Source organism: Chitinivibrionia bacterium (assembly GCA_009779925.1).
Classification (GTDB): Bacteria; Fibrobacterota; Chitinivibrionia; order Chitinivibrionales; family Chitinivibrionaceae; genus WRFX01.
In genome coordinates this window covers 1-57,671 of sequence record WRAZ01000003.1, presented here as the reverse complement: position 1 = coordinate 57,671, position 57,671 = coordinate 1, and the positions used below count along the sequence as shown (strand labels likewise).

Annotated in this window: 52 protein-coding genes, 3 tRNA genes and 1 pseudogene (1 of these 56 running past the window's edge); 28 read left to right on the top strand and 28 right to left on the bottom strand. The window is 43.2% G+C overall.

Features of this window, described 5'->3' with window-relative positions; genetic code table 11:
* The 16 genes from tig to FWE23_02095 form a co-directional block, all read left to right on the top strand.
* Positions 1 to 916: the 3' portion of a trigger factor gene (gene tig / locus FWE23_02170; GenBank protein ID MCL2844244.1), read on the top strand. Its footprint begins 359 nt before the window's first position; 916 of the gene's 1,275 nt are visible here — the last part of the coding sequence; its start codon lies beyond the left edge, outside the window; it ends in the stop codon at positions 914 to 916.
* On the top strand, positions 916 to 1,719 hold the full coding sequence (dapF, locus tag FWE23_02165; protein MCL2844243.1) for a diaminopimelate epimerase: 804 nt from the start codon (positions 916 to 918) through the stop codon (positions 1,717 to 1,719). The genes tig and dapF overlap by 1 nt, the downstream gene beginning before the upstream one ends.
* A 150-nt stretch (positions 1,720 to 1,869) precedes the next feature.
* Entirely contained in the window at positions 1,870 to 2,433 is a 564-nt protein-coding gene (gene ahpC / locus FWE23_02160; GenBank protein MCL2844242.1) for an alkyl hydroperoxide reductase subunit C, read from the top strand.
* 15 nt (positions 2,434 to 2,448) lie between these two features.
* Positions 2,449 to 2,940 carry a 6-carboxytetrahydropterin synthase gene (locus FWE23_02155; GenBank protein ID MCL2844241.1) on the top strand — a complete coding sequence of 164 codons (492 nt, stop codon included), beginning with the start codon at positions 2,449 to 2,451 and terminating at the stop codon, positions 2,938 to 2,940.
* A complete protein-coding gene (locus FWE23_02150; GenBank protein ID MCL2844240.1) occupies positions 2,941 to 4,569 on the top strand; it encodes an FAD-dependent oxidoreductase in 1,629 nt (542 codons plus the stop codon). It abuts the gene before it with no gap.
* Between the two features lie 81 nt (positions 4,570 to 4,650).
* On the top strand, positions 4,651 to 5,028 hold the full coding sequence (locus FWE23_02145; GenBank protein MCL2844239.1) for a transcriptional repressor: 378 nt from the start codon (positions 4,651 to 4,653) through the stop codon (positions 5,026 to 5,028).
* Between the two features lie 110 nt (positions 5,029 to 5,138).
* Positions 5,139 to 5,396, top strand: a complete 258-nt coding sequence (locus FWE23_02140) for a ferrous iron transport protein A (protein MCL2844238.1) — start codon at positions 5,139 to 5,141, stop codon at positions 5,394 to 5,396.
* Positions 5,393 to 7,324, top strand: coding sequence for a ferrous iron transporter B (locus FWE23_02135; GenBank protein MCL2844237.1), 1,932 nt, complete (start codon positions 5,393 to 5,395; stop codon positions 7,322 to 7,324). Before FWE23_02140 ends, FWE23_02135 begins: the two co-directional genes overlap by 4 nt.
* Positions 7,325 to 7,345: 21 nt before the next feature.
* Complete coding sequence (locus FWE23_02130) at positions 7,346 to 7,918, top strand: hypothetical protein (GenBank protein ID MCL2844236.1); 573 nt, start codon at positions 7,346 to 7,348, stop codon at positions 7,916 to 7,918.
* Positions 7,915 to 8,916, top strand: coding sequence for a flippase-like domain-containing protein (locus FWE23_02125; protein ID MCL2844235.1), 1,002 nt, complete (start codon positions 7,915 to 7,917; stop codon positions 8,914 to 8,916). The genes FWE23_02130 and FWE23_02125 overlap by 4 nt, the downstream gene beginning before the upstream one ends.
* Positions 8,894 to 9,445, top strand: a complete 552-nt coding sequence (locus FWE23_02120) for a CDP-alcohol phosphatidyltransferase family protein (protein MCL2844234.1) — start codon at positions 8,894 to 8,896, stop codon at positions 9,443 to 9,445. Before FWE23_02125 ends, FWE23_02120 begins: the two co-directional genes overlap by 23 nt.
* Positions 9,446 to 9,553: 108 nt before the next feature.
* Positions 9,554 to 11,434 carry a 1-deoxy-D-xylulose-5-phosphate synthase gene (dxs, locus tag FWE23_02115; GenBank protein ID MCL2844233.1) on the top strand — a complete coding sequence of 627 codons (1,881 nt, stop codon included), beginning with the start codon at positions 9,554 to 9,556 and terminating at the stop codon, positions 11,432 to 11,434.
* A 4-nt stretch (positions 11,435 to 11,438) separates the two neighbouring features.
* Entirely contained in the window at positions 11,439 to 11,597 is a 159-nt protein-coding gene (locus FWE23_02110) for a hypothetical protein (protein ID MCL2844232.1), read from the top strand.
* Positions 11,598 to 11,617: 20 nt separating this feature from the next.
* The gene (gene hisB, locus FWE23_02105) at positions 11,618 to 12,208 is read left to right on the top strand and encodes an imidazoleglycerol-phosphate dehydratase HisB (GenBank protein MCL2844231.1); all 591 of its coding nucleotides are present in this window, start codon (positions 11,618 to 11,620) and stop codon (positions 12,206 to 12,208) included.
* Positions 12,209 to 12,278: 70 nt separating this feature from the next.
* On the top strand, positions 12,279 to 13,061 hold the full coding sequence (locus FWE23_02100) for an SPOR domain-containing protein (GenBank protein MCL2844230.1): 783 nt from the start codon (positions 12,279 to 12,281) through the stop codon (positions 13,059 to 13,061).
* A gap of 10 nt (positions 13,062 to 13,071) precedes the next feature.
* The gene (locus tag FWE23_02095; GenBank protein MCL2844229.1) at positions 13,072 to 15,585 is read left to right on the top strand and encodes a beta galactosidase jelly roll domain-containing protein; all 2,514 of its coding nucleotides are present in this window, start codon (positions 13,072 to 13,074) and stop codon (positions 15,583 to 15,585) included.
* Between the two features lie 22 nt (positions 15,586 to 15,607).
* On the opposite strand, the gene FWE23_02090 is transcribed toward FWE23_02095, so the two are convergent.
* Both FWE23_02090 and FWE23_02085 read right to left on the bottom strand, forming a co-directional pair.
* Positions 15,608 to 16,333 (bottom strand): methyltransferase domain-containing protein, encoded by a 726-nt coding sequence (locus FWE23_02090; GenBank protein MCL2844228.1) that lies wholly within the window; start codon positions 16,331 to 16,333, stop codon positions 15,608 to 15,610.
* A 1-nt stretch (position 16,334) separates the two neighbouring features.
* The gene (locus FWE23_02085; GenBank protein ID MCL2844227.1) at positions 16,335 to 17,549 is read right to left on the bottom strand and encodes a hypothetical protein; all 1,215 of its coding nucleotides are present in this window, start codon (positions 17,547 to 17,549) and stop codon (positions 16,335 to 16,337) included.
* 124 nt (positions 17,550 to 17,673) lie between these two features.
* Between FWE23_02085 and purB the strand changes: the two genes are divergently transcribed.
* Positions 17,674 to 19,095 (top strand): adenylosuccinate lyase, encoded by a 1,422-nt coding sequence (gene purB / locus FWE23_02080; GenBank protein ID MCL2844226.1) that lies wholly within the window; start codon positions 17,674 to 17,676, stop codon positions 19,093 to 19,095.
* Here purB and FWE23_02075 read toward each other — a convergent pair.
* The 6 genes and pseudogenes from FWE23_02075 to FWE23_02050 all read right to left on the bottom strand — a co-directional run bounded on the left by FWE23_02075 (position 19,085) and on the right by FWE23_02050 (position 24,532).
* On the bottom strand, positions 19,085 to 19,627 hold the full coding sequence (locus FWE23_02075; GenBank protein MCL2844225.1) for an RsmD family RNA methyltransferase: 543 nt from the start codon (positions 19,625 to 19,627) through the stop codon (positions 19,085 to 19,087). The two genes, purB and FWE23_02075, sit on opposite strands and share 11 nt — an antisense overlap.
* Positions 19,628 to 19,636: 9 nt before the next feature.
* Positions 19,637 to 20,590, bottom strand: a complete 954-nt coding sequence (locus FWE23_02070; GenBank protein ID MCL2844224.1) for a hypothetical protein — start codon at positions 20,588 to 20,590, stop codon at positions 19,637 to 19,639.
* Positions 20,591 to 20,593: 3 nt separating this feature from the next.
* A complete protein-coding gene (locus tag FWE23_02065; GenBank protein ID MCL2844223.1) occupies positions 20,594 to 21,454 on the bottom strand; it encodes a hypothetical protein in 861 nt (286 codons plus the stop codon).
* A gap of 17 nt (positions 21,455 to 21,471) precedes the next feature.
* A pseudogene (locus tag FWE23_02060) lies at positions 21,472 to 21,657 on the bottom strand (helix-hairpin-helix domain-containing protein).
* A 300-nt stretch (positions 21,658 to 21,957) separates the two neighbouring features.
* Positions 21,958 to 22,248: an Asp-tRNA(Asn)/Glu-tRNA(Gln) amidotransferase subunit GatC gene (gene gatC, locus FWE23_02055; protein ID MCL2844222.1), complete on the bottom strand. Its 291-nt coding sequence runs from the start codon at positions 22,246 to 22,248 to the stop codon at positions 21,958 to 21,960.
* A gap of 19 nt (positions 22,249 to 22,267) precedes the next feature.
* Positions 22,268 to 24,532, bottom strand: a complete 2,265-nt coding sequence (locus tag FWE23_02050) for a UvrD-helicase domain-containing protein (GenBank protein ID MCL2844221.1) — start codon at positions 24,530 to 24,532, stop codon at positions 22,268 to 22,270.
* Between the two features lie 106 nt (positions 24,533 to 24,638).
* On the opposite strand from FWE23_02050, the gene mnmA reads away from it, so the two are divergent.
* Positions 24,639 to 25,706, top strand: a complete 1,068-nt coding sequence (gene mnmA / locus FWE23_02045; protein ID MCL2844220.1) for a tRNA 2-thiouridine(34) synthase MnmA — start codon at positions 24,639 to 24,641, stop codon at positions 25,704 to 25,706.
* Between the two features lie 184 nt (positions 25,707 to 25,890).
* Here the strand turns inward: mnmA and FWE23_02040 are convergent, their stop codons facing one another.
* From FWE23_02040 to FWE23_02025, 4 genes are all read right to left on the bottom strand, one after another.
* Positions 25,891 to 26,913 (bottom strand): flagellin, encoded by a 1,023-nt coding sequence (locus FWE23_02040; protein MCL2844219.1) that lies wholly within the window; start codon positions 26,911 to 26,913, stop codon positions 25,891 to 25,893.
* 155 nt (positions 26,914 to 27,068) lie between these two features.
* Positions 27,069 to 28,073: a glycosyltransferase gene (locus FWE23_02035; protein ID MCL2844218.1), complete on the bottom strand. Its 1,005-nt coding sequence runs from the start codon at positions 28,071 to 28,073 to the stop codon at positions 27,069 to 27,071.
* Positions 28,070 to 29,380 (bottom strand): amino-acid N-acetyltransferase, encoded by a 1,311-nt coding sequence (gene argA, locus FWE23_02030; GenBank protein ID MCL2844217.1) that lies wholly within the window; start codon positions 29,378 to 29,380, stop codon positions 28,070 to 28,072. Before argA ends, FWE23_02035 begins: the two co-directional genes overlap by 4 nt.
* Positions 29,377 to 31,608, bottom strand: coding sequence for a GGDEF domain-containing protein (locus tag FWE23_02025; protein ID MCL2844216.1), 2,232 nt, complete (start codon positions 31,606 to 31,608; stop codon positions 29,377 to 29,379). The genes argA and FWE23_02025 overlap by 4 nt, the downstream gene beginning before the upstream one ends.
* Before the next feature lie 184 nt (positions 31,609 to 31,792).
* Between FWE23_02025 and FWE23_02020 the strand changes: the two genes are divergently transcribed.
* The 4 genes from FWE23_02020 (at position 31,793) to rsgA (ending at position 34,528) form a co-directional block, all read left to right on the top strand.
* Positions 31,793 to 31,864 (top strand) — tRNA-Glu (locus FWE23_02020).
* A 40-nt stretch (positions 31,865 to 31,904) separates the two neighbouring features.
* A complete protein-coding gene (pyrC, locus tag FWE23_02015) occupies positions 31,905 to 32,933 on the top strand; it encodes a dihydroorotase (GenBank protein ID MCL2844215.1) in 1,029 nt (342 codons plus the stop codon).
* Between the two features lie 70 nt (positions 32,934 to 33,003).
* Complete coding sequence (locus FWE23_02010) at positions 33,004 to 33,615, top strand: hypothetical protein (protein MCL2844214.1); 612 nt, start codon at positions 33,004 to 33,006, stop codon at positions 33,613 to 33,615.
* Positions 33,616 to 33,628: 13 nt separating this feature from the next.
* Positions 33,629 to 34,528, top strand: coding sequence for a ribosome small subunit-dependent GTPase A (rsgA, locus tag FWE23_02005; GenBank protein ID MCL2844213.1), 900 nt, complete (start codon positions 33,629 to 33,631; stop codon positions 34,526 to 34,528).
* Between the two features lie 5 nt (positions 34,529 to 34,533).
* Here rsgA and FWE23_02000 read toward each other — a convergent pair.
* The 5 genes from FWE23_02000 to FWE23_01980 all read right to left on the bottom strand — a co-directional run bounded on the left by FWE23_02000 (position 34,534) and on the right by FWE23_01980 (position 36,734).
* A tRNA-Leu gene (locus FWE23_02000) sits at positions 34,534 to 34,620 on the bottom strand.
* Between the two features lie 14 nt (positions 34,621 to 34,634).
* Positions 34,635 to 34,721: transfer RNA gene (locus FWE23_01995), tRNA-Leu, on the bottom strand.
* A 13-nt stretch (positions 34,722 to 34,734) separates the two neighbouring features.
* Positions 34,735 to 35,112 carry a preprotein translocase subunit SecG gene (gene secG, locus FWE23_01990; protein ID MCL2844212.1) on the bottom strand — a complete coding sequence of 126 codons (378 nt, stop codon included), beginning with the start codon at positions 35,110 to 35,112 and terminating at the stop codon, positions 34,735 to 34,737.
* Between the two features lie 17 nt (positions 35,113 to 35,129).
* Complete coding sequence (gene tpiA, locus FWE23_01985) at positions 35,130 to 35,885, bottom strand: triose-phosphate isomerase (GenBank protein MCL2844211.1); 756 nt, start codon at positions 35,883 to 35,885, stop codon at positions 35,130 to 35,132.
* Positions 35,886 to 36,017: 132 nt separating this feature from the next.
* The gene (locus FWE23_01980; GenBank protein MCL2844210.1) at positions 36,018 to 36,734 is read right to left on the bottom strand and encodes an FHA domain-containing protein; all 717 of its coding nucleotides are present in this window, start codon (positions 36,732 to 36,734) and stop codon (positions 36,018 to 36,020) included.
* A gap of 83 nt (positions 36,735 to 36,817) precedes the next feature.
* Between FWE23_01980 and FWE23_01975 the strand changes: the two genes are divergently transcribed.
* The 3 genes from FWE23_01975 to FWE23_01965 are packed head-to-tail and all read left to right on the top strand — an operon-like array spanning position 36,818 to position 40,550.
* Positions 36,818 to 37,834 carry a hypothetical protein gene (locus tag FWE23_01975; protein MCL2844209.1) on the top strand — a complete coding sequence of 339 codons (1,017 nt, stop codon included), beginning with the start codon at positions 36,818 to 36,820 and terminating at the stop codon, positions 37,832 to 37,834.
* Positions 37,835 to 40,279, top strand: coding sequence for a hypothetical protein (locus FWE23_01970; GenBank protein MCL2844208.1), 2,445 nt, complete (start codon positions 37,835 to 37,837; stop codon positions 40,277 to 40,279).
* A gap of 4 nt (positions 40,280 to 40,283) precedes the next feature.
* Entirely contained in the window at positions 40,284 to 40,550 is a 267-nt protein-coding gene (locus FWE23_01965; protein MCL2844207.1) for an EscU/YscU/HrcU family type III secretion system export apparatus switch protein, read from the top strand.
* A gap of 136 nt (positions 40,551 to 40,686) precedes the next feature.
* Here the strand turns inward: FWE23_01965 and FWE23_01960 are convergent, their stop codons facing one another.
* From FWE23_01960 to FWE23_01915, 10 genes are all read right to left on the bottom strand, one after another.
* Complete coding sequence (locus FWE23_01960; protein MCL2844206.1) at positions 40,687 to 42,108, bottom strand: hypothetical protein; 1,422 nt, start codon at positions 42,106 to 42,108, stop codon at positions 40,687 to 40,689.
* A 28-nt stretch (positions 42,109 to 42,136) separates the two neighbouring features.
* Complete coding sequence (locus FWE23_01955) at positions 42,137 to 43,375, bottom strand: TonB family protein (GenBank protein MCL2844205.1); 1,239 nt, start codon at positions 43,373 to 43,375, stop codon at positions 42,137 to 42,139.
* A 1-nt stretch (position 43,376) separates the two neighbouring features.
* Positions 43,377 to 43,874 carry a biopolymer transporter ExbD gene (locus FWE23_01950; protein MCL2844204.1) on the bottom strand — a complete coding sequence of 166 codons (498 nt, stop codon included), beginning with the start codon at positions 43,872 to 43,874 and terminating at the stop codon, positions 43,377 to 43,379.
* 15 nt (positions 43,875 to 43,889) lie between these two features.
* Positions 43,890 to 44,843 (bottom strand): hypothetical protein, encoded by a 954-nt coding sequence (locus FWE23_01945; protein MCL2844203.1) that lies wholly within the window; start codon positions 44,841 to 44,843, stop codon positions 43,890 to 43,892.
* 32 nt (positions 44,844 to 44,875) lie between these two features.
* Entirely contained in the window at positions 44,876 to 45,511 is a 636-nt protein-coding gene (locus FWE23_01940) for a MotA/TolQ/ExbB proton channel family protein (protein ID MCL2844202.1), read from the bottom strand.
* A gap of 54 nt (positions 45,512 to 45,565) precedes the next feature.
* Complete coding sequence (locus tag FWE23_01935) at positions 45,566 to 49,330, bottom strand: tetratricopeptide repeat protein (protein ID MCL2844201.1); 3,765 nt, start codon at positions 49,328 to 49,330, stop codon at positions 45,566 to 45,568.
* Positions 49,331 to 49,485: 155 nt separating this feature from the next.
* Positions 49,486 to 50,337, bottom strand: coding sequence for a 4-(cytidine 5'-diphospho)-2-C-methyl-D-erythritol kinase (gene ispE / locus FWE23_01930; GenBank protein MCL2844200.1), 852 nt, complete (start codon positions 50,335 to 50,337; stop codon positions 49,486 to 49,488).
* 9 nt (positions 50,338 to 50,346) lie between these two features.
* A complete protein-coding gene (locus FWE23_01925) occupies positions 50,347 to 50,955 on the bottom strand; it encodes a hypothetical protein (GenBank protein MCL2844199.1) in 609 nt (202 codons plus the stop codon).
* On the bottom strand, positions 50,906 to 51,412 hold the full coding sequence (locus FWE23_01920; protein ID MCL2844198.1) for a hypothetical protein: 507 nt from the start codon (positions 51,410 to 51,412) through the stop codon (positions 50,906 to 50,908). Before FWE23_01920 ends, FWE23_01925 begins: the two co-directional genes overlap by 50 nt.
* 9 nt (positions 51,413 to 51,421) lie before the next feature.
* Positions 51,422 to 51,673, bottom strand: coding sequence for a hypothetical protein (locus FWE23_01915; GenBank protein MCL2844197.1), 252 nt, complete (start codon positions 51,671 to 51,673; stop codon positions 51,422 to 51,424).
* Between the two features lie 180 nt (positions 51,674 to 51,853).
* Between FWE23_01915 and FWE23_01910 the strand changes: the two genes are divergently transcribed.
* Together FWE23_01910 and FWE23_01905 are read left to right on the top strand one after the other, a co-directional pair.
* On the top strand, positions 51,854 to 53,911 hold the full coding sequence (locus FWE23_01910; GenBank protein MCL2844196.1) for a cation:proton antiporter: 2,058 nt from the start codon (positions 51,854 to 51,856) through the stop codon (positions 53,909 to 53,911).
* Between the two features lie 3 nt (positions 53,912 to 53,914).
* A complete protein-coding gene (locus FWE23_01905) occupies positions 53,915 to 54,652 on the top strand; it encodes a class I SAM-dependent methyltransferase (protein MCL2844195.1) in 738 nt (245 codons plus the stop codon).
* Between the two features lie 18 nt (positions 54,653 to 54,670).
* Here FWE23_01905 and FWE23_01900 read toward each other — a convergent pair whose 3' ends face one another.
* The gene (locus FWE23_01900; protein MCL2844194.1) at positions 54,671 to 55,882 is read right to left on the bottom strand and encodes an AAA family ATPase; all 1,212 of its coding nucleotides are present in this window, start codon (positions 55,880 to 55,882) and stop codon (positions 54,671 to 54,673) included.
* 213 nt (positions 55,883 to 56,095) lie between these two features.
* On the opposite strand from FWE23_01900, the gene ffh reads away from it, so the two are divergent.
* Complete coding sequence (gene ffh / locus FWE23_01895) at positions 56,096 to 57,436, top strand: signal recognition particle protein (protein ID MCL2844193.1); 1,341 nt, start codon at positions 56,096 to 56,098, stop codon at positions 57,434 to 57,436.
* Positions 57,437 to 57,671: the final 235 nt, after the last annotated feature.

The window sequence follows — 57,671 nt, the reverse complement described above, 5'->3', positions numbered from 1 at the left end:
CGGCTATAAAGACCTTAAAGTTAAAATAAACGAAGTGAAAGTCGAAAACAACGAAATTGACGCGATTATTGACACTATAAAAAATCAGCGCGCAGAGTTAAACGAAACAAACGAACCGATTAAAAAAGGCGACGTGGTCGGAGTAGAATACGAAAACATCGTGATTGACGGCGCAAAAGCCGAAACTTTTCCCGCTACAAAAATGTTTGAGGTCGGAAACGCAACTCTTCCCGAATTAAACACCGAACTTACAGGCAAGAAAACGGGAGACAAAAAAGATATTTCCTTTACTTTCCCTAAAGACTATCCGCTGAACGATTATGCCGGAAAAAAAGCGTCCGCAACTGTAGAAATAGTACAAGTAAGAGCGAAAACGCTTATTCCGCTTGACGAAGAGTTTTTCAAACAAATCGGAACAACGGCGACAAACGAAGAAGAGTTAAAGGTTATTGTAAAAGATAACGTTCTAAACAAAAAGAAAAACGAAGCAAGAGACGAAGCCTGCGAAAAAGCAGTTGACGAACTTCTCAAAAAGAACGACTTTTACGTTCCCGAAGGACGCATAAAATACTACATTGAAAATCTTCACAAAAACGAAGCGCATTATTTCAACGCAAAAAATCCTCAGCCGAGCCTTGAAGAGTACCTCGAAAAAAGAAAAGACGAGGCGACAAAGGCAATTCGCCGATTCCGTATTCTCGACTATATTGTTAAGACGGAAAATATAAAGGTGAGCGCGGAAGATGTTGACGCGTATATCGAAAATATTGCAAAAATGTATAACTATCCGTTTGAACAATTTAAAGAATCGCTCAGAAAAAACGGCGAAACCGTACAAATTCGCGAAGAATTGAAAATTGCAAAAGCGCTCAACTGCCTTATCGGCGAAGTAAAATGGGAAGATGCGAGTAAATGATAAACTTTGCCAAATATCACGGATTGGGGAACGAGTATATCGTTATTGACAAAAAATTCGCTGATTTTTTGAGCAAAGATAATATTATTCGCATTTGCGATGTGCATTTTGGGGTCGGCAGTGATGGAATATTGCTTGCCGACCTCGACAAAACCGACGGCAAATTCGCCGTAAAGATATTTAATCCGGATGGAGGCGAAGCGGAAAAGAGCGGAAACGGTCTGCGGATTTTCTCGCGTTATCTCTTTGATTGCGGTTTGGTGAAATTAGGTGAAGAATTTAAAATAAGCACTTTGGGCGGTCTTGTGAAATCCACTGTTATCGATGAGAATTTGGTAAAAGTAGAGATGGGCAAGGTAAGTTTTTTCGCGATAAATGAAAAAATCTCGGTTTTAGACGAAGAGTTTTCATTTTGCGAAGCGAACGTCGGAAATCCGCACTGTGTTATTGTTTTAGACAAAATATCTTGCGAAATCGCAAAAAAATACGGAAGCGTTATAGAAACTGACAAGCGCTTTGTAAATCGCACAAATGTTCAATTTGTAAAAATCATCGACAGAAGAAACATAGAAATACAAATTTGGGAACGAGGAGCGGGCTATACGCTTGCTTCGGGAAGCTCATCGACAGCGGCGGCGGCAGTTGCTAAAAAATTAGGGCATTGCGACAGTGAAATTACCGTATCTATGGCGGGTGGAAAACTGCAACTTTGCTTTGACGAAGACTTTAACGCTACAATGAGCGGCGCAGTGCAAAAAATTTGTACGGGCGAAATAACAGCCGAATGTTTTGCCGACTTTTAATAAGAATATTGGCATCTTTTATCTTTTTTTAATTTACTATTTTCACTTTTTTTGATTTTAGCCTTGACAAATATTTTGCCTATATATTATTTTCTTGCTATAAATGAGAATAATTCTTATTTAGGAACAATTATCATTGGAGGTTTATATATGTCATTGATTGGCAAAAAAATTGAGAATTTTAAGGTGCAAGCGTATTTGAACGGTGATTTTAAGGAAATTACGGACGCGGACTTAAAGGGGAAGTGGTCTGCTTTTGTGTTTTATCCTGCAGACTTTACTTTCGTTTGCCCGACGGAATTGGGTGATTTGGCGGATAATTATGAGAAGTTTAAGGCGGCGGATTGCGAGGTTTACAGCGTTTCTACAGACACGCATTTTACTCACAAGGCGTGGCACGACGCTTCCGAAACCATTAAAAAGATTAAGTATCCTATGCTTGCAGACCCGACTCACAAGTTGGCGGAACTTTTTGAGGTGCTTATCCCAGAAGAAGGTTTGGCGCTTCGCGGTTCGTTTGTGCTGAACCCTGAAGGCGAAATTGTTGCGTATGAAGTAAATGCGCTCGGTATAGGAAGAAACGCCGAAGAACTTTTGAGAAAAGTGCAAGCGGCGCAGTTTGTTGCAAAACACGGCGACCAAGTCTGCCCCGCAAATTGGAAACCCGGCGAAGAAACGCTTAAACCCGGTATTGATTTAATCGGAAAACTTTAAAAAAGGAGTAGAATTATGGAAAACAATAAGTATAGATCTATAGTAAATCTTGACTTTCAGTATGCTCACAGATTTATGAATTGGCCAAGAGAAGCAAAACATCTTCACGGACATTCGGGGCTTTTGAGCATAGAACTCGAAGACGAAGTTGACCCTATAACAGGTTTTGCGCATCCGTGTAAAGAGGGAGTAAAAAAAGCGTGGGAAGTTTGCGACCATTTTCACCACGCAACATTGTTTCAGGAAGGCGACCCGCTGCTTGACGCGGTTCTTGCGGTGTACGAAAAAGAAGGTATTATTAACGACCCGAAAAATTGTGTTCCGCTCAAAAAGATTGAGCACGAGCTTGCTTGGTCATATCCGGAATACAGAATAGTAGTTACCAAAAAAGTTTCTACTTGCGAAAACCTTTGCGAACTTTTTTATGAGCTTCTTAAAGATAAGATGCCCATCAAAAAAATAACTTTCAGGTCGTCTTTAATGAATGCTGCGAGCAAGGAGTTCTAAATGAATTCTGTTTATGACTTGATAATAATCGGCGCGGGACCTGCGGGTCTCAGCGCTGCTATTTATGCGGGGCGCGCCAAACTTAAAACGCTTGTTATAGAGCGTTCGGACATTGGCGGGCAAATTAAAATTACCTCGGACGTGGTTAATTATCCGGGAATTCCGTTTACGAGCGGTAAAGATTTAACCGAAAAAATGAAAGAGCAGGCAGTTGGTTTCGGCGTAAAATTTATTACGGACGAAGTAGTTGAAGTCGATTTTTCAAAAGACATTAAAGAGTTAAAAACAAAATTTAACGAAGTTTATCAGTCTGTCGGAGTGGTTATCGCAACGGGAGCAAGACCGCGCAAACTCGGATTTGAGGGCGAAGCGGAATTTGCAGGGCGCGGGATTGCATATTGCGCAACTTGCGACGGCGAACTTTTTGCAGGCAAAGACATTTTTGTTGTCGGCGCGGGATTTGCGGCGGCGGAAGAGGCGATTTTCCTTACGCGATTTGCTCGAAAAGTTATTGTAATCGCGCGCGAACCCGAATTTACTTGTGCAAAAAGCATAGCCGACCAAGTTATGGCGCACGAAAAAATCGAGGTTAAGTTTAACACGGAATTGCTTTATGTTCGCGGCGATAAAGTCGTCAAAGAAGCAAAATTTATCAATAATCAAAGCAAAGAAACGTGGGTTCATCACGTAAAAGAAGGCGACAACACTTTCGGCGTTTTTATTTTTGTAGGATACGAACCGCTCGGCGCAGTATTTAAGGAACGCGTGGAAATGGATAATTTCGGCTATATTTTAGCGGACGAAAATATGCAGACTAACGTTAACGGCGTTTATGTTGCGGGCGATATCCGACCAAAAAGATTGCGCCAACTTGTTACCGCGACTTCGGACGGCGCAATTGCTTCCACAAGCGTTGAAAAATACATTGAGCACAAAAAAAACGAGCTGGGAATTGTAAGCGAAAAAGAAGAGGACGACGCGCGGCAAGGCGACTCAAACTTCTTCTCACAAGAGGCAATTACGCAAATAAAGTATGTAATGGAACGTTGTCAAAGCCGCGTAAAAATAAACGCCGTATTGCTCGAAAACAACAAACTGTCGGACAGCATAAAGAGATTTTTGGACGATTTTTCTCAGATTACCGACAAAACGGAGATAAAAATTTTCAAGAAAGGCGAAAATCAAAGTTTAGAAAACGAAATTTCGACCGAACTTTATCCTGTAATTGCGTTGTTTGACGAGGCGGGGAAATATTCGGGCGTAAATTTTCACGGAACGCCCGCGGGACACGAACTCGAGTCGTTTATTCTTGCTATATATAATGTAGCGGGACCGGGGCAAAAAATAAGCGAAGAGCTCTCCCAAAAAGTAAAAAACCTCGGGCGTATCAATCTGAAAATCGGAGCGTCTTTATCTTGCACGATGTGTCCCGACGTTGTTCAGGGGTGCCAGAGAATTGCCGCGTTAAACGATAAAATCACGGCGGAAATGGTGGATTTATATTATTATCCCGAACTGAGAGACAAGTTTGACATAATGAGTATTCCCGCCCTAATTATCGACGATAGCGACGTCGTTTTCGGCAAAAAAAGTCTTGAAGAATTGCTGGAGATTTTGCAGAAAAAATAAATTTATCAGTATTTTGTTTTATCTGCGGTTTTAGGTTTGGCGCGCATAGTATTTTTTTAATGGAAAGGAGTATAAAAGTATATGAATGCCAAAAGAAATACTATTCAGCGCCGGCTTATTTTGGACGCAATGAAAGAACTCGACGTACACGCAAACGCCGAGCAAATTTATGATTACATTAAAAAAAAGCATTCGTCCGTAAGTAAGGCAACGGTTTACAGAAATCTCCGTCAAATGGTTGATATGGGCGACCTTTTAAGTATCGGCGACTTTTACGGTTCTACGCATTACGACCATAATCCCCGCAGCCATCATCATTTTGTCTGCGAAAATTGTCGAAAAATCTTTGATGTGGAAGGCAGATTTTCCGACTTGCGCGAACAAATTTCGGGGATAGACGGTTTTGACGTTAAGGGCTATAATTTAAATTTCAAAGGATTGTGCGAACTGTGTCGTTGAAATAAATAGCCGTATTAAGTGAAAAATTAGCGGGAAGGCGCAATCCTTCTCGCGCTTTTATGTATTTTTATGCTGAAATCTATTGTGAAAAAACAATTAAGGAGACATTTGTGTCTAATAAAAAAACAATAAATCTTTACGCCGCGCAGAAAAAGCGGATGTTTAAGATTATTTCGACCCCCGAAATCGGACTGCTCGAGAATATGGGTTTGCGCGCGGGAGTAAAAATCACTCTGCAAAACCGATACGCATTCGGAGGTCCCGTGCTTTTGCGAGTTGCGGACGCTTATTCCATAGCCCTCGGTAAAGATATAGCAAGCCAAATAACGGTTTGCGAAACTAACGACGAGGAGGACAAGGCGGCGTGAGTAATTCCAAAAAACAAAAAGGGCGTCATTGCGCAAAGACGAATAAAAGAATATTGCTCGTCGGAAATCCGAATGTCGGCAAAAGCGTTTTTTTCAGCGAATTGACGGGCATTAAAGTTGTAAGTTCAAACTATGCGGGAACAACCGTAAATTATATGGAAGGCGCGCTTAAAGCAAATTCCGCATACACGCTTATAGACGTGCCGGGGACGTATTCTTTGTCGCCGACCTCCCAAGCGGAAGCCGTGGCGACCGATTTGGTAAAAAAAGGCGCGGATGCTATTGTCTGCGTTTTGGACGCGACCAATCTCGAGCGAAATTTATGCCTCGCTTTAGAATTGCAACAGTGCGAAATTCCTATGATTTTTGCGCTTAATATGGTGGACGTTGCCGAGAGAAACGGCATAAAAATAAGCTCAAAATTGCTCGAACAGGAACTCGGCGCGCCCGTTATTATGACAGTCGCCGTAAAAAAACAGGGGCTGAAAGATGTCGAAGAAGAACTGAAAAAACTCTTTAAGGAAACGGACGAGACGGACGTTGCCTGCGGTCATTGCTCTACTTGCCCGTCAAATGTTCAGTGCAATCGCGGCGTGGCTATATGGTCGAGCGCCAAAGAAATTACCAACAAAGTGAGCAAAAAAGACAAACTTAAACCTTCGTTTATCGATAAACTCGGCGAGGCAATGGTAAATCCGTTTCCGGGGCTTCCTATTGCGTTCTTGGTTTTGTTGGCTCTTGTCGGCGTGGTGCGGTTTGGCGGCGGCGGATTGCGCGTGCCTCTTATTGCGCTTACGGACGGCGTAATTATCCCGTTTTTCAGAAACCTGTTCGAGAACATTTTCGCCTTTTTTGCAGGAGACGGCGGCAATTTGAGCTATCGTTTTCTGTATTACGACGGCGGATTTCAGACGGGACTTCGTATGTTTACCGACGGCGCTTGGCACACGGTTGTCGATGGCGGTTATGCGGCGGTCTGCGGTTTTGCCTGCGTGCTTTTAAACGTTTTAGTCGGCGAATACGGCATTTTTGTAATAAGTTTTCAATGGATAATCGCGCTTATTTTGCCATACGTTTTTGCGTTTTATCTGGGTATTTCGTTTTTGGAGGACTCGGGATATTTGCCTCGGGTAAGCGTTTTATTCGACAATATTATGCGTAAACTCGGCGTTCAGGGCGGCAGTTTAATACACGCGTTTTTGGCGCTTGGCTGCGCTGTTCCCGCTATTATGGGAAGCCGCGCGGCGACAACCGAAAAAGAGCGTTTGGTGATTGCGACCGTTATCTGCGTTGCCATTCCGTGCATTTCGCAAATCGGCGCGCTTATCGCTTTAATGTCCGCGTTTTCGTGGTGGATGATGCCTCTGATGTTCTTGTTTGCAATATTTTTGCTCGTCATAACGGCTCTTATCGCAAGCAAAATAATAAAAGGAAAAGTGGACGCGCTTATTATTGAAGTCCCCAATCTTTTGCTTCCCGAGCCGAAAGCGTATTTCAGAAAACTGAAAATTCGTATGAAACATTTTATGCTCGACGCGGAAGTTCCTATGCTTATAGCGGTGTTCTTGGCGGCTCTTCTTGCGGGAACGGGAGTTATAGGCGTTATTGCGGACAATCCGCAAGTGCAAAGCGTTGTAAGCGGCTGGCTCGGAATGCCTAAAGAAGCGGTAATATCTTTAATTCTGGGAATTGTGCGCCGCGAAATGTCGGTTGCGCCTCTGCTTGCTCTAAATCTCACGCATTTGCAGGCGTTTGTGGCGGGAGTGGTTTCGCTTATGTATCTGCCCTGCCTTTCGGTAATAGGAATTTTGGCTAAAGAATTTAAGGTTAAATTTGCGGTAATTATTTTCTTTTCAACCGTTCTTTCGGCAATTTTTGTAGGCGGACTTATAAATCAAATTGTGCGCTTAATTTTTGGCGTTGAGTAAAAAAAACAGGCGAAAATTGCAATGAAAATAACGAAATTTACCAGAGTTTTAGAAAAATTAGCGGCGAAAACAAAGCCGCTTTTTTGGCTGAGTTCTAAATATTATTGCAGCGTTATTCAAAAAGAAATTCGCCTCGCCGATATAAAAAAAGACGACCATATTCTATGTATCGGCGGCGGGAATTGCCCGTTCAGCGCGATTTTGTTCCACAAAAGAACAGGGGCGAAAATAACCGTAATAGACAACGAGCCGAATTGCCAAAAAACCTCGCAAAAACTCATAAAAAGTATGGGGCTAAACGAAAATATCTGTGTTAAATGCAAAGACGGCGGCTGTCCGTTCTTTGACTTATCGAAGTTTACGGTGGTGCATTTCGCCTTGCAGGTGAGCCCTGTAGAAGAGGTGTTTTCTAACATTTTAAAGCGCGTGTCGCCGGGCACAAAACTTTTGGTGCGCCGTCCGAAAAACACTTTGGAAAAAATGTATTGCTGCTTGGATAAAAGCAAATTCGGAGAATGCAAATGCGTTAAACATACAAAATCCTGCAATATCGGTTGCACTCTGCTCTACGTAAAAAAAGGAGAAGCGGAGTGAGAAATCGCGAGAACATCGGCGACAACGTCAGCAACAACGCAGGCGAAAATATCAGCGACAACGCGGTAAGGGCAGGTTTGAAACCTGCCCTTACAAGATACATTTTCGGTGCGCTAATAATCATTGCGCTGATATTTATTGTATTAAAATTTCCCGATTTTCGCCACGGTTTTTTGGAAAGCATAACAAAAATCCCGCTTTGGTCTATAGTTTTGCTTGCGGGAATTCAGATAATAACGCAACTTTTGCTTAATTTCCAGTGGGTTAAAATTGCCGCAAATACCGATGTGCGCGTAAGTTTCGGCAAAATGCTTTATATAAACAGTCAAGCCGAAATTGTGCACAGTATTCCCGCGGGATACGTGGGGAGCGAACTTACGCGTTTTGCCAAAATGGCGGGTATCGACGGTTGCTCAAAATCGCAGGCGGCGGCTGTGGTTGCGGCGCAAAAAATCTTCAGTTTGAGCGCGTTGTTTTTTATTTGTATTATGGTATTCGGTTTTACCGTTAGTGAAATTCCGCAGTTAAAAGAAAATTTACACACGGGGATTTTCGGAATATTGCTTGCTATTGCCCTGCTTTTTGCCTGCGTTTTTTTTATGCCCAAGCGAATAAAAGCGCATTTCGCAAAAATAAAACCTAAGACATTTGTCCCGTTTTTCTTGCTTTCTGTTCTGATATGGTTAATTTATCCGCTGAAAATGTATATATTGGCGGCGCAAATAAATCCCGACGTCGGCTTGTTTGCAATATCAGCGATGGCTTTTATTTCGTATATGGTTGCGCTTTTGCCGATTTTCCCCGCGGGTTTAGGCGGCTTTGAACTGACGATGACGGGACTTCTTTCGCTTCCGTTTATCGGATTTGCACCGAGCGAGGCGTTGGCTCTTACGATAATTTTTCGTTTCATCACCTTTTGGTTTGTTCTTTTATTAAGCATTGTCTATATCGGAATTTACAAAGGGATTGGCGGTTATGCTAAAACAAAAAATAATTAAAAATATTCCGAACGCCCTTACAACGCTTAATTTTTTGGCGGGTTTTACGGCAATCGTGCTTTCGCATCACAGCGAATTTCCGAATTTAGCAATCACGGTTGCCGCGATAATAATATTTGGCGGCATAATAGATTTTTTCGACGGTTTTTTAGCGCGCCGCCTTAACGTAGAAAGCGATTTCGGCAAGCAATTAGACTCTTTTGCCGATTTAACCACGTTCGGCATAGCTCCCGTATGCTTTGCCCACGCGATTTTTGGCTTACCTTTGCCGATAATTTTATCGACGGGAATTTTCGTCGTGGCGGGGATTTTTCGCCTTGCTCGATACAACACAGGCGACTTCAAAAAGCATTTTTTGGGGCTTCCCATAACCGTAGCGGGAATTTTACTTGCCGTGCACTGCGCCTCTTTTTCTTTTTGGGCGAATGAGCTTAATTCCGACGTAAGCCTTGCAATTACAACGGTTTTTATCGTTCTGTTGTCGGTGATGATGGTGAGTAATGTGAAAGTTAATCGGGTTTGGGAGTGAAGGATGTTTTCACAAAAATTCAAATAATTGGCTAAATTTCTGTTTTTTTTCCTAAAATACTGCCGCAAAAACTATTTTTGTACAAACAAATTAGCGAGGAAATAAAAATTGAACTTGTTGGAAAGCGTAAATTCGCCGTCAGACTTAAAAAAAATTCCCGTTGCAGACCTTGCGAAACTCGCACAGGAAATAAGGGACTTTCTTATAGATTCCGTAAGTAGAACAGGCGGACATATCGGTCCGTCGCTCGGAGTTGTCGAGCTAACGATTGCTCTGCATTACATTTACAATTCACCGATAGACAAAATCGTGTGGGACGTCGGACACCAAGCATACGCGCACAAATTATTGACGGGACGAAGAGACAGATTTGAAACTCTCCGAAAATACGGCGGACTCAGCGGCTTTCCTCACACAACAGAAAGTCCGCACGACGCGATAACCACAGGACACGCGTCAACTTCAATTTCGGCGGCTTTAGGACTTGCCAAAGCGCGTGATTTGCAAAAAATGAACGGCGAAGTGGTCGCGATAATCGGCGACGGCTCTCTTACGGGCGGACTTGCTTTTGAAGGGCTTAACAACCTCGGGCATTCCAAAACGCGGATGTGCGTAATCCTCAACGACAACGAAATGGCTATAGCAAACAACGTCGGTGCGCTTTCAAAATATCTTACCCGAATTATAACCGACAAAAAATACAATGCACTTAAAGCGGGCGTTTGGAACAAACTGGAAAATTTTTCGGGTGAGTTCGGCAAAAAAATGCAAGCGACCATACAAAAACTGACAAAATCGGCGAAGCAGGTAATAACCCCCGGACGACTTTTTGAGGATTTGGGTTTGCGCTATATCGGTCCCGTGGACGGGCATAATTTTGACGAATTGCTTCCTGTTTTAAGGTACGCGCACGAGCAAAACAGAGAACCGCTTTTAATTCACGTTTTAACTCAAAAGGGCAAGGGATATACTCCTGCCGAAACCGACAAGGAGAAATTTCACGGACTTGGCGCGTTCGACAAAGATACGGGCAAAACGCAATCTTCGGCAGGAGCTTCGTGGAGCAATGTTTTCGGTGCGGAAATGATAAAATTAGCCGAGAAAGACGATAAAATCGTGGCAATAACGGCGGCAATGTCCGACGGAACGGGATTGAGCGAGTTCGGCGAAAAATTTCCAGAAAGATTTGTAGATGTGGGAATTGCCGAAGCGCACGCGACAACTTTTGCCGCGGGGCTTGCACTAAACGGAATAAAGCCCGTTGTAGCGCTCTATTCTTCCTTTTTGCAGAGGGCTTTCGACCAAGTAATTCACGACATCGCACTCGATAATCTTCATGTTGTCTTTACGGTGGACAGAGCAGGGCTTGTCGGAGCGGACGGAGCAACTCATCACGGCGCGTTCGATTTATCGTTTTTGCGTTGCATTCCGAATGTGGTAATTTTGACCCCGGCAACAGCCTCTGACCTCAGATTTATGTTAAAATATGCGCTGAACGACCTTAAATGTCCAGTATTTATTCGCTATCCGAGAGGAATTGCACTCGACGACGGTATTAAAAATGACAAATTTGTGGAAATGGTTGAATATAAAAGCGGAAAAAGTGTTTGTATATTGGTAGCAGGTCATTTTTTGGAAACAGCGATGACTGCGGCTAAAATCCTTGATAAGAGCGGAGTTTCGGCAAGTGTGATTTCCATAAAACAAATAAAACCACTCTCCGAAGAATTATATTCGGCAATTTTGAAAAAGTTTGATTATATTGTACTGTGTGAAGAAAATTCGATAATCGGGGGATATTGCTCGGCAGTTTTGGAAATAAGCGAAAAATTGCTCGAAGAAAAGAAGGTAGCAAAAGCGCCTAAATTTATCAGAGTGGCTTATCCCGATTGCTTTGTCGGGCAGGGAAGTGTCTCGGAGTTGGCGAATGACCTGAATATGTCCGCGGAGCAAGTTGCAGAAAAAGTAATTGCCGCTATGAAAGGGTAAATTTATGTTGATAGTCGGGGTAGTTATAGGAATACTTTTTGCGTTGTTGTTGTATGTGCACGTTCTTTTGTCGAATAACGAAATAGAGAAAAATTGCTTGCTCCTGAGCGATGAAATAACAGAATATTACAGCAAAGCGCACGGCGACTTTTACGAAGAATAAAAAACCGGAGAGGATAAAAAATGACGAGAACAGCGACAATCGAAAGAAAGACCAAAGAAACCGACATAAAGATAACGTTGAATTTAGACGGTAGCGGCACAGGTATCTGCAAAAGCGGAAACGGAGTTTTCGACCACCTGCTCACGCTTTTTACCAAGCACGGGCTTTTTGACTTGGACTTAAAATGCGACGGCGATATTGAGGTTGATTTTCACCACAGCGCTGAAGACATCGGCATTGCACTCGGTCAGGCGTTTAAGGAAGCATTGAGCGAAAAACGCGGAATTATGCGCTATTCTTCGGTGTATATTCCGATGGACGAAACCTTGGTGCGCGCGGTAATTGACTTGAGCGGGCGTAGCAATCTGATTTACGAAGAGAACCTGCGCGACAGAATAATAAATTCATTCGAGGTGGATTTGGTCTATGATTTTTTGAAAGGGTTCTGCGATTTTTGCGGCGCAACCCTTCATCTGGACATCTTGCGAAGCCGAAACAGCCATCACGCAGTCGAGGCAATTTTTAAGGCATTGGGACGCTCTTTACGCCTTGCGGCAAGTATCGACGAAAGAGCAAAAAATGAAATTCCGTCAACAAAAGGTGTTTTGTGAAAAAAAACTAACACTTTGGTTGCGAAAAAAAATATTTTATAGGCAGAAATTAAGTTTTGGAGGAAAATATATGGTTATTACGCGTTTATTATCGGCAGGAGCGTTAACGCTTGCATTAGCAGGTTGCGGATTGTTTGACGGCAACAACAGAAACAACAGAAGAGACGCAATCCCACCGCCACCGACACCGGCGGCAGAACAAAGAGGCGACACCAGAGGAGCGGACGCTCTTTTTAACGAATTTTTTGACGTAGCGCCCGTTCAACAGGCAACTACTCCGCCGCCCGCGCAACGAGTTATCGCCCCCGAGCCCCCGAGACAGCCCGAAAGAAATTTCACATTCTCGCCGACAGGAAGATACGTTGTGCAGGTTTCAACTGTTGCAAATCCCGATTTGGCAAACAGCATAGCACAAAGATTTGAAAGAATGGGTTATCCTGCTTATGTAGCGCGCGTCGAAAACCCCACAACTTCATTGATAGGTACATTTTTCAGAGTTCGTATAGGTGGATTTGCTCGTGTTAGCGAAGCAAATAATTTCGGAGAAACGGTATTGAGACCGCTCGGCTATGATTTTTGGGTTGATAATCGCTCAAACGACCACGTCGGAATGGGTGGTAGCGGACTTGGCTCTTTTGACTTTGAGCCTACCATAACGACAATCCCGCCGTCAACTTATACACCTGCACCAGCACCAACCCCGACCCCTGCCGCGGAGACTGCACCGACAACACCGACAGTGGTTACAGTATCAACACCTGCAACAGCGCCGATTTTTGTGCCCGAAGCGGACGATACGTTTGATGCGGACGCTTCTCAAACAGGTAGCGGTTGGGATGACTTTGCTTGGTAGCATATAAATTATGATGACACCACTGACAAATTGGAAAATACTTACGCCGAGCAACGAAAACTTGTTCGGCGATATTATTTCAAGCGAGAACTTTGAGATAACAAGTGATTGGGTCAATACAACAATACCGATGTCGGTTGTCGGCTCGCTTTATGAGGCAAAAAAAATCGAAGATATATATTTTGGTAAAAATATGTTTAATTTGAACGGCTTCAAAACGGAGGCAAAAAGTCATTTTTCTTGGCACGCAATGCCCGAAAATTCGCCGTATAAATTACCGACTTGGTATCGTACCGAATTTGAAACAGACGACAAAAACACAGATAATCGTTGGTGGATTAAGTTTCACGGAATAAATTTTCGCGCAGAAATTTGGATAAACGGAAAGCGAATAGCAACCGAAACAGGTTGTGCAGGCTCATACAGACAATACGATTTCGACATAACAAAATGGGTTCGCCGATATAATAAGAATATCGTCGCCGTAAAAATCACGGCTCAACGCCACGACGAGCTGGGACTTACCTTTGTTGATTGGTCGCCCACTCCACCTGACGACGGCGCAGGCTTGTGGCAGAGAGTAGAACTCTATTCCACAGGAAAAATCGCAATAAAGGAACTTTTTGTCGACCCTGTTTTATCGGGCGACTTAAAAATGGCGGACGTAAATTTTTCGTGCAGATTGGTAAATAACACCGACGAAAAATTTGTCGGAAAACTAAAAATTATGCTCGACGAAGGACAATTTATAGAATTTGGCGTAAATATCGAAAAACACGACGAAGAACTAATCGTGGAAAAAGGCGTGCTTTTTGATAAAAATTTCGCGCTGTGGTTTCCGCACGATATGGGAGAGCAACGCTTATACTCGCTTTTTGTTGCACTTACCGACGAAAACTGCAGAGAGATAGAGACGGCAAATGTCCGATACGCGTACCGTAAAATAGAAAGCAAAATAAACGAATTCGGCGCACGTGAAATTTGGGTAAATAAACAAAAAGTTCTTATTCGCGGAGCAGCTTACGCACCTGATATTTTGCTTCGACAAGACTTTCAAAAAGAAAACATTGAAACCGATTACATAAAAGCAATGAATTTCAATGCTGTCAGATTTGAGGGATTTTTAGGAAGCGACAATCTCTTTAATCTGTGCGACGAAAAGGGGATTTTGGTACTTGCGGGTTGGTCTTGTTGCACGCATTGGGAAAAGTGGGACAAATGGATGCCCGAAGATTACCACATAGCCGAAGAATCGCTTAAATCACAGCTTTTGCGTTTGCGAAATCATCCGTCGTTGGCAGTTTGGTTTTACGGAAGTGATTTTCCGCCCGTGCCGAAAGTCGAAAAAATTTACCTTGCCGTGTTAAGTAAATACGCTCCTAATCTCGTCAGCGTTTCGTCTGCCGCCAAATTTCCGTCGGCAATTACGGGTGAAAGCGGAATGAAAATGAGCGGTCCTTACGGCTTTGTTCCGCCTGCTTATTGGTATGACGATAATATGAACGGAGCGGCACATTCGTTTAATGCCGAAACTTGCCCCGACGCATCGCTTCCCCGATACGAGTCTGCAATAAAATATTTGCCCGAAAACGAACGTTTTGTCGGTTCGCCATCTTGGAATTTTCATTGCGGAGTTTCGTGTTTTGAAGATAGTGAAACGACAAATAACGGTCTTGAAAAACGCTATGGTGTTTCTCGCAAGGATTTCAAAAAATTCTTGCAAGTCGGACAAATTATGGGCTACGAATGTTGGCGGGCGATGTATGAAGCGTATGGTCGAAATTTTCCCGACGGAACGGGAGTTATCGGTTGGATGCTTAATTCAAGCTGGGGAAAGAATTTTTGGCAACTTTACGACTATTACTTAGTTCCCACAGGCGGGTTTTACGGCGCGCAAAAGGCTTGCGAGCAAGTTCACTGCCAATATTCTTACGACGATAATTCGATTTGGGCAGTAAATTTTTCGCAAAAAACAAGCGAATTTTCATTGGATATAACACTCTACAACAAAACGAGTGATGTCATTTACGAAGAAAGTCGCAAAATAAAACTTGAAAGCGGACAAAGAACAAAAATTTCGACTGTGCAATTCGATAAAATCAACGAAGACTTTTTCATTTTGCACTTAGACTACAAAACGCAAACAAATACCTATTGGTTAAGCAAAAAGAGAGACGAATTTGTTCAGGAGCATACGCGAGAATGTTGGTATTATCGACCACAAACAAAATATGCCGACTTTTCGCCGATTTTAACTATGCCAAAAACGTCATTGAAAACCGTACTGAAAAAAGACGGAAGAAATGCCGAAATCACGGTTCTAAATACGGAAAATCACTTCGCCGCCGCTATTCAATTAGATTTTATGACGGAAAACGGTGAATTGTTTTATCCGATAAAGTTCAGCGAAAACCTGCTTTGGCTTCCTCCGCAAAGCGTAAGAAAAATCAATGCGACAATACTCGAAAATTCACATATTTCGTTTGATAATCTGACGTTGCGTGTTGAAGCGATAAATAGCTGAGAATTTTTAAGGCAGAAAAAACTTAAGACGACTTCCTGACCAAACCGAACAAATAACCGACATACTTAAACGCTTCCAAGCGGTAGAAAATATCCATTTCCCGATGGAAGAATGTCTTCACTTGTTTGTCGGCGAAGAAGCCTGTTTGGTCTTCCAAGCGGCGCGCCATGTGGGCGTAGTAGTTGTCCCAACCGCTTTGAGGGACAAGGGTCATCAGGTGAATGTCATAGCCGGCGGATTTCAGGAGTTTTCGGTAGCCCGACTCTGTTTCGTAGTTAAATCTTTCGTTGTCGTATATGTGCAGAATTTCGGGCGGAATTTTTTCTTTGTCGCAGAGAAGAATTAAGTCCGAAAAGGCAAGCCAGCCGCGAAATGCGAGCAAATCGCTTATCATTTCTATACTTTTCTGACGTTCAAGCATAGTTAAAACACCGCCCTCGGCAAGCACCAAATCGAAATTTTTGTCGAAATGCGGCTCTTTCAGTATGTCGCCTGTCTTGAAGGTGATTAAGTGGCTTATTCGTCTTTGTTCGGCGGCGCTCTGGGCAATTTTTATGTTGTCTTTGTTTATATCGATACCCGTTGCTTTACAGCGAAATTCCGAAACAATATTACAAACGCCGTCGCCGTAGCCGCAACCTATATCCAAAACCTTGCTTGCGGGCGAAACCCCTGCAAAACGCCCTGCCACAAGCGTAAATTCTTTGCCTGCCGGAGAGGTATAGTTGCTTTTTATGTCGGTAACCATTTTAGCGCACCTTTACGTAGAGAGCGATTGTTATAACCAAAAGAACAAACGAGGTTATATGAAACCACCAAGTTATTTTGGAATTTATGTCTTTATTTTGCCAATTTCTTGCGATTTTTGCCACTGTTTCATCGCTCAAAGTCTCGTCGTCTTTAAATTGCGCTTTGACATCGTCAATCTTGCAAAAACATTTTTTTTCACGCATTGAATATTGAAGATGATGATGAAACGGCGCGCGCTTAAACAAACGTTTGCCTTTTGAAATCTTGAAGTAAAACATTTGTATGAACGACGACGCGAATTCTCCTATGAAAATAAACGCCACAATCGGTATAAAAAATTCTACTTTAAGCAAGACAAAAAGCGCGCCTAAAAGCCCGCCAAGCCCAATAGAGCCGCTGTCGCCCATAATTATGGAAGACGGAGGCGAATTGAACCACAAATATGCTATTAAAACGCCAATCGCCGCTCCTATAACGGGAATTACCTCGTTTGTGCCGCTTGCAAACGGAATAAGCAGGTATGCGCTCCAGTCGGGACGAGATGTAATGTAGGCGACAAGCGCCAGAAATATAAAATTAGTTATAAGCGGAACCGTGGCAAGCGTGTCTATGCCGTCGGTGAAATTTACGCCATTTGCTACAACTGCTATGCCGAAAGTCGTTATAAGTACGTAAATCCAAAACGGCAAATCAACGGTAATTCTGTTTGTAGCAACAAAAGGAATGGTTATATTCTCGTTAATTCCCGGGACAAAATGATAGGCGATTATAGAAACCCAAAACGCGAAAAACAAGTAAAGTCCGAGCCGAATACTCGCTGAAATCCCGTCTGCTTTATAGATATACGACTTTTTTTCCATCTTTCCCGCTTCAATTTTTTTCTTGCTTTTAACCTTTACAATGTCATCGATAAATCCGATGAGCGCGTATAATACATAAATTAAAAGAGCTGACACAACAAACGCGTTAAAGCGTGCGGTTATAAAAGATACCGAAAGAATTACGACAGCAAAAAGTATGCCCGCAGGTTGAACGGGTTGCGATTTGCTTTTCTCGAGCTCGGCGGAAAAATCCTTTTTGCGCAAAAATTTAATTAACGGTGGAAATAAAAGTACTCCCAAAACAAACGACAATACAAGCGCGCAACTTGCCGCAAAAAGTCGGCTTCTCAAAAGCGGCATTTCCAAAATCTGTAAAAGAAATTCTATAAACATTTCTCGTTTTACCTCAACACATTAAAAAAAATCGGCAAACCATCGCGCAAAAATAATAAATTCCCGTTTGTCGAATGTGAAATATTGTATTTTTACGTTAAAATGTTGTAAAAAGAGGAAAACTATGAGCAAAATAGAGAACGTTTTGGCGAAAAGATACGCCGCCGAGCAAATAAAAAAGATTTGGTCGGGTGAAGGCAAAGTAATAAAGGAACGCGAATTGTGGATAGCCGTTATAAAAGCGCAGAAAGAATTGGGTTTGAATATTCCTGCGGAGGCGATTGAGGCGTACGAAAAAGTGAAAGAAAACGTTAATTTGCAAAATATAGCCGACCGCGAAAGAATTAACAAGCACGATGTTAAAGCAAGAATAGAAGAATTTTGCGACTTGGCGGGTTTTGAACACATCCACAAAGGAATGACCAGCCGCGATTTAACCGAAAACGTAGAGCAACTTCAAATTTTTGAGTCTCTTAAAATTATAAGGGAAAAAGCGATTTGCGCACTGATTAAAATGAGCGAGCGAGCAAAAGAATACCAAGATTTGATAATCACCGCAAGAACACACAACGTAGCCGCGCAACCTACAACTTTGGGAAAACGAATTGCAATGTTCGGCGAAGAACTACTAATGGGTATTGAAAGTTTGGACAGGCTTATAGAAAATTACGCAGTTCGCGGAATAAAAGGCGCGGTCGGAACGCAATTAGACCTGATAACGCTTTTTAACGGCGATAAAAATAAAGTCGCAGAACTCGAAAATTTAATAGTAAAGCATTTAGGTATTTCCAAAACAATGAACGCTGTAGGACAAGTTTACCCGAGAATGTCGGATTACGAAGTCGCCGCCTCCCTTTACAATTTAACGGCAGGCGCAGGCAGTTTTTGCACGACTTTGCGCATAATGGCAGGAGCTGATACCGCTGCCGAAGGCTTTGTAAAAGGTCAAGTCGGAAGCAGTGCAATGCCGCACAAAATGAACAGTCGTTCGTGCGAGCGCGTAAATGGTTTTCGCATAATTTTGTCGGGATATGTCGCAATGCTTTCGGGACTTTCGGGCAATCAGTGGAACGAGGGCGATGTTTCGTGCAGCGTAGTTCGCAGAGTAGCGTTGCCCGACGCATTTTTTGCAACTGACGGACTTTTCGAGACATTTTTGAGCATTTTAGACCAAATGGAAGTCTTTGAAGCCGTAATTCAGCGTGAAAACGAGTATTATTTCCCGTTCCTCTCGACTACCACAATACTTATGGAAAGCGTGAAAAAAGGCATTGGCAGAGAACTTGCGCACGAAATAATAAAAGAAAACGCGGTCGCAGTTGTTCGCAATTTGCGAAACGGAAAAATCTCCAAAAACAATTTACTCGAACGTCTTGCAGAAAGTCCTTTAGGCTTGTCGCTCAACGAATTACAAGCGATTATCGACAGAGGCGAAGATTTAATCGGCTCAGCAAAAGAGCAGGTTGATGAATTTGTCCGACAAACAGAAGTTTGGAGTGAAAAATTTCCAAAAGCTAAAGAATATGCCGTTGTAGCTATTTTGTAAGCAACAAAACCGTCGTTTTTCCGTATTTGCGAATATTGCCGTTCATTTCAGTCGCAATCTGGAATGCAAAACTATCGTCCGTCGCAAATTCAAAAATCAAAGTTCCGCCATCATTAAGAAGAGTGGGCAGTTCCTTTGTCAGCGCATTAAGTTCGTCCTTGTAATACGGCGGGTCAAAATAGATTATGTCGAATTTTTTATTCGCTCCTCGCGCAAAATCCGTTGCGTCGCCGCTTAAAATTTCTAATTGCTCACTCCATTGGTATTTTTTTGTTTGCTTTTGAACAAATTCGCAAAGCGCGGCATTTTTTTCGATTGCTTTGGCGTTCAACGCTCCCCGACTTATCATTTCCATAGAAAAAACGGCGCTTCCCGCACAAAGTTCCAAAACCGTGCTTCCTGCAATTTTTCCTTGCAGAATATTGCAGATTGCCTCGCGAGTTATCGCCTTTGTCGGACGAAAATCGCTTAAATTATCGGGGATTTTTATTTGTGTGCGCTTGTATTTCCCGCCGCTTACAGACAGTACCATTCAGCCGTCTCACTTTACGCTTATAATTATCTGAGCAGTGCCTTGAACGCTACCTTGCGGCGTATTTGTAAGCGTCAGATTTTGGGTGCGGATTGACTCTCTCATAAGAGAAAGCGCCTGTATAAAATTCTTCGTCTGCTGAAAACTGCCGTTAAAATTAAGATTATACGAAAATTCTCTTCGGTTTGGTTCATTTACACTCGATGCAAGAACAAGTCCCTGCGGCACCTGCAAACCCGACGAACGAGCCAAGCGAACAACTCTGTTTTTAACATCATCTAATTGCAAACGGGTCGGAATAGCGTCGGGGTCTATAGGGTTTTGGATAATTTTTAAGGGCGCAGGAGTAAAATTCGCTTCCAAACGGAAATCAAAAAAGTCGCCGACAGCACGAATATTTGTTTGTGGACGAGCTTTCAATTCCCATTCATCGGTATTTGCCCTGAACTCTGCCAAAAATCTTGACACAAGCGCCTGATTAGGTGAAGTTCCTTCGGCAATTACGCTTTCAAAATTAAAAATCCGTATAGTATTAAAGGTTATCCCGTTAGGCACAAGCCGAGTAAATTCTTCGAGAAGAAGAGACGTAAATTTTACCTCGTAATTCATTCGCTCAAACTGAGACATATTTTCTTTGTTTATTTCTAAATTTACAGGTAATTGCGCGACAACTGCTTGCGGTGCAACTGCAACTTCGGGAGTACCCATTATATTTTTCGCAATATTTTTGTATATTTGTTTTGCCGCTTCCGAATAACGTTGGTCTTCCTGCACCGCAAACTCTTTGTTTGTCCCGAAGTCAATATCAAAACCAAATATATAGCTGACCAAAATCACCGAACCAAGAGGAATAAGTATAAGCGCGACAATCAAAAAAATAATTCCCGCTCCCCTTTTTACTTTTCCTTTCGGATAAGCCCCCACAATATACGAGGGGGAATTTGCCAAATTCATATCAATCATAATCTACACCTTATCCATTGAAAGTGAAACCGCCGCACAAAACGCAAAAGAATGTTTATTTAATAATTCCTTGTCGTCCGTATCAGGAACGCTTACGCGATTAAACGGGTTAAGCATTATACATTCTTCAATATCACCCGCTATAATTTTTCCGTATTCTTTGTCGGCAAGCAAGTCGCCCGTGATATAAAGCGGAGTTTCCGCCGTTAAGCCGTGTATTTCGCTGATTTCTGCACGTGCTTTCATTATTTCTTTCGATGTAATCGATTGCTCCGAATGTAGCGAATTTTCCATAATATGCTTCAATTTTCCGTTTTCAAGATAAGCGAAAGTCATTTGATTTCTGCTCAAAGAAGCGATAAGCATTTGCTCTTCCGCTTTATAATTCATACTGAAAGCATTTAAGACCGCGGCTACAGGCGGCTGAATTGCGGAGACTTTTAAGCCGAGCCGAGCGACTTGTTTAGTATAAAAATCTATGTCTTTTATTTTGGAGCCCGCAACAAAATACGTGTCTTGGTATGTATGAAAAGACGATATGTTGTAATCTCTAACCGCCTCGCCCGTTCGTATAAACATTTCCCAGCTCATCATTTCGGTAATGTCGGGAATTTCGTGTGAAGCAAGGGTCGTAAAGCACACATTTTCGGGACTTTCAAACGAAAGCACCGCCGCGCACGCCCCCTTTTTAGCCAAACGTCTTTTTTGCTTAATAATATCGCCAAATGCCTTTGATACTTGCGCGTATCTGTCCTCATTTCGGTTGAGCCGGCAAATAATCAATGGTGCAACAGACTGCGCCGCACCGCTTCTTGAAGCAATCGTTATATAATCATAACCGATGTAAATTCCGTAAATTTTCACAATCTTTGCTCCTGCTCCTACAACCTTAAAAAGTCCTTCATTGCATTAAATCGTGCTTCACCTATTCCGCGCACTTTCTTTATATCTTCGATTTTCTCAAATTTTCCGTGTTCGTTTCTATAATCAATAATTCTCTGCGCCATTGCGGGACCAATCCCTGTAAGTTTCGTCAATTCGTTCAATCCCGCCGTGTTTATATTCACCTCCAAGGGTGCGTTTTCCGCTGTTCGCGGCGTTCTTGACTGCGCATTTTTTGTCGTCTGCACCGTATTATTTTGAGACGCGAGCATCGCGTCTCTACTAGACGCATCTTCTTTTTTATCCGTCTCAAAAATCGGCATTTCGTCGTCAAAAACAAATTCTTGGACTTCTGCCGCTTGCACAACAACTACGCCAATCGGCGTTATGTTGCCGTTTCTAACAAAAAGAAAAGTCCAAAGCAATGCAAGTCCCACAGCCCAAATAAATATTATTCGGATATGAGTTTTCACTCGCGCGTTCACTTAACCTATCACTTTCGGCACCGCAAAATGTCCTTTTTTCGGCACGGGCGCATTTGCAAGAGCTTCTTCCTGAGTAAATTCTATACCCGCAACATCTTCACGAAAAACACCGCTGTTCGCCGACATATACATTGTTGGCTTTACGCCGTCGGTATTTACTTTTTTAAGCGGCTCCAAGTAGTCAAGCACTTCGTTTACGGACTTTGCCATATCCGCTTTTTCTTTGTCGCTCATTTCTATGCGTGCAATATGCGCTATTTTTTCGATTTCCGCAATATCTACATTTCCCATTTATTACTCCTTTTTTTTCTCAAAGTATATCCAATTTGGCTATGCTTGTCATAAGTTGCTTTCTTACTCCGCCGTCAAACAAAATTGTTGCGCGTTCTTCCTCGGCAAAGCCCGTAATGCTCAAAACTCTCCCGACGCCAAATTTTGTATGGCTCACCATAGTCCCTGCCCGCAATTTTTTTGCACTGCCCGAAAATCCCAAACTTTCGTCTTCCACATAAACGCGTTTTTCAACAAAATCAGGTGTTGCTCGCGTGTTTGGAGTAGAAAATACATTTTTGGAAATGCTCGGTGCGCTATTTCTTTGCGAAAACGAAAAATTATTACCAAAGCCGCCCATATCGTATTCGTTCGCCAAGTTAAACATTGTGTAAGTATTTTTCGGAATTTTGGTAAAAAACGGCGACGGATACATCGGTTTTATTCCGCCGAAACGCATTCTGCGCGCCGCAAAAGAGCAGTTTAGTTCCTTTCGCGCACGGGTAATTCCGACGTAAAAAAGACGGCATTCTTCGTCCATCTTTTGTGAGTCGTCGCGCGACATTCCCGACGGCAAAATATCGTCTTCAACTCCGACCAGAAACACTTTGTCGAACTCAAGCCCCTTTGCAGTATGGAAAGTCATAAGATTAACCGCTTCCGCAGTCCCCTCCGCTTCGTCAATCGCTGATGAAAGCGTTATTTCTTCTATAAAATCGGCTATGTTGCCCTCTTCGTTTTTCATTTGCCAAAAAGACACGGCGTTCACCAATTCCTTTACGTTTTCCGCCCTGTCGTTTGCTTCTTCTGTTTTTTCTTCAAGCAAAATTTTTATGTAATTCGTCTGTTCCAAAACTTCGGTTATAAGGTCTTTTGCGCTTAATTTTTCCATATTTTCGCGGAGATTTATTATAATTTTTCGCAAATCATTAACGCCGTCCGCCGCTTTTGCGCGAAGCAATGTTTGCGCGCCTCCCGAAACAATAAACTCGCCGCAACTAACGCCGATTTCTCGCGCCGCCACAACAATTTTCTCCTGACTTGTCGCGCCTATCCCCCGCGCAGGAACATTTAATATTCGCAAAAGCGATACGTCGTCCTGCGGATTTACCAAAAATTTAAGGTACGCCAGAATATCCTTGATTTCTTTTCGCTCGTAAAACGACATTCCGCCGACAACCACGTATGGCGCTTTCCCCTGCAAATGCTGTTCAAAAAGTCGCGACTGCGCGTTTGTGCGATACAAAACAGCAATTTCGCTTGGAGAGTGTCCTTTTGCAATCGCCGAAACTATTTCGTTGCAAACCCGTTGCGCTTCCATAAGATCGCTCGAATAATTATAGACTTTAACGTTGCTTCCGTCTTTTTTGTTTGTCCATAACTCTTTTCCCGAACGTTTTTTTACGCTTGCTCCAATCATAGTGTTTGCGAAGTTCAGAATTTGCTCGGTAGAACGATAATTCTGCTCTAACTTAAACTTTTTTGCATTCGGAAAATGATGCTCGAAATTCAAAATATTTTCGATTTGCGCGCCTCGCCAACTATATATCGACTGGTCGTCGTCCCCCACCGCAAAAACGGGAGTTTTGCCACCTGAAAGCAACTGTATAAGCAAAAATTGCACGTGATTTGTATCCTGATATTCGTCCACAAGTATAAATTTGAAGTAATTTTGGTATTTTTTCAAAGTTTCTTTGTCGCTGTCAAAAAGCATAAGGGTTTGAAGCATTAAGTCGTCGTAATCCATAGCGTTTGCTTTTTTGAGCGCGTTTTGATAACCCGCGTAAAGTTCCACGATTTTTCTGTCGGAATATGCGTTAAGTTTAGCAAAAAGCGCCTCGGGAAGTTCAAATCTGTTTTTGTGCGACGAAATAATCGAAAGCATAGACTTGACAGGATAACGCGCTTCATCCGCGCCCGCCTCTTTCATAACGGATTTCAGAAGCGTTTGCTGGTCGCTTGTGTCGTATATGGTAAAATTCCGAGTAAAGCCGATTTTTGCCGCTTCGGTATGCAAAATTTTGGAACAAAGCGAGTGAAAAGTTCCAATCCACATACCTTCGACGCTCTGCCCTATGGCAAGCGCGACGCGCTCCCGCATTTCGTTGGCGGCTTTTTTGGTGAAAGTTGCGGCAAAAATTTGGTTTGGATAAAGATGTTTTTCTTTAAGCAACCAAGCTATTTTTGAGGTGAGCACCTTGGTTTTTCCTGTTCCCGCTCCCGCAAAAACAAGTTCGCTTCCGCCATCGTAAAATACCGCCTCTCTCTGCACTTTATTCAGCGAATTAATAATTTCGTCATACATTTACGACGGTCGCCTCCATTTTTTATTGTAATTTCACAAACAAAATACTATATTCCCACGCAAAAATAGTATTTTTGAATAAAAAACAAAGGATTTTGACGCAAATATGCAAAACAACAAAGACGTAATGATAGCAATGAGCGGTGGAGTGGACAGCAGTGTCGCCGCATTACTGCTGAAAGAGCAAGGATACTCTCCCGTAGGCGCAACAATGTGCTTTGGACTTGTGGATGTGGACGGCAATCCCAAAAGTTGCTGCGACCCGCGAAGTGTTGCGGACGCAAAAAGAGTATGCACAAAATTAGGCATACCGCACTATGTTTTCGATTACGCAGACGAGCTTAAAGAATATGTAATCGACAACTTTGTTGAAGAATACAAAATCGGGCAAACGCCAAATCCTTGCGTTCGTTGTAATACTTTTCTTAAATTTCAATCTCTCTTAAGCCGCGCAAAAGAACTCGGACTTTCCAAGATTGCCACAGGACATTACGCAAAAATTACAGAAGACGAGGCGGGCTTTCACTTGGAAACAGCCGACGACAAACTAAAAGACCAAAGTTATTTCTTATGGGGAATAAAAAAAGACGACTTACCCGACATTCTTTTCCCCGTCTGCGACATAGAAAAACCAACTCTGCGAAAAATCGCCGAAAGCGCAGGACTTCCAACCGCACAAAAACAAGAAAGTCAAGATATATGCTTTGTAAGCAACGGAAATTACAGAACACTGCTCTCTCAATACGGAATTAAATCGCAAATTGGTAAAATGCTCCACACTGACGGCAGAATTTTAGGCGAACATTCGGGCATAGAAAACTATACGGTAGGACAGCGAAAAGGACTTGGAATTGCTCTTGGCGAACCTGCATTTGTTTGCGAAATAGACCCCAAAAACAACACCGTAATTATCGGAAGCAGAAACGACCTTAATGCAAACGGTTGTATCGTAAAAGACTGCAATTTTCTCGAAAAATTAGAAGATTGCCACCAATTCAGCGTAAAAATCCGCTCAACAATGGCTCCCGTAAAATGCAAAGTAGAAAAAACAGACGAAACAAGCGTAAAAATTATTTTTGAAGAACCGCAATTTGCCATAACCCGCGGACAATCCGCAGTTGTTTATTGCGAAAACCGCGTAGTTTTTGGCGGTATAATCCGCGAGCGCGTATAAAAAAACGTAGGGGCGGGTTTCAAACCCGCCCAAATAACCCGCCCAAATAATCCGATGAAATAAAATCGCCCAAATAATCCGATGAAATAAAATCGCCCAAATAATCCGATGAAATAAATTTGCATAAAGTAAGGGCAGGTTTGAAACCTGCCCCTACACAAAACAAATAATAAATATATCGCTATTACCTTATCAACGACAACACGTTCTGCGGGACTTGGTTTGCTTGTGCAAGCATAGCCGTCGCTGACTGTGTAAGAATTTGAGAACGTGAGAACTCCGACGATTGAAGCGCAAAGTCCGCGTCTCTTATCTGGCTTTCCGCCGCCGCTTGGTTGGTAATAGAAATATCCAAGTTATTCACCGTACTTTCCAAACGGTTAACAAACGAACCAACGTCTGCACGCAAATCATTCACCTGTTTTATCAATTCGTCAAGGGTACCAATTGTCCGCTGTGCAAAGTCAGCATTTACAACCGTCCCCGCAAAGCCCATCAAACTTTCAAGGTAATTAGAATAATCTTGGTTATTCAGCACAGGCGGAATTTGAGTAAGGTCCATACTAAGGTCAGGTTCAGCACCAGTCGCCAACGCGTCTATCCACGTCTGCCAATGTCCATTTACACCATTAGCAGCACCGGGATTGGCGGCGTTTTGAAAGTTAGGGTGTCCGGGATATTGAGTTATATCAAGTGGGTTAAGAGGTATATTAATGCTGTCTATACCACTCGTATCGTTTGCATCAATCCACAATTCTTTATTCAGATCTCCGCCCAAACGCTGAAGATTATCAACGTCCAAAAGTTTCATTCCGTTAAAGTTTGTCGCTCGGCTTATTCTGAGAATTTCCGACGTCAATTGTTGGAATTCCAATTCCATATATTGGCGTTCAACACTGCTGTAAGTAGCGGTAGCCGCCTGAATTGCAAGCTCACGCTGACGTTGAAGAATTGCCGAAATTTCGTTTGTCGCACCTTCCGCAATGTTGAGTGCGCTGATACCGTCCAAGGCATTTCTTTTTGCTTGTTGCGAACCGCGAATTTGCGTACGCAAGCCTTCCGAAATTGCCAAACCCGCCGCGTCGTCGCTTGCTCTGTTTACTCTTAAACCTGTCGATAATCTTTCCAAGTTTTTGACAAGCCCGCGATTGTTAATAGCAAGAGCCCCCTGTGTGACTGTTGCAGGTGAATTGTGATTAATTCTCATAATAATCCTCCTGATTATATTAAAATTCCTTTTTTTTACACCATCGGTATGCAATGTGCGTGCCAAACCACTGTTTAGTTGCGAATTGCAAATTATGGATTACGAATTTACTTAGTTCTCAGCAAGATTTTTCTGAGTTTGCGGGAATTTTTTGCCTAAATTTGCCTGTCTTTCCAGCGCAATTTTACAAAAAACAGCCCAAATGTTAGAGCGATTGTCTCTATAAAAAAGAAAAACGGAAGCAAGAATATATGAATTACACCTGTTTTATGCTTCAAAAAAACAGGCATCAGAAGCAATATCAAAATAAAAGATGGAAAAATCAGCAGATTGCCTAAAGCAAAAACAATCAAAAGTGCCGCTAAAATCGGGTCTTCTTTAATACCACCCTTAACCCAACGAAGCGTTTGCTGAAAAAATTTATTAAACGGCACAGGCAACGTGTACGCCAACGCTTCAAATTTTTTTGTGCAAACAACTTTAAATCCGCTTTTTTTTACAGCAGAAAGCAATTTTTTATCTTCGACAAGCGAAAAATCGAGCGCCGCTTGCCCGCCGATTTTTTTATACGCCGCCGCAGATATTGCCAGATTGTTGCCCATAGCCGAACCTTCAAGCTTGAGTTTGTTGAAAATAAATGCAAGAGAAAACAAAAAGTCTAATTGCGCCTTCTGGATAACAGCAAGAATATATGTAAGGGCAGGTTTCAAACCTGCCCCTACGCAATCACAAACAATCCCCGTTCTCCCAAAAACAAAATCAGCCTTGTTCTCTTCAATGGTAATTCTGTAATTCTCAATCCAATTTTCTGCAAAAATCATATCCGCATCAGTGAAAAGCAGGTATTCATATTGCGCGAAACTTGCCCCTATATCGAGCGCATTTTGTTTGGAGGAAATGTTTGGGTTATTAGGGAAATCTTTTCGGTGCAATAATCGTAGGGGCGGGGTCTGCCCGCCCAATTGCAGGTGTTTCTGATTTGGGCGGGCAGACCCCGCCCCTACATATTCCCGCACAACCTCCCCGCCGCCATCATCGGAAAAATCGTCTATCATTATTATTTCGTATTTTGCAGATGTAATTTGCGCCGAAAGCGATTTCAGTAAGCCATCGAGATTTTCTTTTTCGTTTCTGAAAGGAATGATTACGGAAAAATTCATCGCAAATTCAAAACCATTATACGCGAATTTCTTTTGCTGTTATATGTTTCACGCTTTGTTTTTGGTAGATTTTCGGGGGTGGTCTCTACAAAACCCAATTCCTCAAACCAATCGCTTGTTTGTACCGTTAAAAGAAAACAGCGTTTCTTGCCCTGCGATTTTGCAAGCGCCGTCAGAAAAGATACCATTTTTTTTCCTATACCCATTCCGCTGTAAACGCTATCGACCGCAACGCAACTTATTTCTACCCAATCTTTTTCGTAAGGAACAAGCGCGGCACACGCGTGCAAAATTCCATCGACCTCAAAACCGTAAAATTTATCTATCATTTCTTCGAGGTCGGCGTTTGTTCGCTCTATCAGTATGCCTTTTTCTACAAGCGGGCGAGTTATTCGTAAAATTTCGGGAATGTCGGAATATGTCAGCTTGCGGATATTGTCGTATTCGTTGGTGTAAATCATTGTTCCCTGCCCTATATTGCCGAAAATCTCTTTAAGGAGCATTCCGTCGCTGTGTCCGCCTACTATATGTACGCGCTTTACGCCGTTTTGCGCCGCCTCGTATGACAACTGCAAAAGTTTCGTTTCTTTACGCTTCAGGTTTACTTCTTCGACTTTGGCATTTTTTCGCTCGTCCAGAACTTTCTTTGCTTCTTTTACGGTTAGTTGCGAAATCGGAGAGCCGTCTATTACTACGCCGCCGAAATCTGTTGCAAAAAACAGTTTTTCCGCGCCCAAAGCAACGCTTATTTTAAGCGCCAGTTCGTCCGACGAAATATTATACGCTTTCCCCGACAATCCCCAGCCGATATTAGGAAAAATGGGTATCATACCGTTATTGAGAATTTTCATAACCGAGTCGCTGTCAACCTTGTCCACGAGCCCTGTGTATTGATAATCAACGCCGTCAATCACGCCCATTCCGCGCGCTCTTATCCAGTCGCCGATAACCGAATGTGCGCCGTTTTCCGCAAACATCGTCATTATTTGATTGGCAACGTCAAACGCCGCCATTTTTATGAAAGGAATTGCCTCTTCACTTGAAATTCGCACGCCGTTATGCTCTTGGAGGTCTATGTTAAACGATTGCAGAATTTTTTCTATCCGTTTGCGCGTTCCCGGAATAATAACCACCTTTATACCAAGATTATGCAAAAGCACAACGTCGCGAATAAGAACGGGAAAAAGCGGATGCGAAAGAAGTCGCCCATCCGTCTTTATCACAAAAACAGTGTCTTTGTATTTCTGCAAATAACCAAACATCTGGCGGATAGTATCTATTTGGTCGTGCTGTAATTCGCCGTTCATTGCCTCGAAAGTCCCTTTTTCCTCTTTTTTGCTTTTTCTTCGTATAAGACATTATCGGCGCTGAGCATTGCAGCCTCAAAACATTCTTTCGACGCGCTGTCCAACGCAACACATCCCACACTTGCCATAACGTTATACGAATGATGTTTTTCAGAGTTGTATTCATCAAGTTTTTCACGCAGACGATTAACAAGACGGTCGGCGTTTTCTCTTGATTTAACGGACGAGAATATTGCAAATTCGTCGCCACCCAATCGTCCGACAATATCTTCTTCTCTGAACATCTCTTTCAAAATTCTCGCAAAAGCAGAAATTGCAACGTCGCCTTCTTTATGACCGAAATTATCGTTTATGTATTTAAGTCCGTCCATATCCAAGAACAATACGAGCGGAATAATTTCCGTTCTTCTGTATAAATGCTGAAGCCGCGAATACACAAACTGGAAGAAGCCGCGTCTGTTAAGAAGTCCCGTCAGTTCGTCGGTTATGGAAAGCGTTTGGACTTTCGCAAGCAATTCCGCACCCCTTACGGCAGTTGAAACGCTTATGCGCAAGGTCTCGTATGCGTCGGAATTAAGGTGGCTTTCGTAAGGCAAAAGCATAACCCCGAGTTCTTCGTCTTCAAAAAACAGCGGAATAAAGAAAAATGCTCGCCTCTCCCTTGCAAACAACAGCCTTTCGTCGGAAGTGCATTCCGAAAAAGATACGCTGGGATTGCCGCTTTGCTTTATGTTAAATCTTCTGGTTTTATCAAAGCCTATTAAAATGTCTATCGACCTGTCGCCTTCAACATCAGAATTTTTTACGGGCTTGTGATACAAACCTATAAGCGCCGAATTTATAGAAATTTCGGGAAGCGAACGCGCCAATTCGTCATTCAGAGATTCTATGCAAAAGCTGAGGGCTATGGAACTTGTAACCCGACGCAAAAGTTGTTGAGCGTCAAGCATTGCCAAATCCTGTACCTTTTCGTCCTTTATGCGAATATCGTGAATAAACATTGCGGCGGAATTAAGCGCCAAAATTACGGCGTTTGCGTCGGGCAATTTATCTTTGTATAATTTAACTCCGTCCGAAAGAATATTCAACGCCGCATACCACTGGCTGAAATCCCGCGACTCGCGTCCGTAATAAATCAAAATATCGCTGAAAAGGTGCAAAAACACTTTAGAGTCAAATGAAGCTTGCGAAATTTTTTCGACCAAAGCAGTAGCCCAAGAATGAATATTTTGCCCCGAAGCGTTATTCTTAAAAAGCGTCATATATTTACTCAACACAAAAGAGTAAAGCGAGTTGGTTGTATCTGCGCTTTCGTTAATTTCCACCTTAGTCCCTATAATTGACTGTTCCAGACAACCGCAAGACTGACGCGGCACAAAAACAGGCGGGACGTAATTGACATTATCGGGAGTAAAGCCGTTAATTTTATCGAAAAGCGTTTTTGCGCTTGCCATACCTATTTCAAAAAACGGCTGACGCGCCGTACTTATTGACGGAATAGACGATTCCGCTACTCTGTCGTCGTCAAATCCCGTAACCGAAACGTTTGTCGGCACCAAGATATGCCTGTCGTTAAGCTCTTTTAATACGCCGACCGCAGTCTCGTCATCGCTCGCCACTACAGCGTCAAAGTCAAGTCCTCGATTATCTATCAACTCCACCATTGCCGCTTGCCCCGTCGCTTGGCTAAAATGCCCGGGCAAAACATACCGCTCGTCAAATTCAATGTTGTTTGCAGAAAGCGCCTTTTTGTATCCCTGTAAACGCTCTTCCGCTTCGGGGTGCCCGTCGGGTCCTTTTACAAAGGCAATTTTTCTCTTTCCGTGAACTTCTATCAAATGCTGAACAGCGGCAAAAATTCCGTCTTCGTTATTAACAAGAATGGAAGGCACGCCCGACATCAAATAAGAAACCGATATAACAGGTAAATCTTTGGGAACTTTGGCTGAATACTCACGAAATTTTTCAAGCCCTACATCTTCAGCGATAAATCCTGCGAATATAATTAAACCGTCTAAACTTTTATTGTTTCTGATTGCTTCAAAGCAAGTCTCATAATGTAGCATAAACACGTCTTCGCGCGTTTGGTAAGTACCTAAATATGCTGTCAGTTGTATATCATTCAGCTTTGCAAACCCTACTATCCCGTCCCATATTTTGCATTGACACGTATTATCTATTGCGGAGAACAAAACTCCAAAATGAAGTCGTTTCTTTTCTTTCGTCAATTACACACCTCCTGTATGTACTATTTTCAAGTTGCATAAAAATACATTGCGCCACTAAGTTTGGGGGACTTTATTCATTTTTATTCAAAAAAACATTTTTTTTAAAGAAAATCACATTTTTTACGATTATCCCTTGCGCGGATATTTGGCAATATAGTATTTTCACTCCGCATTTTAGATTTATGCACCCATCGTCTATCGGTTAGGACTCAAGGTTTTCATCCTTGCAAGCGGGGTTCGACTCCCCGTGGGTGTATTCTCCCTCTTCTTTCCTCAATATTTTCGGAGGATTTTCTATGAAAAACGAGATTACAATAATTCAGCCCGATGATTTCCATTTGCATATAAGAGACAACGAGATTATGTCGGTCGTACTTCCCCACACAGCGCAAGTTTTTGCACGGGCAATAATTATGCCGAACTTAAAACCGCCGATAATTACGCTTGACGATGTCAAAAACTATCGCGACAGAATAATGCAAGCGGCGAAAAATCCGAATTTTGAACCGCTTATGACTATTTATCTGACCCACGACCACACTCCCGCCGACATCGAAGCGTTTGCAAAATCAGGACTTATAACGGGAATAAAAATCTATCCGAGCAACGCCACGACAAACTCGCAAGCGGGCATAAGCGATTTCGACAAAATAGCCCCTGTCTGCGAAGCAATGGCGAAGCACAATCTTCCGCTTCTGCTCCACGGCGAAGTAAGCGACGCAAACGTCGATGCTTTCGACAAAGAAAAGCGTTTTATTGACGATATTTTAAGCAAAAAGATAATGAAAACAGCAGGACTAAAAATAGTTTTGGAACATATTACCACCAAAGAAGGCGTTGATTTTGTGTGCGATAACGAAATTGCGGCAACAATAACCGCGCATCATTTGCTGATGAACAGAAACGCAATCTTTGAAAACGGAATAAATCCGCACAATTATTGCCTTCCCGTTCTAAAACGCGAAACTCACCGCCAAGCACTGCTTAAAGCGATAAAAATGCCTTCCAAAAAATTTTTCCTCGGAACAGATTCCGCTCCACACCCCAAAAGCGCAAAAGAAACAAGCGGCGGATTTGGCGGAATTTATTCGGCATTCGCCGCGCTCCCCCTTTACGCCGAAGCATTTGAAGAAGCCGACGCTTGGGAAAATTTCGAGAATTTCTGCTCCAAAAACGGCGCGGATTATTACGGTCTTCCGCACAATAAAGATACGATCACTTTAGTCCGCGAGCCGTGGACTGCCCCCGCCGAATTTAAGGTAAATGAGCAGATTTCAATCGTTCCTATGCGAGCGCAAAAAGAAATCAAATGGCGCATAAAGTGAGATTTTTCTGCAAAACCGCGTAAAATTTCGTATATTTATGCAAGAATATTAACTAATAAAGGAGTTTTTTATGAAAAAAGCAGTAATTGCATTGATTATTTCAGTATTTTTTACCATTAGTTTCGCACAAAGCGCGGCGGATTTTCGCCAACGTGCGATGACCCAAAGCACCGTTCATTTCACAACTTCGGACGGAAGAGTTCAGACTGCGGACTTTTGGCAGTTAAAATTAGGAAGATTTGAAGTCGATTTGGTGCGCAGATTTCCCGGTGAAGGCGACGTAGCAGTAAACGGAAACGTAAACATTATGTTTATGTCGGGCGGCTACCTCGAAGGAAACGGCTTCGGCAACCGCGGAAGAATAAATTCCACAGCCGAATTTGCGGTAAGACGAGACGGCGGCTTCCAAATGGTTCGTCAAGAAGCGATAGAGTACATTTTCTTCGGCGGCACACGCGTAAAACTTATTGACGGCGCAGGCGAAGAAGATTTGTATATCTTCATAGAAAACGACCAGAACATCTATCGGGCGCGCGATTTTACTTTGGCTATTTTTGTTAACAACAGAGCAACCCGCGAACTCGAACTCACCAACGACATCGAAGGTATCACGGCGATAGCCTTTACCGCCGAAAGAGCGAGAGCAGGTCATCGCGCGACAATGGACGAGCTGAACAGATAATCGCGCATTATATATGAGTTTAACACTTGGACGGGTAATTCAGGAGCAAAAAAACTACTATTTAGTGGACATTGCAAAAGAAAATCCCGTCCGCGCAGTCCTTAAAGGCGTTGCCAAAGCAAAGCAAAAACGAATAGCTGTCGGCGATTACGTAAATGTAGAAATATTTGACGGAATTGCCGACAATGCCATAATCCGCAATGTTCGCGAAAGAAAAAACTTTTTACCAAAACCCCTTATTGCAAATATCGACAATGTTTTTTTCATAAATTGTTTTATAGACCCTGTCTTGGATTTGTCTTACATCGACAAATTTCTCTTTTGCGCCGCCGTAAAAAATATTCATACAACTATTGTTTTTAACAAAATAGACATTTTGTCTGCCGAACAACTCGAAAATTTACAAAACATAGCACAAATTTATAAAAAAATCGGTTATGACGTTTTACTAACAAGCAAAGATGACGCAAAATCAATAGAACAAATAAAAGATGTCGCAAAAGACAAAGTTTCGGTTTTTGCAGGGCAGTCGGGTGTCGGGAAGAGTTCAATTATGCAGATTTTACTTCCCGACGAATATTTTGCGGTGCAAGAATTGTCGCGCGCACTGCTTCGCGGGAAAAATACAACTTCGCACACATCGCTTCTGCAACTTTCAAACGGCGGTTTTGTAGCAGACACACCGGGATTTTCGGTTTTTGAAATGCCTGAAATAAAGCCGCAATTTGTAGCTTCATACTGGAACGATTTTGTCGAAACCCTGCGAAATGCACCTTGCAAATACTCAAACTGTTCCCACAGAAACGAGCCGAATTGCAAAATAATATCCGCCGTAGAAACTGGAGAAATCGCCGAAAGCCGATATATGAATTTTATAGCGATTTTTGAAGAAATGAATAAGAAGAAGTATTAAAAAAATGGTGCGGACAGCGGGACTTGAACCCGCACAAGGCAATCCCCACAGGATCCTTAATCCTGCGTGTCTACCAATTCCACCACGTCCGCATTGTTAAAAAAAATGGTGCGGTCAGCGGGACTTGAACCCGCACAAGGCAATCCCCACAGGATCCTTAATCCTGCGTGTCTACCAATTCCACCACGACCGCACAAAAAACTCATTTATTCTGCGCTCTCTTCCTGAACAGGAAGCATCGGCATCTCAATCGGCATAACTGGATTAACGTTAATTTGCTGTGTTGCCGCGCCTTCGCGCTCCACAACAGCCCGCACACCCGAAGCCGTAGTCGTCAGATTACCTCTGGCAACATAAAGCGTAATAATAAGGGTCAGCACAAAAAATGCCGCCGCAAAAATTTTTGTTCCGCGCGTTAAAATGTTTTCGGCATTCTGCGAACCCAAAAGCGAGTTTGCAGTAGCGCTTACTCCGCCGCCGATTGCGCCCGAAATACCGCCGCCCTTATCGTCTTGAATAAGCACCAAAAATACCAAAATCACGCACACAAGCAAAAACAAAAAGACCATAAATCCAAACAACATATATTTTTTCCTTCTTTTTACTGCGGGATTACCACGCCTTTGAACTGCTCGGCTTTAAGCGAAGCGCCGCCGATAAGTCCGCCGTCAACATTATCTTTTGCCAACAATTCTTTGGCGTTTTTCGGGTTCATACTGCCGCCGTATTGAATAACAAGCTTAGCCGCCAAATCTTTATCGTACAATTTTTCCAACTGTTTTCTTATGAACAAGTGAACTTCTTCCGCTTGCTCGGGTGTGGCAGTTTTGCCCGTTCCGATAGCCCATACAGGCTCGTAAGCGATAACCGTGTTAAGCGCTTCTTCTTTTGACAAACCGTTATATGCGCCGATAATTTGCTTTTCTACAACTTTTTCGGTAAAGCCGTTTTCTCTTTCTTCGAGCAATTCGCCTACGCAGATTATAGGTTTTAAGCCGCCCGCAAGTGTTGCTTTTGCTTTTTTATTTACGGTTTCGTCGGTTTCGCCGAAATATTGTCTTTGCTCGGAGTGCCCTACGATTACGTATTCGCAACCAACGCTTTTAAGCATAGCTACCGAAATTTTTCCTGTGAATGCGCCGCTTGCTTCCCAATGAACGTCTTGCGCGCCGAGTTTAATTCCGCTTCCTTTAATTGCCTGCGCAACAGCCGACAAATTTACATAAGGAGGGCAAACCGCAACTTCTACATCGCCTCTGTCTTTGCATTCCGCAACAACACTTTTTGCCAATTCAACCGCTTCTTCAACAGTTGTGTTCATTTTCCAGTTGCCTGCGATAAATATTTTTCTGCTCATCTAAAAAATCTCCGTTAAATCTTATTTTCCGACCGCAAAAATACTTATTGCCGCAAACAAGAAGCAAGGCAAATTGAATGTTTAGCCGAAAAAAACTTTTTTTTACATTTTGCGCACGATTTTTGGCGCTTTTTAGTCTGCCTTTATCTTGAAAGTAAACACGCAGTTTCCAATTTCTATCCGGTCTTTGTTCTGCAAGACGCATTTACTCACTTTGTTCCCGTTGTGCTTGAATTTCTTCCCTTGAATTAAATATTCACCGTTATTTATTGTAAGCTTTGCTATGTTTTCGGAGTCAAAAATGCCGCTCGCCACGTAAAAATCGTCTTCGGGAACGCTTCCAAACATCATAGTACGCTTGTTTATCGGATAGATTATCTTGTTATTGAGTTCTATCAAAAACGCTTTTACTACGATTTTTTCGTCATCTGTTTCGCTATCCGATGAGACTTTCGAGAAAAACATACCGTCTTTACTTGAAAGAGTGGCGGATGACAAATTGTCGCCGCTGTCTTGCAAATCTTCGCTGGCAACTTCCACTGCAACAGGCGGCTCTCCGACAAATTCCAAAGCTATGGTAAATTCGCCCAAAGTGATTTTTGCACCGCTTTCAACTCGCATATTGGTTATTTTTTTGTCGTCTATAAAAGTTCCGTTAGTAGAACCGAGGTCATCTACAAAATACGCCTTTTTGTCCCAATCATAACTGATTTGAAGGTGTTGGCGCGAAACTCCCATACTGTTAATCGGTATGTTATTGTGGGGCAAGCGCCCGACGGAAACAGGCGATTTTGAAAATTCGTAGGTCTTAATCAACTCCGCATTGTGATAAACAATTGCCTTTATCATAAAAACAGGTCCCCCGTATAAAAAGTCATAAAGTATATTTAATATAATAAATGGCAAACAACTTTTACAAATCGGAGTGAATTTTGTTGGAAAAAGAAGATATTTTTATAAAAACGGCATTCGTCGCAGTAGTTATTTTGGCGCTTGCGACTGTTATTTTTGCGCAAATCCCCCGCTACAGTTTTGAAGAACGTCAAAGGCAGTTGGACTCATTGGAATTTCTTCAGCAAGAAGCGATAAGAAGCGGACTGCAAGACAACTTTGTCGCTGAAATGAGGCAATTACAGGCGATAATAAAAACGGAAATAGAGACAAGCAGGCGCGAACAGAGAAACGGACAAACGCCGACAGCGTCGCGAACTCAAACAGCAATTGCCGCAAATTTTATAGAAAACGCATACAATTCTTTTATGGGACGACCAATTCTTGACAAACTGATAATAGGAATGGGCGCGCTCGCAGTCCTTGCCGCAGTATTTTTAATTTTTACACGGCTCTTCCTTGCAATTTTGCCAAAAGGCAAGAAAGCCCCCATAAAAAAACAAGTTGCGCCGACAAAGCCAAAGCAAGAAAAGAAGCAAGCCGCACCTCCGATGTCGTCGAAAATTGTACCGCCTCCCGCACCGCAAACACCGCCGACTTTGGAAACCGCAATTTATTCGTTAAGGGAACTTGCAAGCAAATATCCGTCCCCGCCTGCACCGACAAACACAAAAGTCGAAGATTTGCTGAAAATAGACATATCGGCGCCGATAAAACCCCAAGAGCAAACAAATGCGGAAATCCCGCAACCAATTCCACAGTCATTTGAAATTGAAATGCCGAATGCGAGCGTTATTCCGCCCCAAACAGTAATGCCGCCAAAACAGGAGGCAATATACGAGGCGCCGAAACCGCAAACACCGCCGACTATGCCGAAAATCGAAAGTAAGCCGATACCGACGCCGCAACAATCCAAGCCACCGCGCGCGTTAGAAATAAGAAACGAAATAGTGAGACGTTTCGACGCAAATGAAGACATCGGTAAAATAGCGCAAGATTTAAAGATGAGCAAAGACCAAGTCGCAATGATTTTGAGGTTGGCAGACAGGAGGGCGTAATTGAATTTACAAAACATAATTCCTCAAACAACATTGCATAAAATCGCAAATCTTGCCCAAATGCCTCAGGAAGAGGGCGGCAATACTGCTAAAGTGCAAGAGCAAAACACGACAAAACCGCAACTTCCGCAAACTCCGCAAGAAAGCCAAGCCGCACAACCTGCGCAGACACAAACGCCCAAAACCGCAGATACCGCCCTGTTGTCTTCGCCGCAGAATAAAGAAGAAATGATGCAACTTCTCTCAAAAATTTTAGCGAAAACTCAAGGAGGCGAGGGAATGGACGCGACGATAAAATCCGTATCCGTCGAAAAACTTGCGTCCATTGCGCAGACTGCCGTTAAAAACGCGGAAAATTTTGCAAAACTCGCTCAGGAATTGACTGCGCAAATAGAAAAATCAAACCTCTCCCCCGAAGAAAAAGAATTGGCGCGCGCAATCCTAAAAGAAGTTGAAGCGATTTTGCGAAAACCATCGCCGAATTCCCAACTTTTGCAAAACGCAAACGCCTTGCCGAAAAACATTTCGACGGAAGAGATTTTCAAATGGACGGCAACGCAAGTAAAGGCGGGCAACTTGTCGGCGCGTGATTTTTTTGCCGTATCACAATTTTTGCTGGGAAATGAAACAATTAGCAACGGCGAAAAAACCTTCACCCAAAACGCTAACACTAATGTAGGGGCAGGTTTTAAACCTGCCCAAATGCAAAACCAAACGCATATTGCAGAAAATCAAACAGTGGCGAACTATAATAGGGCAGGTTTAAAACCTGCCCCTACGCAAAACGACAAAATACCCGTATTTATAAAGCAAACCGAGGCAAATATCAGGGCGAATATTCAAAATTTAATTCCGCTTACGCAAAGCGAAGGTATAAAAAGTTTGCTTACTGAAATTTTATCATCGCCTCAAAGGGATAATGCCACATTCTCGTTTGCAAAAATTGAAGGAAAAATCGGCGGTGGCGAGACGAAATTTCTCCCGCTTGTGCTTCATACGCAGTTTAACAGCGAATTTTCTGCAGTTTTACAAAAAAACTTTCCCGAATTTTCAAAAGAATTGATAAGCGACACGGCAAACATTATAAGAACAAGCCCAAAACCTATAATACTCTCGCAAGAAGTTATTGAAAATTTGAGAAGCATACTGAAAAGTTTTACGGAAAACACAGCGCGCCCCGAAAATACCACGCAAACCGAAAGTGTTATACGCCCGCAAAATGCGCAAAACCTGAACACTGTTCAAACAACAAATGCGCCAGCTATGCCAATTCCTCAATTTATACAAAATGCAATCCCCACACCAACCGAAACTCAAAATGTGAGTACGCCTTTCTTACAAAACACAGCAAATCCCATACAAACACCCCAACAAATACTACAAACGGCAGGTGGCTCAGCCGCTTCAGCCGCGACAATGTGGAGGATTACGCCTTCTGTTTTGTCTGCGTTATTGCAATATATTGCGGAACCGAGCAAAAATGACGCAATATTGCAAAATTTTAAAACATTGTTTGCCACAGAAAAAAGCGTTGAAAATATTACTGCACAAATGCGAGAATTTATAAAAAGCAAACCCGATATTTTGTTGAAAGAACTGATGCAGGTTAATTCGGAGGCAATAACAACCAGAATTGCGGCACATAACAAACCCGAAATTTCTTCTCCGCAAATTTGGGGACAAATGCAAAATACTCTGGAAAAACTTGATAATATAGAAAACATATTGAAAAATCCTGATATTATATTCAAAAAAGAAAACCCGGTAGATTTTCTTATGGCAAAAATCGGAATTTTGCAGGGAGCGATTAAGCAAGAAGAATTGTTGCGCAGAGAAAAACAACCGCAAATGGAGGAAAACCTGCGAAACGTCCTGCGTGAAATTTCAAGCCAAATAAAAGAAGCGGCGCAAAAATTACAGAATTTGCCGAATTTGCAGGCGGACGAAAAATTAAGCGAAGCATTTTCACGGCTGAGATTGTTGTCCAATTCCGTAAACGAGCTTTCACAAAAGATTGATTCCGCAAATTTGCTCGCAAACAAGGTCGATATTACCACAGGAAGAAGCGAACAAACCGTTCTTATTCCTGTACAAATCGGCAATGCTTGGATACAAATGGAACTTCGCATAAACAAAGACGAAAAAGACGGACAGGAAAAAAAAGGCAAAAAACAAGCTAACGAAGTTGAACTTACAGTCGAGTTGGAAAAAGGCAATACTGTTTCGGCAAAGGCAAACTTAACCTTAGAAAAACAGTTGCAGGTCGCAATAAATTTCACTAACGAAAAAATGCTTGAATATTTCAAACTGAATTACAACGAATTTTACAAAGCGCTCGAAAGTATCGGTACAAAATCGGTGCGCGTCAGTTTCAACAAAAAGATTGAAGAAGAACAAAAAGTTCAGAGCGCAGGTATAAAAAGCAACATTGATATTACGGGGTAAAAAAATGCTTAAAAAAGAAGCAAAAAAATCAGTAGCCCTCCAATACGACGAAGAAAAAGACGTTTCTCCGAAAGTCGTTGCAAAAGGAGCGGGAAATGTTGCCGAAAAAATAATAGAAAAGGCAAAAGATAACGAAATTCCGATTTACGAAGACAAGGCATTGGTCGAAGTTTTAAGCGAAATAGAGTTAGACCGAGAAATCCCGCCCGAACTATACAAAGCAGTAGCCGAAGTTTTAGCGTGGGTATATAAAGCGCATAAGAGCATATAATCGTAGGGGCGTATTGCATACGCCCTTATTTTTATTATTGTGTTTTAATTGGGCGTATGCAATACGCCCCTACAAGAAAAAAACAGGAGCGAAAATTCGCTCCTGCATTTTTTTCTGTAATCTCGTTTCCGATTTCTCAGAACGCAAATACTGCGCTGACACGGCTTGCAAGATACGGATTTCCGCCACTTGAAAACAAGCTCGTGAAAGTATAGGGAAGGTTTTGAGCAATCGTGAAATCGATTTTCAAACGATTTTCAATATTTACACCCATACCAAGAGATACGTGGTCAATATCATTGGTTTCAACCCAACGAGAGCCTTGGTTGCTACCGAATGATTCTTTTGCAAGAAGTTTTGCACCGCCGACACGAAGAATAAACCAGTCGGTAAGAACGTTTCTTTCAATACCGAAACCAATTTTTCCACCCATCATATCTTTAGAACCAAATCTCGGCATATCGCCGTCGGCTATTATGCCGTCACGACCAACATTACGTACTTCACCGCTGAGCAAAGCGTGAGATTTGCTGTTATACAAACCATAAAAACCTGTCCAGAAGAAACCGCGGTCGATGTTTACGTTAAGACCTACACCTGCGCTGAAATTTACAAGACGCTCATCATCGCCGTAGTTTACTATATCCGCACGCAAGCTCGGCACAAACGCACCGTTAATTGCGGGAAGGTCAGCAAACATACGAACATCTACGTGTACACCAACGTCATTATCCGCAACACGGTGAAATCTGTTCACGTCTCTTGGTATTGATCCATCTTCTATCAAAGCACCTTCTAATGTAAGGGTAGAGATACCAATTGACGCATCCAAATCAACACCGTCTCCTATCGGAGTATTCACACCGATATTTCCCTTAATAAATCTGTTTGTTAAGTCGCTCTTGTTGAGTTCGGCTTCTCCAAAACCACTCACGTTTGCAATCAAATGGCGCGGCGCACCGTTTTGAAACGCAATATATGTACCCAAACCTACAGTAGTTCCATTCGGAAGAGTTTTAGAAAACATCAAGTCAACTTTTCCAAGGAACTCAATATCAGACGGACTATACAAAATACCATCTGCTCCGGCTCCAAATGGATTGCGACGAACAACTGTGATATCTTCTCCTGCAAAAACCAAAGCTCTGTTATGTGGCTGTGGAACAGTACCCGTTCTGACAGTTCTCAAACCCAACTCGTTAATATTGAATGCTACAAGATTAAGAGCGGAATCCACTCTGTTAAATGTTGCACCGATAGTAAACTTACGTTGGTCTTCCTCTCTTTGTCCGAAAGAAATAGCACCGCCGAAAAACGGTTGTTCGGGACGCCAATCTATACCGCTTTCCCACTCACGATTTGGGGTTCTTGTAATACTTCCATAAGAACCGTACATAATATTGCCGAACAAGCCCATATTTGCCGGATTTCTGTGGATGGACATCTCGTCCATAAAGAAGCGGTCGGTACCGCCCATCGTCTCAATTCTTGCATCTGTTGCAAACGCCACAAACGCAATTCCTGCAAGCGCTACCCCTGCTACAATTTTTTTAAACATACTAAAACAAACTCCTTCTTAAATTTTTTTAATTCGGTGTAAATACAAACGGGTATTCCACTTCCGTCACGTCTCCCGGGATATTTATTCTCCCGAAGACCCAACTTCTTATTCGGCTCACTACCGTTTGCTCAAAAATATCATCACCAATTGTTGAACTGACCAACTGGGCGTGAATAACATTCCCAAATTCGTCAATTGCCCATTTTACCGTTACACGACCCTGCATTCCGGGGTTATCTCTGAGACGCTGGTTATATGCGTGTTGCAAGCTAGCCATATTTTGGCGCACAACCCGCATAATTTCCGCTCTCGAACGACCGCCCGTAAGTCCTGCTCCTGTCGCCGCCGCCGGTTCTCTTACTCTTACTTCGGCTCTTCGCTCAAACTGCATATTGCCGCCTCCGCCGCCCATAAGACCTGCCAAGCCGTCAACACCGCCCGTTCCGCCGCCAAAGCCCGACCCCATACCGCCGCCAAAACCGATACCGCCTGCACCTGCACGACCTGTACCGCCTCCGCCGCCTGCCTGAAGTCCGCCTGCACCCGAAATAATAGCGTCAATACCCGCGGCAAAACCGCCTTGACCTTGAGCACCCGCAACGTTAGTCGCTACCGCACCCGACAATACTCCCAAAACGCCCTGACGAGCAATTCTCGACCTCGGGTCGCCGCCACCGCCTGTAGGCGCGGCAGTTCCCTGACGTTGTTGCGGACGTTGCTCTTCACGCTGTGGAGTAGGAGTAGGCTCAGGATCCGGTTCAGGTTCTCTGATTGCTTCTCTTACAACTTCCGCCATTGTAACTGTATGCTCTCTGATATGTCTTTCGTAAAAGTCCACAGCAACAATTTCTATTTCAAAAATTACTGCCATATACCAACTCAAGAAAATACCGAGAACAAAAAGTATCGGGAATATAATCTTAGTCTTTTTGGAATCGTCTTCGACTTCAAAGATGTCGCCTCTCGCGTTAAGCATCTTTACGAATTCGTCTTGCGAGCGAACTCTGCCTTCGTCTTCTTCCTCGTCCTCGTCAAGGTCGTCCAAGTCAATCGACTGAACTTTCGCTCCCAACGCCTCGTAATTTGCACGAAGTTCTTTTGCGCGAACTCTGTCAAAATTTCTGCCAATGGAAGTCCACGCCTGCGAAGAAAGCGACTCTGCTACTTTTTCCGAGGATGCGCCCGACGATTTCACGATTTCAGCAACAACTTTGTCGAGAATATCTTTTTCGGTAATCCTCTTTAATTTTACTTGATATGCCATATTATTGCTCCCTCATCATTACCGCGAACCTCATTCTACTGAAGCCCTGTCTTCCTGAAACCGTCATTACTTTATACATCACGTTCAAACCTAAATTCTTATCGACCTGAACAATGACGTCATCCCTCACCTCAGTCAGCGCGCCTATTCTCACCAATTCTATTTGTTGCGACATTTTTTCTCTCAAAGCTATGTCAAGCGCGGTATTGGTGTCCGCCATAAACTCATAGAAATCTCTTGACGCAAGCGCTCTGGTATCTTCTATCGCAACGTTGTCAACAATAATAGCATCCTCGGTAACCGCTATCTGAAACGGCAAGTCCACCGGTCTTTCGTTCGATATTGAGTTAGGCAACTGCAAGTTATCCGCGTTGGTTAACATAGAACCATCCGCCGAAAAACTTTGAAGAAGGAATAACAACAAAACTGTCATTACGTCCATCATAGCCGCCATATTCATCGGCACTTTCTTTTTTGGTTTGATACTACGTCTAGCCATCGTTTTCCTCCTTTCTTAGTCCTGTCCTTGTTCTCTAAATCGCGCTATGGAAATATTGGTGAGATTTGCACTCCTTGCAACGTCCATAACCTGAATTATTTTGTCGTAGATAATGTGGTCATCAGCCGCAATTATCACGTCATCTCTGTCGTCAACATCGGGAAACCGCTCACGAATTTGCACCAAAAGCGACTTAAGCAAGTCGTAAGCCGACACAGGGCGTTTTTCAAAATCGTCAAGATTTTCGATAGTGATTAAACGTCTGTTCGGAATTTCCGTTGCACCTTCTTCGGACGCATCTCTGACTCCCAAAACGGTTGTAGAAAACTGAGTGGTAAGCGAATAAACCTGCATACCGACTTCCAAGTTTTCGATAATCATACCGTTTTCCTGCACAAGTAAGTCATTACCGTCATATACCACTCTGCCCGCCGCATCACGTCTCGGAATAGAATAGTACCCCATAACAGGCGTTGTGAAATTCATTGCTTCGGAATCATCCACATTATAAGCAATCAAACGAATTTCCGTTCTGTCCTGTTTCGCAAATGGTATTCCCAAAAGCGGGTGAATAGGCATATTAGCGTATTGCCCGGTCCTTCTGTCCAATAATCTCGGGTTAAATTCCACGTCTCTGAGTTCAAAGCCGTCAATTCTTGAGCGGTAATCGTGAAACTCCCTATATATAATCGACGGAAGAACAAAACCGTCTCTTGCGCCTACGGTAATCGCAGAGTCCGAAACCATAACCGTAAGAATGAGCTTGTTCGGCTCCTCTTGCGGCTGTTCCGACTGTGTCGATTCCGTTTGTGAGCCGCGACCTCTCGGAAGAGAAATATCAACAGTCGCCATTCTCGCAAACTCAGCCATAGACAACAATACAGGGATGAGACAGACCATTAGAGCCATAAAAATGGTCAAATCTAAATCGTCTGCATCCCTTACTCTTTTTCTTATCTTATTTGCCATAGACAAACACCTTCTTTCTTTAAAAGGTCCGCTTATGCTTCAATAAGATTTACTAATTTTGCCGTTTTTTCATCCAATTCGGAAAGAACTTTATCTGACCTTGATGAAATAATCGCCTGAGCAATAATCAAAGGAATAGCGCACGTCAAACCGAAAAGTGTCGTTGACATAGAGATAGAAATACCTCTCGCCAATTCTGTCGCACGCTGAGCCGCAGGAGCGTTCGCCACCGCGTCAAACGACATCATAAGACCGAAAATCGTTCCCATAAGACCAACCATCGAAGCAGTATTACCGAACATAGCAATAATGTTAACGTTTTTGTTGATATTCGGAGCATCGCCCAAGAAAACCTCGTCGATAGCCTTTTGGATTTTCTTTGAACCTGCATCGCGGTTTTGGATAATAATTGAAACTGCTTTTGCAAGCGGCATTTTGGGTTTCGACTTAGTATATTTAAGCGCCTCATCCCACTTTTCCGCTTTGATAAAACGCTGTAAATCTCCCATAAATTTTTCGGTATTACCTGCAGTGAACCACAAATAAATCACTCTTTCGATAACAAAGCCAAGTCCGAAAAGTCCCATAAAAAGTATCCACACCTGAGCCCAAGTACCGCCGTTTTCCGGTTTGAACCCTTCCCACACAAATTGTAAAAACAATTCCATTTTAAACCCTCCTAAGGTTAGTTATTAGTTTATTTATTGTATCCATTTTCTCTTTTAATTCAATCCAAGTTGTCTTCTGAGTTCCGTTATACGAGCCGCCTCCTGAGCCGTAGCTCTTTCCGCATTTGTTCTGCGCGACGCCAAAGAAGACAATTTTTCGCTGACAGTCATATTGCTTGCAACTATGCTGTTTATAGCCATCATCGCTTGGTCGTGTTCGCTACGCGCTTCTCTTCTTGCAAGTTCAGCCGCTGTAATCACGACAAATCGACCGTCTGCTCTCGCTTGAGCGCGTTCTGCGTTCAAATCCACTTCCGCCTGAGCAATCTCGCCGAAAGAAAAGCCTGCAAGTTCAAGTTCCGCCGCCAAAATGCCGATACGTCCCTGAATGCTGTCCGTCCACTCGTTTTTGCCGACAAAAAGCGCCGTAAGATTGTCGATACTGTTTACAAACACGGGCAACGCCTGTTTTACAAAGTTCAAGTAAAACTCTTCGACCATATCGATAAACGCCATTTCTTCTTCTTCGTCCAAGCCTCTGGGCATCGGCGTATTACGCACCATTGTTCCCGCTTCTTGGAACGCATAACCTTTCATAAACCACATTTGCGACAAGTACAATTCCGCATCATTCACAAATGACGCCTGAATACCCGCCTCACGAGCAAACTGAACCGCTCGGGCAAAATTCGTTATAGCCTCGTCGTAGAACTGATGAACGCCACCGCTCAATATCTGAATTCGTGTTCCCATCTGAACGTCGTTGTTTCCGAAAAGCGTCTGATTACGGAAAGCGTCTGCATACGCTTTAGAAGCGAGACCAACCGACTGTATTGAGCGAATAGTCCACTCGGCAATAGCCAAAGCCGCCGCGCTCATATATGTTTCCGCAAGTTGCTGGAACGACTCCTGTTTTCTTCTTGCCGCCGCCTCAACATCACGCTGATTTCTTCCCGTCAAAGTCATCTGTTCAAATCTTGAACGCTGAATTTCCGCCAAGTTGAAGAATGCTATAGCGCCGTCCTCATTTGAAAGCGCGTCGCTCTCTCTGAAACGTGCAAATATCTGCGTTGCCAAAAGGAAGTTCTCTTCCGATTCAGGCATTCTTCCCAAATCTCTGAATGCACCGCCCGCTCTGTTCAACGCCTTCATTTGGCTGTCGCGGTTAGATGTAAATCTGCGTGCATAACTAACAAACGCTTCCGCCATTCTGACCAAATCGCCCATTTGCTCGTAAGCAAGACCGATTGAGAAATAACCCGACGGTGCAAATTCGCTTTCTACGTATCTTGTTCCCAAAATTGTATAAACCTCGATTGCTCGTCTGAAGTTTTGCGCTTCTTCGTAAGCAAGACCTGCGTTATACAACGCCTGAGGTGCCTGCGCGTCTGTCGGGAACATTCTGAAAATCTGATAATACATATCTCCCACGGTTTCGAGCTGACCTGCGCTTCTGAAGTAGCCTGCCGCAACGCCGAGCGCACCGATGGAGAACTCGGACTCATTAACCGTTTGCGCCGCTAATCTCATAATTTCACCGGCTTCGGTAAACAATTCGGCTTTTGCAAAGTTTTCACCCGAACGAACAAATGCTCTCTGAACAAGTTCGTGTCTTGGGAACCTTGTCGGAAATTCTCTGAAAATCCGCGCCGCCTGAGCCGCAGAATCCGCGCCTTCAAAAGTTACCGCCGCCTCAAACCAACCGAGAGGCGCAACTGTAGAAGCAGGGTATCTTACCACTATTGTCTGGAATTCCGCCGCCGATTGCGCAATTTGCCTGCGTTCTCTCATACGAGTTGCTTTTTGGAAAATTGCCGCCGCCGACAAATCCACGTATGTTTGCAGAAGCTCCGGGTTGTTTCGGGTTCGAGCTATAAGAGCATCGTATTTTGCAACCGCTTCGTCAAATTGTTCGTTTCGGGCGTAAGAGTCAGCCGCAAGCTTGGTCGCCTGTCTCCACATTGCCGTATCTGCCGCACCGTAAGCCGCAAGAATTCTATGCGACATTGAAATCGCTTCCACGTAATTCGAGCCGTCGAAGTGAATGCTTGCCGCCGCATAAAGCGCTTCTGCCGCCTTTGCGTCCTGCGGGAACCTTTGTTGGAATTCGCTTATTGTAGTAAGCAATCTTCTTGTTATCGGAAGCGCATACGCTTGCTGTTCGTTCAAACTTCCCTGTGCAATCTGCACTCTGCGTAAAGTGTCAAGCGCAACAACCGCGCCCCAACCTGCGTCTCCCTGAGAAATATTTATCGGAGATGTGCGAGCCGCACCTTCAGTTCTCATTCTTTCGATTTCCGCCGCGCTCATACCGATAGTGTCAATGTCCGCTCTGAAAACAGGGAATGACGCCAAGTTTGCAAACGCGACCAAATTGTATCTTACAGCCGCGTCTTCAAAACGTCCGACCGCCATAAGCGCTTCTGCAAGGTTAAAGTTAAATTCGTAAACCATCCACAAATCTTGCGGGAAGTCGCGTATAACTCTTTCGTAGGCAACAATCGCTTTTTCATAGTGTCCTCTTGCAACTTGCGGATCTGTCGCTTGTTGAGCAAGGGCGTGATGATAAACCGCAATGGAGCCCAACGACTGTTTTACCATATCCTGAGCAACCGCCAAAGCGACCGAATTTCCTCTGTTTGCCTGAGCCCAAGGAGTGCCGGGGCTGAAACGTTCAACCAATCTTTCGCGCGCATTGTTTGCGTCAACGGGACGAGTACGAATAAGATGAGCGCTCACTATGTTCATTTGCGCTCTCGGAGCCTCCGCAAAGTTCGGGAAACGCTCTATCGCTCTGTTAAGCGCTACGATTGACTGTTCAAATTGTCCGTGGTCAAAGTTTCTCATACCTATTCTGAACAGAATTGTATCTTCAAAAGGACGCGCTCCCACTCTTGCAAAATAAGCGATTGCCGCATCCGCGCCGTTTGCCATATCGGAAAACGCTATAGCCATATTTTCAATTGCTTCCGAGCGAAGTTCGCAACGGGGAAACTCTCTGCGCGCACATCTGTCCACGTATTCGCCGTAAAGATTAACCGCTTCGTCCAAGTCGCCGCGGTTATGATGTATTTCCGCACGTCTGAAATGCGCCATCTCGCGTATGTCGGGCGTAATGTGTTCGGGATTTATCTGATTAAGGTGATTGAGTGCACAGTTAAAGTCGCGAAGGTCGCCGAAACAAATTTCTGCAATTCTGAAATGCGCCGCCGAAGCACGACGGTCATTCGGATACCTTCTGACAAGTTGCTCAAACGCCGCTCTTGCTCTTGTAAGGTCTCCGTCAATCATATATATGCCGCCGATTTCAAGCCAAGCCATAGGCGCTCTGTTGGTACCGTTATATCTTTCCGCTACAGTCTGAAACGTACGAAGCGACCTTTCATAATTAGGTCTGGGCATTACAGGTCTCGGTCCTACACGCGCTCTTTCCCAACGAGCAAAATCAATTTCATATTGACCTTGCGCCCTGATAAATCCGTCTCTCTCATCCCTGTAAAGACCTTCCGCAACAGAATAAAGCGCGTCCGCACAACGCTGACGACCGCCTCTTGCGTTCTCACCGACGCAACTTCTGTCATAAAAGTCCTGCCACTGAGCGATTGTCTGCTCGGTTCCCGCAATGGGACCTACCGCCTGCTCAATTCTTGCTTCCTCGCGAGCGCGGTCTCTCTGCATTTGCTCAAGCCTCCGCTGAAGCTCCTGACGCTCTCTCTCTCTTCTTTCTGCTTCTCTGTCGCGTTGCGCGTAAATATCAGTCGCAGAAAAAGCAAGCACCAAAAGTGCCGCACAAAATCCCAAAAACCTAACATTTTTCATAGTATAGCAAACTCCTCATTTTTATTTCACACCTTCAAATTATTTGTTGTTGCATATTTTTTCGACAAACTTACTACACAACAAACATAATATATACACACTCTCCAAAATTTGCCTGTTTTTTTTTAACAGTCCTGTTTTTTTACTCTTTTCTCCTAAACAAGAGAACTCGCCAACACCGCATTCTCAAATTCGGCGCCTGCGTTTTCGGTTGTATCAATGTCGTCAAAAATACCTATTACAGTAGAACCCGACCCTGACATAACCGCCGCGCTTGCACCATAATCCAAAAGCTGTTTTTTTATATCAGCCAAATTTGGGTGCGACAAAAATACACTTTGCTCAAAATCATTATGGACATTTTCTGCGATTTTTTGCATTTTTCCTGTTTTCAGCGCAAATTTTAACTCCGAGGTTTTATTTATATTTTTTCCGATTTTTGTGTAATCAATCCTCGAATATGCCTCTTGAGTAGAGACTCCGAACTGCGGAACTACAAGTAAAAAATGAAGTTTTTCGCAGATGTTTTCTATCGGATACAAACGTGCGCCCGCCTCGCTGTCAAACGCTGTTCCTCCGTAAAAGTAGAAAGGAACGTCCATTCCGAGCTTTCGCGAAAGTTCGATTTTCCGCTCGATTTCAACATCAATCTCCCACATTTTAAACAAAAGCTTAAGCGTTTCGGCAGCGTTTGCGCTTCCGCCTGCAAGCCCGCCCTGAACAGGAATTTTTTTGTCTATATGAATAGACGCGTTCTGCTTTATTCCGAACTCTTTTTTAAGCAAGATTGCCGCTTGCCAGCAAATATTATTTTCGTCGCACGGGACTTGCGGATTATCGCAGAAGATTTTCATCTCGTCGCACTTTTCTATGGTTATGGTATCGCCCAAGTCAATCTGATGTTTTATTATGCCGAGTTCGTGGTAGCCTGCGAATTGACCTTGCGTAAGTTTTTTGACAATATCAAGCGCAAGCGTTATTCGAGTGTAAGAAATTCCCTGTATCAATTTTGCTCCTCAGTTTAGTTCTACCCATTTCCAGATTTTCCAAATTGCGTTTGCTTTTCTCATAGCGAAAACCTGTCCGTTTATATCTATAATATATTCTTCGCCGCGCATTCTTATTCTGATTTGCGACGAACTTGTTCTCACCAAAGCCGAAAGCGTGTCTGTCCCTTCCACCTCAAAAAGCATATCTCTCACCACAAACGGCGACAGAAACACTATTTCATCCGCCAACCTGAACATATTTCTGTGAATTCTGTCTTCATCCGTCCAGCTTAACTCGTGAAACCACAGATTAGACGGCAAAAAATTACTCGGCGGCAAAAAACTGCTCGGCATAAAAATACTGTCAATTTGCACTAAAGGAAGCGTGCCGAAATTGACCAAACTTGCCGTATGTCCCGCAAACTGAGTGTATGACGCATATTGAGCGGTAGAATAAATCAATCGCACAAAGGCGTCGATGTCCTTTTGTTCGTATGCTTCACGCAAAAGTTGAATTGTACGCTCGGGCGAACTCGGCACAATCGGCGGAGGCGTCGTCTGCGGAAAAAACGGATTAAAGCAGGCGTTAATTACCGAAACTGCCGCCAAGAGTAGGATGGAAAAAAGAAATCTCATCTAACTCCCTCCATTCTGTTATTTGCCACCTGAAATCCGTGCGCTCCACGGTAATTCTGACCCTGCCCGTTTCTACGTGCGCGGAATTTGGCGAACTTATTGTAAACGTGCGTACGTTCAGCGTTGTAGGTCTGTCCGTAAATATCGGCTCGCTACCCGACGCTTCCCAGCGATATTCTGTTGCATCGCCCGCTTCTCTGTTCATTGTTCTGAGACGCGCGACAAACATTTGAGTAGAAAACGAGTTTAGCTCTGCATCTATAAATAAATTATTGCTTACTCTAAACAAGTCGCTGTATTCGTTAAACGAAAATTGCTCGCCTGTTCCCCAAAGAATTTGGCTTAAATTAAGATGGTCAACAAAAAATACGCCGCCGGGTTCTTCCGCCTCTTGGGGAATAAAAAGGCATCCCCCTAAAAAAACGCCGACAAACGCAAGCAACAAAAGTTTTCGCACTAAGCGCTCCTACTTAACGCCGCCGACTAAATGCAAACACTCGGCGCGGACAGCTTCCATTCCCGCAACCGTTCCCATGATTCCCGTCTCGGCAACCTGCCCTCTGCCCTCTTGATCATTTTCGAGGCGAACGTAAAGCACTCTGAGTTCCGCTTCAATTTCTTTGAGCGTTTTTACGGGATTTTCCTGCGCCTTGTCATGCCAATAATGGAACTGCGCGTCAAAACATTCGTCATACTTTTCCTGCAAATACTTTTCCATAAAATATACAAGTCCTTTCTTTTTTTAGAGCAAATATACTATTTTTTCGTCAAAGGTTGCGTTTTTTGTCGCAACTTGTCTTAACATTATAATATTTTACCTTAGGATTACTTCAAATAATCGCATAAAACGGAGGAAAATCTGGAATCGCCCTCTTTACTCGACGGCATTTTGATAATTTTGTCGCTAATAACAATTGCGTCTCTCTCTTGGGTCGTCCTTAAAAAATTGAAATTCTCTTATTCCATAGGGCTTGTAATAGTCGGGCTTATAGTCGGCGTTATTGCAAACGTTTATCAGGGACAACTGAATTATGTGGGCATACGCCTATCTTACGACGTGGTTTTGTATCTTATTCTTCCGATATTGATTTTTGACGCCGCGCTGAACGTAAACAGCAAGGTGCTTTTCAAGAATATGGTACCGATAGCCCTTTTATTGGTTGTAGGAGTTTTGGTTTCGGCTTTTGTTATCGGCGGGCTTTTAAGCTGGACCATGGGTTTTTATTTCGGCGCAATGCTCTTGTTCGGAATAATAATTTCTGCGGTGGACCCCGTTGCAATTCTTGCGCTTTTTAACGAAGTCGGCGCCCCCAAGCGGCTGCGAGCTATTATAGAAGGCGAATCGATGTCGAACGACTCTACCGTTATCGTTCTTTTCAGCATAGTTTTGGCTCTCACTTACCACACGCCCGATATAACGTTGAGCATTCCGACCGAAATTTTGCGTATGATAAAGATTTTATTTGGCGGAACAGCCGTCGGCATTGTAGTAGGATTTGTAGGCGCTTTCTTTTGCAAAATGGATAAAGACGGACGGGAATATCAGATTATTTTGAGCATAATTATGGCGTATTCGTCTTTTATAGGCGCGGAAACGCTTCATCTTTCGGGAGTTATGGCGGCGTTAAGCGCGGGCGTTGTGTTTTCGCTGAAAGCCGAGGATGTTATAAGAAGAAGAAACCGCGAACAGGTCGAAACATTTTGGGAATTTTTTACGTTTATCGCGAACAGTTTCATATTCTTGCTTATGGGCATAACGCAGGCGAATATTTTTATTGAAAGCCAATTTTCCGCTCAGGCGGCAATCGCAGTTCCCGTCTCAATAGCAATCCTGATTTTCGCAAGATATCTGAGCGTTATGACTTGTTTTGTACCGTATAATTTCTTTGTGCGAAAAAGACGTCCCGAATTGCGTATTCCGCACAGTTATTCGCTGATTTTTACCTGGGGAGCGCTCAGAGGCGCGTTTCCCGCGGCGCTTGTTCTTACAATTCCTCTCGATTATCCGCTTCGCGATATTATAGTGCAATTGACTTTTTCCTACATCCTGTTTTCGCTTTTGGTGCAGGGAACAAGCGTGAAAGAGCTAATGAAAAAACTAAAAATAGAGCCCGACGACCCCGATATTGACGAATCTACCTGCAGCAGAAAACTGTATTCTTTCCCGAACAACGGAATTGTGGACTTAATAATTTCCAAAGTCGTAAAGCACTGCGAAGAAGAAGGTTTTTATGTGCGGACAAAAACAATAGAAGAGTATCCAGACAAAGAGCATATTAAAGAATATGTTATGAAAATGCGGGATAATTTATTTCTCTTCAGAGTGACAAACCACCACATAGAAGTCCTTGCCGACCAAGGAGACATTTCTTACGCAAACACAATAATATACGAAACGATTATCGAGTTGAATCAATCGCTGTCTTCAATCGTCGAGGTTATGAAGCCCGACAGCATAAACCAAATAATTCGCGAAGACGACGAAGACAACGAAACAAATTTTGATTTTATGAAGTATTTGTGCAAAAATTGTATGGCTGTCCCGCTGATTAACAATGAAAAGAACGCCGCCATACGCGAATTAACCGACATAATGCAAATAAACGGCAAATTCGCAAGCAGGCAAGACGTTTTCGACGCGGTTATCGAGCGCGAAAAATCAATGTCCACGGGGCTTGGCGAAGGCGTTGCTTTCCCTCACGCAAGAACGGACGCGGTAGAAACAATCTGCGCCGCAATAGGCATTTCGCATAAGGGAATTGAATTTGGCGCAATCGACAAAAAGCCCGTTTATATTGTGGTGGTAATTTTATCGCCGACCAAAGATTGCGCGCCGCACTTGCAGTTTTTAGCCGAAATGAGCAAGGTTTTATCGAAGCCCGAAGTTCGTGAAAAATTCATAAACGCGAAAAACAACGACGAATTATACAAAATTTTAGAAGAAAGAGATTGGTAAAAGATGAAACTGTTTCCAAGCAAAAACATAACTTCTGCAATAAATTGGGCGCTCGACAACATAGTTCCGCCGATTTTGCGGGATAACAAATTTTTCATGTACCCTTTAATGTACGCCGCCTACGGAAAGCAGACCGAAATTCTGCTTGATTTCAAGGAAAAATTCCCGTTTATGAGCGACGAAGAGCTTTCGCTTTGTTATCAACAAATTATGAATGTCCCCGTAAACACAAGAAAATCCGACCTGCATACAAAATCCCTTAACTGGATTACAGATAATCTTGTAAGCGGACTTCTAAAAGGCAATTTCACGTGCTTTGACGCCTCCTGCGGAAACGGATATTTGCTGAAACTAATCGCAAAGAAATACCCAAACATAAAATGCGGCGGCGGCGACATTGCTCCACGAAAAATCGACGACAAAATCGAGGTCTTGGCAACCGACATAACAAATTTACAGCACCCCGACAAACATTTCGACATAGTTTTATGCACCCACACTCTGGAGCATATTCGCGACCCGCAAAAAGCGCTTGAGGAATTGATAAGAATTACAAAAAAGCGACTTATCGTAGTAGTTCCGCAACAAAGAGAATACAAATACACCGTAGATTTACACGTGAACTTCTTCCCCTATATGTTCGATTTCAAGCGGTTTATTGTCGGCGGAGGAGGAGGGTATTTAAACGCGAAATTCTTGAAGCTTGGAGGAGATTTGCTTTGTTGTGTTGATATGGAGTGAAAAAAACGGAGTTTTTACTCAAAACAAATGCTCAATTTTCCCCGCAATAAATTCTTGCCACGGAATCCCGTCCGCGCCGACAACCAAAGTCATTGCTTCGGGAAAATGCTCTTTGAATTTGGCGAAATTACTGAAATTTTTTATTTTTCCGCTACCGCTTTTTACTTCTATCCCGAGCACTTTTCCATTATACTCAAAAACGAAATCGACTTCGTAAGTATGCCGCCCCTCCGTTTCGCGCCAATATCGGATTTTTCCGCCGTTCAGCCGCGATTTTTCCGCTATCAAATGCGTTCCGACCGCGCTTTCCACAAATCTTCCCCACAAAGCGTAATCCACAATGACTTTCGGATACGTCAGCGAAGTAAGGCAACAAAGCAAAGATTGGTTATGCACTTGAAATTTCGGAATTGAGCTTTTTTGAATTATATCTTTCTGCGTGTATTTTTGCAGACCACAAACAATTCCCGCTTCATCCAAAAGCTGAATATAATGCGAAAGAGTAGTCGTATTTCCGACATCGTTTACGCCGCTTAAAAGTTTATTATACGAAATTATCTGAGAACTGTAAGAAATTCCGATGTTTGCTAATTGCCGAAGCAGAGCGGGTTTATTTACTTTAGTTAACTGCAATATATCTTTGCTTACAACCGACTCTATTATAGAATCGCGAATGTACTCCTTAAATCTTTTTTCGTTGCCTATAAGTTTAATCGCCCCCGGATAAGCGCCGAAATAAGCGTATTGTTCGGGAGTAAAACCAAAGGTGTCGCGCATTTCCGAATACGACCAATGCCCCAAGACATTCAGCTCAAAACGCCCCAAAAGCGATTCCGACAACCCTTGTTTAATAAGCACTCTTGAAGAGCCTAAAATTATAACTTTTATGTTAATATTATTGAAACTGTCGTTATCCCAATTCTTTTTTACAAATTCGCTCCAATTGTCTATTTTTTGGATTTCGTCAATAATCAAAAGCGCCTCGTTCGCTTGATTTAACTTCATAGTTTTACGAAGCGCTTCCCAAATGCCGTCTATCCATTCGCCGTTAGTATTGGCGACGGAATCCGCCGTGTGATACTGCGAAACACCTTTGCACAAAGCCAAAACCTGTTTGCACAAAGTAGTTTTTCCAACCTGCCTCGGACCGACAATCACCTGAATAAGATGTCTTTTTTCTTCTATTCTGCTTAAAACCTGCTTAAGCAAGTATCTCGTATTTTCGCTCATTTTCACCCTCCCAAACTTGTAAATTTTACTCAGTGCACCTGCAAATTTTACTCAGTGCTCCTGTAAGTTTTACTCAATATACTATATTGCAAAGTCTAAAAGCAATGGAAAAAAGTGTTTTTTATCGAAAATTTACGTTCCTGTGTGGGGAATTTAGTATTTTGAGGACAATTTTAATAACCAAAAAACAAAAAAAGGGCGGCAATCGTTGCTATGTTTGAAGATTTAAGTAATAAACTGGAAGAAATCGTTAAAGGTATTCGTGGGTCGGCGCGAATTACCGAGGAAAATATAAGCGAGGCGATGCGCGAAGTTAAGCGCGCCCTCCTTGAAGCCGACGTTAATTTTAAGGTCGTTAAGGACTTTACCGCAAAAGTAAAAGAAAAAGCGCTCGGAGCGGACGTTGTTTCGGGCGTTAATCCGGGGCAGATGTTCATAAAAATCGTAAACGACGAATTGACCGCTATTTTGGGCGGCGCCGCGCGAAAAATTGTTTTGCAACAAAATAAAACCAACGTAATTCTTATGGCGGGGCTTCAGGGCTCGGGAAAAACCACGCACTCCGCAAAATTGGCTCTGCACTTCCGAAAAACGGGGCACACTCCCCTATTGGTCGCCTGCGATATTCACCGTCCCGCCGCTATTGACCAGTTGGAAACCTTGGGAAAATCGCTGAACATTCCCGTTTACAGCGAAAGAGGCGTTTCGGCGCAGACTATTGCGAAAAACGCGCTTATTCAGGCGGACAAAAACGGCAATTCCATAGTCATTGTCGATACTGCGGGTCGCTTGCAAATCGACGAAGATATGATGGACGAACTCAGGCAGGTGAAAGACATTGTAAAGCCCGTAGAAGTATTTTTTGTCGCCGACGCAATGACCGGACAAGAAGCCGTAAACGTTGCAAATGAATTTCACAAACAAGTGGATTGCACTGGAATAATTCTGTCGAAAATGGACGGCGACGCACGCGGCGGCGCGGCTTTGTCGGTTTTCAGCATTATTGGCGTTCCGATTTGCTATATCGGTGTCGGCGAAAAGCCCGACGCGCTCGAACTTTTTTACCCCGACCGTCTTGCCTCACGAATTTTGGGAATGGGCGATATTGTATCGCTTGTCGAAAAAGCGCAGTCAGTAGTGGACTTGGAAAGCGCGGCGGATTTGGAACGAAAATTCCGCAAAAATCAGTTTACTTTGCAAGATTTTTTAGACCAACTGCGCCAAATTCAAAAAATGGGCTCAATAAAAGATATTCTCGGAATGCTTCCCGGAATCGGCAAGCAACTGTCAAACATAAACATAGACCCCAAACAGTTTAAGCACATTGAGGCGATTATTCTTTCGATGACGATGAAAGAACGCGTAAATCCCGACATAATAAACGGAAGTCGGCGTTTAAGAATTGCCAAAGGAAGCGGAAGAAACGTGCAAGAAGTGAACAAACTGCTCAAACAATTCGACCAAATGAAAACAATGATGAAACAGATGGGAAAAATGGGCAAAGGCGGAAAATTCGGCGCAATGCAAGGACAGATGAAGAAGTTGGGGATGTGAGAGCGTTTGCTCGTTAATTTTTCCTGTTGAAGTCTATTTATCTCAAATTGTTTTCTGTTTGTTTATTGAAAAGCGAGGGAAAGATATTCCCCCCGCTTGTTGAATGTTAAGCCGCTAACTTTGCTGCTTCTCTCTGTTTTATTTTTTTGTCTGCAATAATTGCGCAAATGCCAACTATAAGACCACCTGCGAATGTTCCGCCGCCGAGTAAAATAAATCCCTCCATTACTTACCC

What these genes read in the sequence shown, in the direction of transcription:
- FWE23_02155 (MCL2844241.1), top strand. Translation starts at nt 2,449, where the DNA reads ATGGAAAACAATAAGTATAGATCTATAGTAAATCTTGACTTTCAGTAT.
- pyrC (MCL2844215.1), top strand. Translation starts at nt 31,905, where the DNA reads ATGAAAAACGAGATTACAATAATTCAGCCCGATGATTTCCATTTGCAT.
- FWE23_02130 (MCL2844236.1), top strand. Translation starts at nt 7,346, where the DNA reads ATGAAAATAACGAAATTTACCAGAGTTTTAGAAAAATTAGCGGCGAAA.
- FWE23_01945 (MCL2844203.1), bottom strand. Translation starts at nt 44,843, where the DNA reads ATGGCAAATAAGATAAGAAAAAGAGTAAGGGATGCAGACGATTTAGAT.
- FWE23_02040 (MCL2844219.1), bottom strand. Translation starts at nt 26,913, where the DNA reads ATGAGAATTAATCACAATTCACCTGCAACAGTCACACAGGGGGCTCTT.
- FWE23_01925 (MCL2844199.1), bottom strand. Translation starts at nt 50,955, where the DNA reads ATGAGATTTCTTTTTTCCATCCTACTCTTGGCGGCAGTTTCGGTAATT.
- FWE23_02100 (MCL2844230.1), top strand. Translation starts at nt 12,279, where the DNA reads ATGGTTATTACGCGTTTATTATCGGCAGGAGCGTTAACGCTTGCATTA.
- FWE23_02070 (MCL2844224.1), bottom strand. Translation starts at nt 20,590, where the DNA reads ATGATTGATATGAATTTGGCAAATTCCCCCTCGTATATTGTGGGGGCT.
- FWE23_02110 (MCL2844232.1), top strand. Translation starts at nt 11,439, where the DNA reads ATGTTGATAGTCGGGGTAGTTATAGGAATACTTTTTGCGTTGTTGTTG.
- FWE23_01955 (MCL2844205.1), bottom strand. Translation starts at nt 43,375, where the DNA reads ATGGCATATCAAGTAAAATTAAAGAGGATTACCGAAAAAGATATTCTC.
- FWE23_01980 (MCL2844210.1), bottom strand. Translation starts at nt 36,734, where the DNA reads ATGATAAAGGCAATTGTTTATCACAATGCGGAGTTGATTAAGACCTAC.
- ffh (MCL2844193.1), top strand. Translation starts at nt 56,096, where the DNA reads ATGTTTGAAGATTTAAGTAATAAACTGGAAGAAATCGTTAAAGGTATT.
- FWE23_02075 (MCL2844225.1), bottom strand. Translation starts at nt 19,627, where the DNA reads ATGGTACTGTCTGTAAGCGGCGGGAAATACAAGCGCACACAAATAAAA.
- FWE23_01935 (MCL2844201.1), bottom strand. Translation starts at nt 49,330, where the DNA reads ATGAAAAATGTTAGGTTTTTGGGATTTTGTGCGGCACTTTTGGTGCTT.
- purB (MCL2844226.1), top strand. Translation starts at nt 17,674, where the DNA reads ATGAGCAAAATAGAGAACGTTTTGGCGAAAAGATACGCCGCCGAGCAA.
- FWE23_02095 (MCL2844229.1), top strand. Translation starts at nt 13,072, where the DNA reads ATGATGACACCACTGACAAATTGGAAAATACTTACGCCGAGCAACGAA.
- FWE23_01905 (MCL2844195.1), top strand. Translation starts at nt 53,915, where the DNA reads ATGAAACTGTTTCCAAGCAAAAACATAACTTCTGCAATAAATTGGGCG.
- gatC (MCL2844222.1), bottom strand. Translation starts at nt 22,248, where the DNA reads ATGGGAAATGTAGATATTGCGGAAATCGAAAAAATAGCGCATATTGCA.
- FWE23_02090 (MCL2844228.1), bottom strand. Translation starts at nt 16,333, where the DNA reads ATGGTTACCGACATAAAAAGCAACTATACCTCTCCGGCAGGCAAAGAA.
- FWE23_01900 (MCL2844194.1), bottom strand. Translation starts at nt 55,882, where the DNA reads ATGAGCGAAAATACGAGATACTTGCTTAAGCAGGTTTTAAGCAGAATA.
- FWE23_02085 (MCL2844227.1), bottom strand. Translation starts at nt 17,549, where the DNA reads ATGTTTATAGAATTTCTTTTACAGATTTTGGAAATGCCGCTTTTGAGA.
- hisB (MCL2844231.1), top strand. Translation starts at nt 11,618, where the DNA reads ATGACGAGAACAGCGACAATCGAAAGAAAGACCAAAGAAACCGACATA.
- argA (MCL2844217.1), bottom strand. Translation starts at nt 29,380, where the DNA reads ATGAACGGCGAATTACAGCACGACCAAATAGATACTATCCGCCAGATG.
- FWE23_01960 (MCL2844206.1), bottom strand. Translation starts at nt 42,108, where the DNA reads ATGTTTAAAAAAATTGTAGCAGGGGTAGCGCTTGCAGGAATTGCGTTT.
- FWE23_01940 (MCL2844202.1), bottom strand. Translation starts at nt 45,511, where the DNA reads ATGGAATTGTTTTTACAATTTGTGTGGGAAGGGTTCAAACCGGAAAAC.
- FWE23_01950 (MCL2844204.1), bottom strand. Translation starts at nt 43,874, where the DNA reads ATGGCTAGACGTAGTATCAAACCAAAAAAGAAAGTGCCGATGAATATG.
- FWE23_02050 (MCL2844221.1), bottom strand. Translation starts at nt 24,532, where the DNA reads ATGTATGACGAAATTATTAATTCGCTGAATAAAGTGCAGAGAGAGGCG.
- secG (MCL2844212.1), bottom strand. Translation starts at nt 35,112, where the DNA reads ATGTTGTTTGGATTTATGGTCTTTTTGTTTTTGCTTGTGTGCGTGATT.
- FWE23_02150 (MCL2844240.1), top strand. Translation starts at nt 2,941, where the DNA reads ATGAATTCTGTTTATGACTTGATAATAATCGGCGCGGGACCTGCGGGT.
- mnmA (MCL2844220.1), top strand. Translation starts at nt 24,639, where the DNA reads ATGCAAAACAACAAAGACGTAATGATAGCAATGAGCGGTGGAGTGGAC.
- FWE23_01965 (MCL2844207.1), top strand. Translation starts at nt 40,284, where the DNA reads ATGCTTAAAAAAGAAGCAAAAAAATCAGTAGCCCTCCAATACGACGAA.
- FWE23_02035 (MCL2844218.1), bottom strand. Translation starts at nt 28,073, where the DNA reads ATGAATTTTTCCGTAATCATTCCTTTCAGAAACGAAAAAGAAAATCTC.
- rsgA (MCL2844213.1), top strand. Translation starts at nt 33,629, where the DNA reads ATGAGTTTAACACTTGGACGGGTAATTCAGGAGCAAAAAAACTACTAT.
- FWE23_02120 (MCL2844234.1), top strand. Translation starts at nt 8,894, where the DNA reads ATGCTAAAACAAAAAATAATTAAAAATATTCCGAACGCCCTTACAACG.
- FWE23_02010 (MCL2844214.1), top strand. Translation starts at nt 33,004, where the DNA reads ATGAAAAAAGCAGTAATTGCATTGATTATTTCAGTATTTTTTACCATT.
- tpiA (MCL2844211.1), bottom strand. Translation starts at nt 35,885, where the DNA reads ATGAGCAGAAAAATATTTATCGCAGGCAACTGGAAAATGAACACAACT.
- ahpC (MCL2844242.1), top strand. Translation starts at nt 1,870, where the DNA reads ATGTCATTGATTGGCAAAAAAATTGAGAATTTTAAGGTGCAAGCGTAT.
- FWE23_02145 (MCL2844239.1), top strand. Translation starts at nt 4,651, where the DNA reads ATGAATGCCAAAAGAAATACTATTCAGCGCCGGCTTATTTTGGACGCA.
- FWE23_01915 (MCL2844197.1), bottom strand. Translation starts at nt 51,673, where the DNA reads ATGGAAAAGTATTTGCAGGAAAAGTATGACGAATGTTTTGACGCGCAG.